Source organism: Pseudomonas sp. (genome assembly GCF_030698175.1).
In the GTDB taxonomy this organism is placed as follows: Bacteria; Pseudomonadota; Gammaproteobacteria; order Pseudomonadales; family Pseudomonadaceae; genus Aquipseudomonas.
The window spans coordinates 113,194-169,711 of the sequence record NZ_JAUYNT010000025.1 but is presented as its reverse complement, the minus strand read 5'-3'; the positions used below and the strand labels follow the sequence as shown (position 1 = coordinate 169,711).

At 61.6% G+C, this 56,518-nt stretch carries 48 protein-coding genes and 2 pseudogenes (1 of these 50 cut by a window edge); 22 read left to right on the top strand and 28 right to left on the bottom strand.

What is annotated here, in order from left to right; translation table 11 throughout:
* Positions 1-373 precede the first annotated feature (373 nt).
* The 3 genes from Q8R10_RS13610 to Q8R10_RS13600 are packed head-to-tail and all read left to right on the top strand — an operon-like array spanning position 374 to position 7,630.
* Complete coding sequence (locus Q8R10_RS13610; protein WP_305654371.1) at positions 374-4,192, top strand: response regulator; 3,819 nt, start codon at positions 374-376, stop codon at positions 4,190-4,192.
* A complete protein-coding gene (locus Q8R10_RS13605) occupies positions 4,189-5,904 on the top strand; it encodes a chemotaxis protein CheB (protein WP_305654370.1) in 1,716 nt (571 codons plus the stop codon). Before Q8R10_RS13610 ends, Q8R10_RS13605 begins: the two co-directional genes overlap by 4 nt.
* Positions 5,897-7,630, top strand: coding sequence for a response regulator (locus tag Q8R10_RS13600; RefSeq protein ID WP_305654369.1), 1,734 nt, complete (start codon positions 5,897-5,899; stop codon positions 7,628-7,630). The genes Q8R10_RS13605 and Q8R10_RS13600 overlap by 8 nt, the downstream gene beginning before the upstream one ends.
* A 16-nt stretch (positions 7,631-7,646) precedes the next feature.
* Here the strand turns inward: Q8R10_RS13600 and Q8R10_RS13595 are convergent, their stop codons facing one another.
* Together Q8R10_RS13595 and metE are read right to left on the bottom strand one after the other, a co-directional pair.
* Positions 7,647-8,672 carry an alpha/beta fold hydrolase gene (locus tag Q8R10_RS13595; RefSeq protein ID WP_305654368.1) on the bottom strand — a complete coding sequence of 342 codons (1,026 nt, stop codon included), beginning with the start codon at positions 8,670-8,672 and terminating at the stop codon, positions 7,647-7,649.
* A gap of 180 nt (positions 8,673-8,852) precedes the next feature.
* Positions 8,853-11,153 carry a 5-methyltetrahydropteroyltriglutamate--homocysteine S-methyltransferase gene (metE, locus tag Q8R10_RS13590; RefSeq protein ID WP_305654367.1) on the bottom strand — a complete coding sequence of 767 codons (2,301 nt, stop codon included), beginning with the start codon at positions 11,151-11,153 and terminating at the stop codon, positions 8,853-8,855.
* Positions 11,154-11,268: 115 nt separating this feature from the next.
* Here metE and Q8R10_RS13585 point away from each other — a divergent pair, with 115 nt between their 5' ends.
* Entirely contained in the window at positions 11,269-11,877 is a 609-nt protein-coding gene (locus tag Q8R10_RS13585; protein ID WP_305654366.1) for a hypothetical protein, read from the top strand.
* A gap of 13 nt (positions 11,878-11,890) precedes the next feature.
* Positions 11,891-12,811, top strand: coding sequence for a transcriptional regulator MetR (metR, locus tag Q8R10_RS13580; protein WP_305654365.1), 921 nt, complete (start codon positions 11,891-11,893; stop codon positions 12,809-12,811).
* Positions 12,812-13,126: 315 nt separating this feature from the next.
* Here the strand turns inward: metR and Q8R10_RS20880 are convergent.
* The 3 genes and pseudogenes from Q8R10_RS20880 to Q8R10_RS13570 form a co-directional block, all read right to left on the bottom strand.
* Positions 13,127-13,720: pseudogene (locus Q8R10_RS20880) on the bottom strand (methyl-accepting chemotaxis protein); the annotation flags it as partial.
* 267 nt (positions 13,721-13,987) lie between these two features.
* A pseudogene (locus Q8R10_RS20875) lies at positions 13,988-15,058 on the bottom strand (HAMP domain-containing protein); the annotation flags it as partial.
* A 232-nt stretch (positions 15,059-15,290) separates the two neighbouring features.
* A complete protein-coding gene (locus tag Q8R10_RS13570) occupies positions 15,291-16,163 on the bottom strand; it encodes a hypothetical protein (protein ID WP_305654363.1) in 873 nt (290 codons plus the stop codon).
* A gap of 214 nt (positions 16,164-16,377) precedes the next feature.
* On the opposite strand from Q8R10_RS13570, the gene Q8R10_RS13565 reads away from it, so the two are divergent.
* On the top strand, positions 16,378-16,674 hold the full coding sequence (locus tag Q8R10_RS13565) for a DUF2845 domain-containing protein (RefSeq protein ID WP_305654362.1): 297 nt from the start codon (positions 16,378-16,380) through the stop codon (positions 16,672-16,674).
* 33 nt (positions 16,675-16,707) lie between these two features.
* Here the strand turns inward: Q8R10_RS13565 and Q8R10_RS13560 are convergent, their stop codons facing one another.
* The 5 genes from Q8R10_RS13560 to Q8R10_RS13540 all read right to left on the bottom strand — a co-directional run bounded on the left by Q8R10_RS13560 (position 16,708) and on the right by Q8R10_RS13540 (position 21,301).
* Positions 16,708-18,060, bottom strand: a complete 1,353-nt coding sequence (locus tag Q8R10_RS13560; RefSeq protein ID WP_305654361.1) for a sensor histidine kinase — start codon at positions 18,058-18,060, stop codon at positions 16,708-16,710.
* Complete coding sequence (locus Q8R10_RS13555; RefSeq protein WP_305654360.1) at positions 18,057-18,725, bottom strand: response regulator transcription factor; 669 nt, start codon at positions 18,723-18,725, stop codon at positions 18,057-18,059. Before Q8R10_RS13555 ends, Q8R10_RS13560 begins: the two co-directional genes overlap by 4 nt.
* Positions 18,725-19,060, bottom strand: coding sequence for a PepSY domain-containing protein (locus tag Q8R10_RS13550; protein ID WP_305654359.1), 336 nt, complete (start codon positions 19,058-19,060; stop codon positions 18,725-18,727). Before Q8R10_RS13550 ends, Q8R10_RS13555 begins: the two co-directional genes overlap by 1 nt.
* A 269-nt stretch (positions 19,061-19,329) precedes the next feature.
* Positions 19,330-19,638, bottom strand: a complete 309-nt coding sequence (locus Q8R10_RS13545; protein ID WP_305654358.1) for a PepSY domain-containing protein — start codon at positions 19,636-19,638, stop codon at positions 19,330-19,332.
* 97 nt (positions 19,639-19,735) lie between these two features.
* Positions 19,736-21,301 (bottom strand): sigma-54-dependent transcriptional regulator, encoded by a 1,566-nt coding sequence (locus Q8R10_RS13540; RefSeq protein WP_305654357.1) that lies wholly within the window; start codon positions 21,299-21,301, stop codon positions 19,736-19,738.
* 470 nt (positions 21,302-21,771) lie between these two features.
* On the opposite strand from Q8R10_RS13540, the gene phhA reads away from it, so the two are divergent.
* Both phhA and Q8R10_RS13530 read left to right on the top strand, forming a co-directional pair.
* The gene (gene phhA / locus Q8R10_RS13535) at positions 21,772-22,554 is read left to right on the top strand and encodes a phenylalanine 4-monooxygenase (RefSeq protein WP_305654356.1); all 783 of its coding nucleotides are present in this window, start codon (positions 21,772-21,774) and stop codon (positions 22,552-22,554) included.
* Positions 22,555-22,576: 22 nt separating this feature from the next.
* Complete coding sequence (locus tag Q8R10_RS13530; protein WP_305654355.1) at positions 22,577-22,936, top strand: 4a-hydroxytetrahydrobiopterin dehydratase; 360 nt, start codon at positions 22,577-22,579, stop codon at positions 22,934-22,936.
* A gap of 168 nt (positions 22,937-23,104) precedes the next feature.
* Here Q8R10_RS13530 and maiA read toward each other — a convergent pair whose 3' ends face one another.
* The 6 genes from maiA to Q8R10_RS13500 all read right to left on the bottom strand — a co-directional run bounded on the left by maiA (position 23,105) and on the right by Q8R10_RS13500 (position 28,645).
* Complete coding sequence (gene maiA, locus Q8R10_RS13525; protein ID WP_305654354.1) at positions 23,105-23,755, bottom strand: maleylacetoacetate isomerase; 651 nt, start codon at positions 23,753-23,755, stop codon at positions 23,105-23,107.
* Between the two features lie 115 nt (positions 23,756-23,870).
* On the bottom strand, positions 23,871-24,854 hold the full coding sequence (locus tag Q8R10_RS13520) for a fumarylacetoacetate hydrolase family protein (RefSeq protein WP_305654353.1): 984 nt from the start codon (positions 24,852-24,854) through the stop codon (positions 23,871-23,873).
* Positions 24,851-25,993: a homogentisate 1,2-dioxygenase gene (locus Q8R10_RS13515; protein ID WP_305654352.1), complete on the bottom strand. Its 1,143-nt coding sequence runs from the start codon at positions 25,991-25,993 to the stop codon at positions 24,851-24,853. Before Q8R10_RS13515 ends, Q8R10_RS13520 begins: the two co-directional genes overlap by 4 nt.
* A 224-nt stretch (positions 25,994-26,217) precedes the next feature.
* Positions 26,218-27,312 (bottom strand): 4-hydroxyphenylpyruvate dioxygenase, encoded by a 1,095-nt coding sequence (hppD, locus tag Q8R10_RS13510; RefSeq protein WP_305654351.1) that lies wholly within the window; start codon positions 27,310-27,312, stop codon positions 26,218-26,220.
* Between the two features lie 279 nt (positions 27,313-27,591).
* A complete protein-coding gene (locus Q8R10_RS13505; RefSeq protein ID WP_305654350.1) occupies positions 27,592-28,170 on the bottom strand; it encodes an NAD(P)H-dependent oxidoreductase in 579 nt (192 codons plus the stop codon).
* Positions 28,171-28,225: 55 nt separating this feature from the next.
* Positions 28,226-28,645: a MerR family transcriptional regulator gene (locus Q8R10_RS13500; RefSeq protein ID WP_305654349.1), complete on the bottom strand. Its 420-nt coding sequence runs from the start codon at positions 28,643-28,645 to the stop codon at positions 28,226-28,228.
* 195 nt (positions 28,646-28,840) lie between these two features.
* On the opposite strand from Q8R10_RS13500, the gene Q8R10_RS13495 reads away from it, so the two are divergent.
* The 5 genes from Q8R10_RS13495 to Q8R10_RS13475 are packed head-to-tail and all read left to right on the top strand — an operon-like array spanning position 28,841 to position 31,258.
* The gene (locus Q8R10_RS13495; RefSeq protein ID WP_305654348.1) at positions 28,841-29,167 is read left to right on the top strand and encodes an isochorismate lyase; all 327 of its coding nucleotides are present in this window, start codon (positions 28,841-28,843) and stop codon (positions 29,165-29,167) included.
* A 40-nt stretch (positions 29,168-29,207) separates the two neighbouring features.
* Positions 29,208-29,654: a protein tyrosine phosphatase family protein gene (locus tag Q8R10_RS13490; protein ID WP_305654347.1), complete on the top strand. Its 447-nt coding sequence runs from the start codon at positions 29,208-29,210 to the stop codon at positions 29,652-29,654.
* An 11-nt stretch (positions 29,655-29,665) separates the two neighbouring features.
* Complete coding sequence (locus Q8R10_RS13485; protein WP_305654346.1) at positions 29,666-30,244, top strand: metal-dependent hydrolase; 579 nt, start codon at positions 29,666-29,668, stop codon at positions 30,242-30,244.
* Complete coding sequence (locus tag Q8R10_RS13480) at positions 30,222-30,923, top strand: hypothetical protein (protein ID WP_305654345.1); 702 nt, start codon at positions 30,222-30,224, stop codon at positions 30,921-30,923. Before Q8R10_RS13485 ends, Q8R10_RS13480 begins: the two co-directional genes overlap by 23 nt.
* Before the next feature lie 29 nt (positions 30,924-30,952).
* The gene (locus Q8R10_RS13475; protein WP_305654344.1) at positions 30,953-31,258 is read left to right on the top strand and encodes a DUF1272 domain-containing protein; all 306 of its coding nucleotides are present in this window, start codon (positions 30,953-30,955) and stop codon (positions 31,256-31,258) included.
* Positions 31,259-31,404: 146 nt separating this feature from the next.
* Here the strand turns inward: Q8R10_RS13475 and Q8R10_RS13470 are convergent, their stop codons facing one another.
* Positions 31,405-31,812: a GNAT family N-acetyltransferase gene (locus Q8R10_RS13470; protein ID WP_305654343.1), complete on the bottom strand. Its 408-nt coding sequence runs from the start codon at positions 31,810-31,812 to the stop codon at positions 31,405-31,407.
* Between the two features lie 47 nt (positions 31,813-31,859).
* Positions 31,860-32,090 carry a VF530 family protein gene (locus Q8R10_RS13465; protein WP_305654342.1) on the bottom strand — a complete coding sequence of 77 codons (231 nt, stop codon included), beginning with the start codon at positions 32,088-32,090 and terminating at the stop codon, positions 31,860-31,862.
* 189 nt (positions 32,091-32,279) lie between these two features.
* Between Q8R10_RS13465 and nadE the strand changes: the two genes are divergently transcribed.
* A complete protein-coding gene (gene nadE, locus Q8R10_RS13460) occupies positions 32,280-33,107 on the top strand; it encodes an ammonia-dependent NAD(+) synthetase (RefSeq protein ID WP_305654341.1) in 828 nt (275 codons plus the stop codon).
* Positions 33,108-33,125: 18 nt separating this feature from the next.
* Here nadE and Q8R10_RS13455 read toward each other — a convergent pair whose 3' ends face one another.
* On the bottom strand, positions 33,126-34,145 hold the full coding sequence (locus Q8R10_RS13455; RefSeq protein ID WP_305654340.1) for a zinc-dependent alcohol dehydrogenase family protein: 1,020 nt from the start codon (positions 34,143-34,145) through the stop codon (positions 33,126-33,128).
* 180 nt (positions 34,146-34,325) lie between these two features.
* Between Q8R10_RS13455 and Q8R10_RS13450 the strand changes: the two genes are divergently transcribed.
* The 4 genes from Q8R10_RS13450 (at position 34,326) to Q8R10_RS13435 (ending at position 41,278) form a co-directional block, all read left to right on the top strand.
* Positions 34,326-35,243: a LysR substrate-binding domain-containing protein gene (locus Q8R10_RS13450; RefSeq protein WP_305654339.1), complete on the top strand. Its 918-nt coding sequence runs from the start codon at positions 34,326-34,328 to the stop codon at positions 35,241-35,243.
* 140 nt (positions 35,244-35,383) lie between these two features.
* Positions 35,384-36,619: an efflux RND transporter periplasmic adaptor subunit gene (locus tag Q8R10_RS13445; protein ID WP_305654338.1), complete on the top strand. Its 1,236-nt coding sequence runs from the start codon at positions 35,384-35,386 to the stop codon at positions 36,617-36,619.
* A 97-nt stretch (positions 36,620-36,716) separates the two neighbouring features.
* A complete protein-coding gene (locus tag Q8R10_RS13440; protein ID WP_305654337.1) occupies positions 36,717-39,893 on the top strand; it encodes an efflux RND transporter permease subunit in 3,177 nt (1,058 codons plus the stop codon).
* Positions 39,890-41,278, top strand: coding sequence for an efflux transporter outer membrane subunit (locus tag Q8R10_RS13435; RefSeq protein ID WP_305654336.1), 1,389 nt, complete (start codon positions 39,890-39,892; stop codon positions 41,276-41,278). The genes Q8R10_RS13440 and Q8R10_RS13435 overlap by 4 nt, the downstream gene beginning before the upstream one ends.
* Positions 41,279-42,173: 895 nt before the next feature.
* On the opposite strand, the gene Q8R10_RS13430 is transcribed toward Q8R10_RS13435, so the two are convergent.
* The 9 genes from Q8R10_RS13430 to Q8R10_RS13390 form a co-directional block, all read right to left on the bottom strand.
* Positions 42,174-42,590, bottom strand: a complete 417-nt coding sequence (locus tag Q8R10_RS13430) for a group 1 truncated hemoglobin (RefSeq protein WP_305654335.1) — start codon at positions 42,588-42,590, stop codon at positions 42,174-42,176.
* Between the two features lie 2 nt (positions 42,591-42,592).
* Positions 42,593-43,435 (bottom strand): DUF3034 family protein, encoded by an 843-nt coding sequence (locus Q8R10_RS13425; RefSeq protein WP_305654334.1) that lies wholly within the window; start codon positions 43,433-43,435, stop codon positions 42,593-42,595.
* Positions 43,436-43,439: 4 nt separating this feature from the next.
* Positions 43,440-45,785, bottom strand: coding sequence for a bifunctional diguanylate cyclase/phosphodiesterase (locus tag Q8R10_RS13420; protein WP_305654333.1), 2,346 nt, complete (start codon positions 45,783-45,785; stop codon positions 43,440-43,442).
* Entirely contained in the window at positions 45,769-46,461 is a 693-nt protein-coding gene (locus Q8R10_RS13415) for a methylamine utilization protein (protein WP_371133335.1), read from the bottom strand. The genes Q8R10_RS13420 and Q8R10_RS13415 overlap by 17 nt, the downstream gene beginning before the upstream one ends.
* A gap of 231 nt (positions 46,462-46,692) precedes the next feature.
* Positions 46,693-48,186, bottom strand: coding sequence for a sodium/proline symporter PutP (putP, locus tag Q8R10_RS13410; protein ID WP_305654332.1), 1,494 nt, complete (start codon positions 48,184-48,186; stop codon positions 46,693-46,695).
* 301 nt (positions 48,187-48,487) lie between these two features.
* Entirely contained in the window at positions 48,488-51,664 is a 3,177-nt protein-coding gene (putA, locus tag Q8R10_RS13405) for a bifunctional proline dehydrogenase/L-glutamate gamma-semialdehyde dehydrogenase PutA (protein WP_305654331.1), read from the bottom strand.
* 387 nt (positions 51,665-52,051) lie between these two features.
* A complete protein-coding gene (locus tag Q8R10_RS13400) occupies positions 52,052-52,804 on the bottom strand; it encodes an AraC family transcriptional regulator (protein ID WP_305654330.1) in 753 nt (250 codons plus the stop codon).
* A 234-nt stretch (positions 52,805-53,038) separates the two neighbouring features.
* A complete protein-coding gene (locus Q8R10_RS13395) occupies positions 53,039-53,713 on the bottom strand; it encodes a DUF3313 domain-containing protein (RefSeq protein ID WP_305654329.1) in 675 nt (224 codons plus the stop codon).
* A 59-nt stretch (positions 53,714-53,772) separates the two neighbouring features.
* Positions 53,773-54,180, bottom strand: a complete 408-nt coding sequence (locus Q8R10_RS13390) for a hypothetical protein (RefSeq protein ID WP_305654328.1) — start codon at positions 54,178-54,180, stop codon at positions 53,773-53,775.
* Here Q8R10_RS13390 and Q8R10_RS13385 point away from each other — a divergent pair.
* The 4 genes from Q8R10_RS13385 to cmoA form a co-directional block, all read left to right on the top strand.
* On the top strand, positions 54,179-54,583 hold the full coding sequence (locus Q8R10_RS13385; RefSeq protein WP_305654327.1) for a protease inhibitor I42 family protein: 405 nt from the start codon (positions 54,179-54,181) through the stop codon (positions 54,581-54,583). The two genes, Q8R10_RS13390 and Q8R10_RS13385, sit on opposite strands and share 2 nt — an antisense overlap.
* 5 nt (positions 54,584-54,588) lie before the next feature.
* Positions 54,589-55,119, top strand: a complete 531-nt coding sequence (locus Q8R10_RS13380) for a hypothetical protein (RefSeq protein ID WP_305654326.1) — start codon at positions 54,589-54,591, stop codon at positions 55,117-55,119.
* Between the two features lie 129 nt (positions 55,120-55,248).
* A complete protein-coding gene (locus tag Q8R10_RS13375; protein WP_305654325.1) occupies positions 55,249-55,818 on the top strand; it encodes a hypothetical protein in 570 nt (189 codons plus the stop codon).
* Between the two features lie 156 nt (positions 55,819-55,974).
* Positions 55,975-56,518, top strand: the 5' portion of a protein-coding gene (gene cmoA / locus Q8R10_RS13370) for a carboxy-S-adenosyl-L-methionine synthase CmoA (protein WP_305654324.1). Its footprint extends 200 nt past the window's final position; 544 of the gene's 744 nt are visible here — the first part of the coding sequence; the start codon lies at positions 55,975-55,977; the stop codon falls past the right edge of the window.

Genomic DNA, 56,518 nt, shown 5'->3' with positions numbered 1-56,518 from the left:
AACGATGGATTTCTGTTTGATCGTGAGCAGATCAAGCCGAACCAGCAGGTGTTGAAAGGATTGGGCATCCATAACGGTACTCCTTGATGAGCACGCGTCTTGAGTTTAGACCTTGCAACAGTTAACGGGTACAGAGCCTTTTTAAACACACCTTGAACATGCTGCGCCAATCGCATCAGCAGCCGTACCGGCGGGTCAGCGCGACCAGTGCGATCAGTCGCCACCAAGCACAGTTTGGAGCGGCTGCTAAACTGGATTGCACCTAGGCTACTGAGCCTAAGGCGAACGCACCCAGGGTGCGGGTGGCGTTCAACGGCATTGCAGTGACTCCACTGGACTAGGCGAGATTGTCGATCAACAGGGGCGGCAAGCCATGACTAAGCACTTCAGCGTTAAGCAATTGTTTTTGCTGTTGGGGGCCGTGATCACCCTGCTGATGACCTTGATCATCGCCGCCACCCTGTCCCTGACCTCATCCTACGGCGAACTAAGCGGGGCCTTACAGGCGCGCTATCAGTCCTACCTGCTGGCCGACGAGCTGCGCCAGAGTTCGGACGACCTGACCCGGCTGGCCCGAACCTATGTAGTCACCGGCGACCCTCGCTTCAAACAGCAATACTTTGCGATTCTGGCTATTCGCGACGGCAAAAAACCGCGACCGCAAGCGCCCGAACGCATCTATTGGGATTACCTGGCCGCCAGTGATACGCCGCCGCGCCCCAATGGCGAGGCGGCAGCCTTGACCGGACTGATGAAGCAGGCGGGCTTCTCGGCGGCGGAAATGGCCAAGCTGGAAGAGGCCAAGGCTAACTCGGACGGCTTGGTGCATACCGAAACCGTGGCCATGGACGCGGTTCTCGCAACCCAAGAGGGCAAGCGGCGGGCCGATCAACCGACGGTCGCCGAAGCTATTGCGATGATGCACGACCGCGCCTACCACGACTATAAAGTGCGAATCATGACGCCGGTGGATGACTTCTTCGGCCTGCTCAACCAGCGCACCCTCGACGCCACCCATAGCGCAGCGCAGCAGGCCAATAGTCGCGAATACATAATCTACAGCCTGCTGGCCGTGTCTATTCTGGTGCTGATCATCACCCTATGGGTCGCTTACCGTTTGATTTTGCGCCGGCTTGGGGCTGAACCGGCCATGGCCGAAGAACTGGTGAAACAAATTGCCAGTGGCAACCTCGACACCCAGATCGAGCTTCAGCCTTGGGACCAAGGCAGTCTGCTGGCTAACATCAAGCTGCTGATGGAAAACATGGAGCGCTTGGCGACGCAAGCCGACGCCATCGGTCGCGGCGATTTTTCCCAGGAAATTTCGCTGTTATCCCAGCACGACAGACTCGGTCACGCGATCCGCACCATGAATACTCTGCTGCGCACGGCCAAAACCGACGACGAACGGCGCAATTGGCTCAAAGACGGCAATAGCCGGCTGTCTACCGCCCTGACCGGCGACTTCTCCCTGCAACAGCTGGCCAATACGGCTATCGGCGTTCTCGGCCGCCATCTCGGCGCGGGGCGCGGGGTGCTCTACCTGTTTCATGCGGCCGAAGCGAGCCTGGATCTGCTGGGCAGTTACATGTACACCGAGCGGGCCAATCTGGGCAGTCGTTTCCAGCTCGGCCAGGGGGCTGTAGGCCAGGTGGCGCTGGAGAAAAAACCGATCATCTTGACCACCATCGCCGCCGACGCCGCGCCCATAGTCACCGGCACCAGCAGCGCCCTGCCGCTCTACACCTATACCTACCCACTGCTGCGCGAAGACTGCTTGCTGGGGGTGGTGGAACTCGCCAGCTTCGAGCGCTTCGACGAACTCAAGCAGGAGTTTCTCAGCGGCGAGACCGAGGTGATCGCCTCTTTTCTCTACGTGGCGCAACAGCGGGAAAATATCCGTGAGCTGCTGACCATTGCGGAAACCGCAGAAAAAGAAGCGCGCTTGCACAGCGAGCACCTGCAGCAAGTCAACCTGCACATGGAGGAGCAACAACAGCAGTTACAGCAACAAAGCGAAGAACTGCAGCAGACCAATGCGCAGATGGAGGAACAGCAGCAGCAGTTGCAGCAACAAAGCGAAGAGCTGCAGCAGACCAATGCACAGATGGAGGAGCAACAACAACAACTGCAACAGCAAAACCAGGATTTGCGCGAATCCCGTCATCTGATGGACGCCAAAGCGCGACAGCTGGAGCAGGCGAGCCAGTATAAGTCGGAGTTTTTGGCCAACATGTCGCACGAACTGCGTACCCCGCTGAACTCCATCATTCTGCTGTCAAAAATGATGACCAGCAATGAACGGGGCGCGAGCGAGGACGAGACGGTCAAATGGGCCGAGATCATTCACCGCTCGGGCGAAGATCTGCTGCGCCTGATCAATGACGTGCTGGACCTGTCAAAAGTAGAAGCCGGTCGCATGGACCTGGAGCGGGTGAAGGTCTCCAGCGAATCCTTGCGCGCCGAATTTCAAGAAGTATTCGAGCACCTAGCGCGCGACAAGGGGCTGACCCTGGTGGTTGAGGACAGATTGCAGGGCGAATTCATCTCCGACCGCGGAAAACTGTCGCAGATTCTTCGCAACTTACTGTCCAACGCCTTCAAATTTACCAAGCAGGGGGGGGTTACCTTCACCCTCAGTCGCCGTGCGAACAGCCCTCTACCGATCTGTCTCAGCGTGCGCGATACCGGCATCGGTATTGCGCAAGAACAAAAGGCCCTGATTTTCGAAGCATTCCAGCAGGCCGATGGTTCAACCTCACGGGAATATGGCGGCACTGGTTTGGGGCTTACCATCAGTCTGCGTTTTGCCGAACTGCTGGGGGGCACCATTGAGCTGCAGAGCGTGCCGGGCCAGGGTAGCGAGTTCTCCCTGCTGCTGCCCGATACCGCACCCGCAACCAGAACCGCCCAGATACCCCAGCTGCCGCCGGCGGCCACCCGGCTAGCCCCCGCCCTTGGTAGCGTGCCAGTCCCGGCAGAAGCCACGGACGATGATCGCAACAATCTGGCGGCCAACGATCAGATTATTTTAATGATCGATGATGACCCGGTGCTGGGCCAAACCCTGATGCTGATTAACCGCCGCCTGGGTTACAAGACCTTGCTCGCACGCACCGGTTTCGAGGGTTTGGCCTTGGCACACAGTCATCGCCCGCAGGGTATTTTGCTCGACCTCGGCCTGCCCGACATGGATGGTGCCGACGTACTGCACGAGCTCAAGAGCAACCGCGAATTAGCGGCCACCCCCGTCTATATAGTCTCGGCGCGTGATCGTGATGAAGCCTTTATGCGCCAAGGCGCCAGCGGTTTCCTGCAAAAACCGGTCGACGAGAAGCGCCTCGCCGATGTCGAGGTCGCCCTGCTCGGCGCGGTCGTACAGGCCAGCGGCAGCCCTATTCTGGTGGTCGAGAATGGCAACATCAGCGCCGCTGACGTGGCCCGCATCGTCGGCCCAGCGAGTGACTCAGTGGTCGGCGTGGCGCCCAATGCCGTGTGGGTTGAGGTGCTACAGCAATACGGCTGCCGCTTGGCAATCATCGACTTGGGCGCGGCCGCAGTGCAACAAGGTCTGGACATTGCTGCGGCGCTCAGGGCCGGCAACCCAGAAATAGCCTTGGTGTTTTATGGCAGCACGGCCCTCAGTGATGAGGACAACGCCAGCTTGCACCGCTATTCGGACAGCATGATCATCAAGACCCCGCAGGCCGAGCAGCGCCTGCTGGAGAATGTCGAACGTTTTCTGCATGAAGTACCGCGCGAGCGCGCGGCTGCGCAGCTGCCGCTTAGCCCCGCAAGCCACAGCAAGCAGCTGGCCGGCAAACACATCCTGGTGACCGACGACGACCCGCGCAATCTGTTTGTCATGTCGGCGGCGCTCGAACGACACGGGGCAAAAACCAGCAATGCCATCAACGGTCGGCGGGCCCTGGAGTTTCTCGAACAGCAGCGCGTTGACCTGGTGATCATGGACATCATGATGCCGCAGATGGACGGTTACCAGACGATCACGGCGATCCGCCAGAATCCGGCTTTGGCGGCTATTCCGGTCTTGGCCATCACCGCCAAGGCTTTGCCCGGTGATCGCGACAAGGTGCTGGCCGCCGGTGCCGACGATTACCTGTCCAAACCGGTGGACTACGCCGAGCTGCTCGCCAAAGCGGTCAAATGGTCTGCGGGCAGGCACCTATGAGCATTACTTTTCAGCCCATGGGTAACCTGTGCCGGGCAGTTATTCTCGGTCATCTGGACACGACTGAGGAGCGCGAAACGCTCAAGTCCGCACTGCAAGAACAGCTCCCGACTGCCAGCGCTGGCAGCGCCCTTGAGCTGACCTTCTACGACGCCGATACCCTGCCGGCAGAAATCATCGAAACTATAGCGCAGCGACTGGACCGCGCGGGCGGCCTAAAAATCGTGGCCTACCACGCCCTACTCGCCCACAGCTTGATGCGTCTTGACCTGCCGGTGCGGCAGGTATCGAACCAGGTTAAGCGCTCCCCGCGGGGGCGCTGCCGCGCCTTGGCACTGGCCGGTTCAGCGCAAAGCCTGGACAAAATACTGCACATTGTCGCGCAACTGCCGCTGTCTGAGATGGCCATCTTTGTCGCCCAGCACGTTCAGGAGGACCAACCCAATCTGCTCGACCAATTGCTCAAGACCCGCACTGAATATGCCGTAGTGATGCCGCAGCATTTAATCCCAGTGCAGCCCGGCACCCTTTATGTCGCACCGCCGGGCTATCACATGAAGGTGGCGCACGGCCTGGTCTATCTAACGGCCGACCGCAAAATCCAGTTCGCCCGACCCTCTATTGATGCGCTGTTCGAGTCGCTGGCCAGCGAGTATGGCGATGCGGTGCTGGCGGTGCTGCTGTGCGGCTATGGCCAAGATGGCGTTGCCGGTTGCGGCGCACTGCGGGCCGTGGGTTCCAGCGTGATTGTTGAAGATGGCGATGAGTGCGAACCAGCACGGGTCATGCCGGACGCGGCGCGGGAGGCCGGCTTCTACGATTACGTGCTGCGTTCTGCCGCCATTACCAGCGTCGCGGCGGCCACCGTTGCCGGCGCGACCGCCAGCCCGAGCGGGACGCTGCTGGAGTTATTCCTGGAGGCCTTGCTCAAGCAGTATGGCTACGATTTTCGCGGCTACCAACGTGACAGCCTGGAGCGGCGCATCAGGAACCTGATGGTGCATTTCGATCTGGGCAGCTTTCCCGAGTTCCAGAGTGCCGTGCTCTCGGATGCGGCCCTGTTTGAGCGCCTTTGCGCCGAACTGTCGGTCGGGGTTACCAGTTTTTTCCGCCACCCCGAGCAGTTTCGCGAGATCCGCGAAAAAATCCTGCCCTATCTGGCCAGTTTTCCCATCGTCAAGCTGTGGTCCGCCGGTTGCTCGACGGGCGAGGAAGCCTATTCGCTGGCGGTGCTATTGGACGAGCTGGGCCTGCTGGAGCGCAGCCACCTGTTTGCCACCGATATCAATCATTACCTGCTGGAGCTGGCCAAGAGCGGGCTATTCCCGGCCGGGCCGCTGGCCAGCAATCGCAGCAACTACCTCGCCAGTGGCGGTTCCCGAGGCTTCGATAGCCATGTGGCCTCGACCGGGCGCTTTCTCAAGGTCGAAGAGCGCTTGCACCAGCGCGTTATGTTTCATCGCCACTCGCTCGCCGAGGAGGGCATCTTCAACGAGTTTCAGCTGATTATTTGCCGCAACGTAATGATCTATTTCAATATCGAGTTGCAACGGCAGGTGCTGCAACGTTTTCTACGCTCCCTGCATGCGGACGGATTTCTGGTGCTCGGGCCGCAAGACGGGTTGAACCTGGTCGCCGAGGAACAGGGCTTTGTGCCCTACCAACCCGGCAGTTTTATTTATCGGCGCCCGGGGAAGCGAAGTCATGACTGAAAAATTCAGCGTCTTGATTGTCGACGACATCGCCAACAACCGCTTTACCTTGCGCGCCTTACTGTCGCGACTGCCCGACTGCGAGATAGTGGAAGCTGATTCCGGTGAGGCGACGTTGCGCTGTACGGTGGAGCGGGATATCCATCTAATTCTCCTCGACGTGCAAATGCCCGGCATGGATGGCTTCGAAACGGCCGAACATCTGCAGATGACCGCGCGCACTCGGCATATTCCGATTATTTTTGTCACCGCCGTATTCAAGGCCAGCGAGTTTATTGCCCATGGCTTTGAGATTGGTGCCGTCGATTATCTGGCCAAACCGATTGACGACAACCTGATGCTCAGCCGGGTCCGCCTTTACCAACACTTGCATGAGCGCAACCGGGAGCTGGAGTTCGAGCGCCATTCATTGGAGGTCAAAGTCCGCGAACGTACAGCTCATTTGCAAGCGCTGTTTGACGCCGCGGTGGAAGTGGCGATTATCTCGATGGATCCGCAGGGGCGCATTACCCTGTTCAACCATGGTGCCGAGCTGATGCTTGGTTACACTGAAAACGAGGTGTGCGGCCAGCTACCGCTGATATTCCATCGTGACGCCGAAGTTCGCCTGCATGCCCGGCTCCTGACGGAGTTGTGGAAGCGGCCGATAAGCGCTTTTGAGACCTTCGCGGTACAGGCCCGCAATGGCTTATGCGGCCCGCACAATTGGGTCTATGTGCGTAAGGATGGCGGCACTCTGCACGTGTCGCTGGCCATCAGTGCGGTGCACGACGAGGATGGCCGCGTCAGCGGTTTTCTCGGCATCGCCCGCAATATCAGCGCGCAGCTGGAAGCGGAAAACAAGCTGATCAATCTCAACCTGCAACTTGAACAGCGGGTGCAGGAACGTACCCAGGCGCTGCAGGCATCGACTGCCCAGCTACAGGAGGCAATCCGCACACTAAGCCGGACCCAGGACCACCTGGTGCAGTCGGAAACGCTCGCAGCGTTAGGCTCGGTGGTTGCCGGGGTGGCCCACGAGCTCAATACCCCGCTCGGCAATTGCCTGATGGTCGCCAGCACCATGCGCGACAAAACGGTCGAGTTCGAACGCTTAATCGCGGCGCAGCAACTGCGTCGCTCGGAGCTCGACAGCTATTTGCAGGTCACCAACGACGCGTTGGAACTGTTGCTCCGCGGCTTGCAACGCGCGGCGGAGTTTGTGCTGACATTCAAGCAGCTGGCGGTTGATCAAACCAGCTCAGCACGGCGTTCGTTCTACCTCAATGAGGTTATCCGCGGTGTGGCGGCGCTGCTCAACAGCAGTTTACGCAGAACTCCCTACCGCCTTGAACTCGAAATCCCGGATGGACTGAACATGGACAGCTATCCCGGACCGATCGAGCAAGTCGTTTCCAATCTGGTCAACAACTCGGTGTTACACGGCTTCGCCGGACGCGATCACGGCCTCATGCGACTGACGGCAAACGTCGAGGGTGACAGCATTCGCATGATCTACAGCGACGATGGCTGCGGTATGTCCAACGAAGTGCAACGGCAAATTTTCGCCCCTTTTTTTACCACCCGCATGGGCACCGGCGGCAGTGGACTGGGAATGCATATCAGCTACAACCTGGTGACTGGCCCGCTCGGCGGCAGTATTGAAGTTGCCAGCGTGCCTGGCCAGGGCTGCACCTTTACCCTAGTGCTACCCCGTGTGGCTCCGAATGTCGTGGCCAACGGTTGATTGAGCGGCCGTTTTATTAGCGCAGGTACTCTGCCGTTTTTACCGGCACCAGCGCCAACTGTGGTCCCTCCGGGGCTAGCTGATGGGCCGCCAGATGCGGCAGCACCGCCGCCAGCAACGGCGCCTTGAAGCGCTCTTGAAAACGATGGGCCAGCCCGCGCACCAGCACCAGTTGGCTGCCATGGATTTGCGCGGCCAGGTGCACGCCGTGCATCACTGGCAGCAGCGGGTCGGCGGTGCCGTGGATCACCAGGGTCGGCACCTGCAGACGTTTGAGCAGATCAACCCGACTCGGCTCGGCCAGAATAGCCAGCAACTGACGTTCAACCCCCGGCGGATTGAACGCCCGGTCGTAACTGCGCGCCGCCGACTGCAGCAATTGGCCGCGATCATCCGCTACCTGTGGGCTGCCTAAGGCGGCGAGCAAATCCGCTTGTTGCTCCAACGCCACCGCCCGATTGGGCGCCTCACGGCGCGCCAGCAACTCCAGCACCGCCTGGCGCGGCGCCGGCAAGCCGAGGGAGCCAGAACTGCTCATCAACAGGGTCAGGCTTTGGATGCGCTGTGGCGCCAAGTCCGCCATATGCTGGGCGATCATGCCGCCCATGCTGGCGCCCAACAGGTGAAAACGCTCAATCTGCAAGGCATCCATCAACTGCAAAGCATCCACCGCCATGTCGCGCAAATGGTAGGGCGCGCTCACTGGCAAGCCGAGCCTGTAGCGCAACGCGCCGAGGGTCAGGTTGCTGCTCGGCACCGGCCCGATCCAGGCCGACAGCCCCACATCGCGGTTATCGAAACGTATCACCCGCAAACCCTGTTGGCAGAGACTGGTCAGCACCGAATTGGGCCAGTCGATTAACTGCCCGCCCACTCCCATCACCAGCAGCACCGCCGGGTCCGTGCTGCGACCAATGCTTTGGTAAGCCAGGCGTACAGTGCCCAACTCGACGATTTCGGTCGGCGCCCGCACATCGCAATGAGTCGCCGCCAAGCACGGCAGGCCGGCACCCAGAACCAGCAACAATAACCAAATACGCATCCTGCACACCTACACACCACGACTCATCAAGCGCGCAGTTTGCGGATGTTTTTCCGTGCTAGCTGCCACAGTTCGGTGACAATTTGATGAACCCCGCCGAACGGTAGTGACTCGCCGCCGGCTGCTCTATATCAGGCCTGCCAGGCGAGACGAAAACGTTCCCGCCACCCTGCCAAGCCCTTAAGCCAACTCAGCGCGCAATTGCTTGGCCGCCGCGACCATATTCAACAACGCCGCCTCGGTTTCCGGCCAGCCACGGGTTTTCAGGCCGCAGTCCGGGTTGACCCACAAACGCTCGGCCGGAATCAGCTGCACGGCTTTACGCAGCAGTTTGAGCATCTCGGCGCTGTCCGGCACCCGTGGCGAGTGGATGTCATAGACTCCAGGGCCGATATCGTTGGGGTAGTCAAAGGCCTCAAAAGCCTTGAGCAATTGCATGTCCGAGCGCGAGGTTTCGATGGTGATCACGTCGGCATCCATGGCCGCGATCGAGTCGAGCACCGCGTTGAATTCGCTGTAGCACATATGGGTATGGATCTGCGTGGCATCGCCCACGCCACTGGCACACAGGCGGAACGCCGCACTGGCCCAGGCCAGATAGGCCGACTGCTGGGCGTGGCGCAACGGCATGCCTTCGCGAAACGCCGCCTCGTCGATCTGGATGATTTTGATCCCGGCAGCCTCCAGCTCCAGCACCTCGTCGCGGATTGCCAGCGCCAACTGCTGCGCCTGTTGTTCGCGGGAAATATCGTCGCGGGCAAAGGACCACATCAGCATGGTCACCGGGCCGGTGAGCATGCCCTTGATGATTTTGTCGGTGCAACTCTGGGCGAACGTAATCCACTCCAGCGTCATGGCCTTGGGCCGGCTGATGTCGCCATAGATGATCGCCGGTTTGACGCAGCGCGAGCCGTAGCTCTGCACCCAGCCAAAGCGGGTGAAGGCATAGCCATCCAGTTGCTCGGCAAAGTATTCGACCATGTCATTGCGCTCGGCCTCGCCGTGCACCAACACGTCCAGACCGAGGCGCTCCTGCACCTGTACGGCATGGCGGATTTGCCCCTGCATCGCCTCGGCATACTCCGCGGCGGATAATTTGCCCTGCTTAAAAGCCTGGCGTGCCTGGCGAATGGCGGCGGTCTGCGGGAAGGAGCCGATGCTGGTGGTCGGCAACGGCGGCAACTGGAGCAGCGCCCGTTGCTGGACGATGCGCTGCGCGAACGGCGACTGGCGCTGTGTGTCCCGGGCGCTGATGGCGGCCAAACGTGCCTGCACCTGGGGTTTATGGATACGCGGCGAAAGCCTGCGACTGAGCCGTGCGGCCCGGCTGGCGGCCAATGCGGTCTGCACATCGGCATCCTGCGGCTGCTTCAGCGCCGTCGCCAGCAACGCCACCTCGGCGCATTTTTGCACGGCAAAGGCCAGCCAACTGCGCAGCTCGGTGTCCAGTTGCGGCTCGCGGGCCAAATCCACCGGGCAATGCAGCAGCGAGCAGGAAGGCGCCAGCCAGAGTCGCTCACCGAGCCGCTGCTGGGCATCTTGCAGCAGCGGCAACAGCTGATCGAGATCGCTGCGCCAAATGTTGCGCCCGTCCACCACGCCGAGCGACAGCACCTTATAGGCCGGCAGGCGGTCGAGTATTTGCGGGTACTGCTCGGGCGCGCGCACCAGGTCGATATGCAGGCCGTCCACCGGCAAGCCGGCCGCCAGCCCGAGGTTGTCTTCCAGGCCGGCAAAGTAGGTGGTCAGCAGCTTCTTCAGCGGCGACCACTGCAACAGGTTGTAGGCCCGTTCGAAGGCGCTTTTCCAGGCTTGCGGCAGATCCAGGGCGAGAATCGGCTCGTCAATTTGCAGCCATTGCACGCCTTGCTCGGCCAGGCGCTGGAGGATTTCGCCATACACCGGCAGCAGCCGCTCCAGCAGCTCCAGCTTGTCGAACGCCTCGGCGCCGGCGCCCTTGACCTTGCCCAGCCACAGGTAAGTCAGCGGACCGATGATCACCGGCTTGATCTGGTGACCGAGGGCCAACGCCTCATCGACCTCCTCAAACAACTGCGGCCAGCTCAGCTGGAACTGCTGATCGACGCTGAACTCCGGCACCAGGTAGTGGTAGTTGCTATCGAACCACTTGGTCATCTCTTGGGCATGGGCGCCGCCACAGCAGCGGTCCGCAGCCGTGCCGCGGGCCATGCTGAACAGGGTGTCCAGGCTCGGCGCGCCATGCTGGGGGCGAAAACGCTGGGGAATCACCCCAAACATCAGCGAGTGAGTCAGCACCTGGTCATACCAGGCGAAGTCGCCGACCGGCAGCAACTCGATGCCGGCCTCTTGTTGCAGTTGCCAATGGGTGGCGCGCAGCTCACGGCCAACGGCGCGCAGGCCGGCCTCGTCCAACTCGCCGTGCCAATGGGCCTCGAGGGCTTTTTTCAGTTCGCGGTCGGCGCCGATGCGCGGGAAACCCAGATTGTGTGCCAATGCCATTTGCCCATCTCCTTAACTGTGGATGGCGAGCATTGTCGACAGCGGCAGCACCATGAGGCAAACTCAACCTATTCTTGATAAGCACAAGTTTAATTCATACAGAGGTCGCACTGGAATGTTCGCTAATCACCCACTGTCCATGGCCGCCGCGCTGCTCGGATTGCTCTGGTTGCCGCTGGCAGGCTTTGCCGAGGTGCCGGTCGCCTCAAGCCAAAACCCGCTGTGGCTGGTCGAGCAACCCTATCCGAGCAACCCATTGCTGACCGCCCGCTTGGCTGGCAGCGCCCAGGTGGCGGCCTTTCGCAGTAACGCCACCTTGATGCTCAGCTGCCACCCGAACTACCCCGGCATCAGCCTGGGCTTGCAGATTTCCGCCGAGAAACTGGGTTTTGCCGTCGATCCTTTCGAGGGCCCGGATGCCACCGCCAACGGCCCTTTGCGTCTGAGTAGCGGCAGCCGGCCGAGTCAGCCATACCTGGTGAGCGGCGCTTATCGGGATGCTGGCAGCTTTCAAGTGGGCACTATTTTTGAGTTTCTGCTGACACCCGAGCCGCAGGAAATGGCCTATTGGGCCTCCGACGCCGGCCGCGGCCAACTCATTAAACTGAGCCTGGAGACCCCGCAAGCCGGGCTGCCAGGGCTCAGCGCCGAGTTTCAACTGCCGCAGGATACGGCTGGCATTCGCCAGGTGCTTGGCCCCTGCCTGACCCCCAAACAGCCCTGAACCCGAGGTTTGTATGCTGGAAATTCGCCACCTGAAAACCCTCCACGCCCTGCGCGAAGCCGACAGTCTGGTGGACGCCGCCGAGCGCCTGCACCTGACTCAATCGGCCCTGTCGCACCAGTTCAAAGAGCTGGAGGAGCGCCTCGGCTTGTCGCTGTTTATGCGCAAAACCAAGCCGGTGCGCTTCACCAGCGCCGGCCTGCGCTTGTTGCAACTGGCCGACGCGGTGTTGCCGCAACTGCGCGGCGCCGCCCGCGATCTGGCGCGCCTGGCCGGTGGCACCGCCGGCCGGCTGCACATGGCGATCGAATGCCACAGTTGCTTTCAGTGGCTGATGCCGACCATCGACCAGTTCCGCGATGCCTGGCCGGAGGTGGAGCTGGACCTGGCTTCGGGGTTTTCCTTCGCGCCGCTGCCGGCCCTGGCTCGCGGCGACCTGGACCTGGTGGTGACCTCTGACCCGCTCGAAATGGCCGGCATCACCTATGTGCCGCTGTTCACCTACGAGGCGTTGCTGGCGGTGGCCAACCAGCATCCGCTGGCCAGCAAGGCCTTTATCCACGCCGAAGACCTGGCCAGCGAAACCCTGATCACCTACCCGGTGGAGCGCGATCGACTGGATATCTTCACCCGTTTCCTGGAGCCCGCCGATGTGGAGCCGGCCCAGGTGCGCACCTCCGAGCTGACGGTGATGATGATGCAGTTGGTGGCCAGCGGCCGTGGCGTCTGCGGCCTGCCCAACTGGGCGCTGCACGAATACAGCTCACGGGGTTATGTGACGGCCAAACGGCTGGGCGACAAGGGGCTATTCGCCACCCTGTTCGCCGGCGTGCGCACCGATATGTTGGATGCGCCTTTTATGCGCGATTTTTTGCTCACCGCCAAAGACACTTCATTTGCCAACCTCGAAGGCGTCAGCGTGGCGCGCAACTGAGGGCGATGTCCCGTTAGCTGTTGCAAAGCGCAGGTCCCGTAGCATCTGGTTTGTGACCCAGATGAGTATGGGGAAAGGAACGGTTGCGGCCCTGCAGGATTGCAGGTGCCGCGCTTGCTTCGCGGATAAATCCGCTCCTACACAAGCCCGGCACCTGCAACAATTACATTGGCTGGCCACCCCTGTAGGAGCGGATTTATCCGCGATTGGCCGGTGCAAACAATACAAGTATCAGGCTAATTCCCTCTTACGAAAGGTTACGACCCTTGCAACACTTAACGGGTACATAGCCTAACTAAAGCCCGCAGCGACGCACTACAACTTGAAGTGGCCGACCATCGCTTGCAACTGCTGGCCCAGGGTCGCCAACTCAACGCTGTTGGCGGCGCTGCCGGTCATCGCCAGGGAGGACTGATCGGCGCTGTTGCGGATGGTGCTGACGCTGCGATTAATCTCCTCGGCCACCGATGTTTGCTGCTCGGCGGCCGCGGCGATTTGTTGGTTCATCTGCTGGATCACCGACACCGCGGCGGCGATGCTGCCCAGCGCGCTCTCGGTTTGCAGGGCATCGCTGACGGTCTGTTGCACCAACTCGCCGCTGCTGTGAATCTGCGCCACCGAACTCTGGGCGCCCTGCTGCAGGGCAACCACCAGGCGTTCAATTTCTGCGGTGGCCTGCTGGGTGCGCTTGGCCAAGGCCCGCACCTCATCGGCCACCACGGCAAACCCGCGGCCCTGTTCACCGGCCCGCGCCGCCTCGATGGCGGCGTTCAGCGCCAACAAGTTGGTTTGCTCGGCGACACTTTTGATCACCCCGAGCACGCTGCCGATGTTCTGGATTTCCAGGCTCAAGCTCTGAATACTGGCGCTAGCCGAACCGGAGGACAGCGCCAACTGCTCGATCCGCGTCAGGGTCTGGCGCACCACCGCCTGGCCATTGGCAACCTTGCCATCGGCGGTTTGCGCCGCCAGCGCGGCCTCTTCGGCGTTACGCGCGACATCATGCACGGTGGCGGTCATCTGGTTCATCGCGGTGGCCACCTGCTCGGTTTCCTCCTTCTGTTTACTGACCTCGGCGCTGGTCTGCTCGGTGACGGTCGACAAGCTGCGCGCCGAGCCAGCCAGCTGATCGATGCCGACCTGCAAGCCGCTGACGATGTGGCTCAGGCCGCCGGACATCTGCTGCATGGCGCTCATCAGCTGGCCAATTTCATCACTGCCACGCACCTGTACCTGGGCGCTCAAATCGCCCTCGGCAATCCGCTGGGCGACGCGGATCACCGCCTGCAACGGCGCCACTATCAGCCGGGTAATCAGTAACGCAGCGGCCAGGCCGGCCAGCAGCGCCAACACCGAGGCGCCAAGAATCAACGCCGAATTGGCCTTGAGTTCGGCCTGCATGGCGCCGTCCTGTTCGGCATAGGCCTGGTCGACCCGCAGCACCACTTGCTCAGCCTGCTCGCGCATCTGCCCGTGGATCTGCTGCTCACGCTTGAGCAGCTGCAGATACTCGGCCAGCTTGCTGTTGAAGTTACTGATATGGATGCCCACCTCGCCGAGCACGGTGCGATAGCCGGCGTCGCTGACCTCGGTCTTGAGCTGCTCGGCCAGTTGCAAGGCCTCGTCGGCCTGGGCAATTTTGCTGCTTGCCGCAGCATCAGCAGTGACGCCCTTGCGGCTGTTGTTGAGGCGCACATGGGCCTCATTCAGCGCTTGTAGCATCAGCCGCGAAACCTGGCTGACCTGCGCCGCCTGGCGCACAAATTCGGCGCCGCGCAGGCCTTGGGACTCCTTCAGCTCATAGGTGCCGTCGTCAGCCAAACCGTCCTGCAACAGGTTGAGGTTATTAGCAGCGCTGGCCACCGACCAACTGGCCTGCTCCAGCGCTAAATCCTTGGACTGCGCCAGCGTCACAAACTGGCTAAAAGCGCTCTGATAGGCAGCCAACGACTGCGTCACCGACGCCAGCGCCGCTTGACTGGCAGGCGCTTGGTTTTGCAGCGCCGCGACCAGCACGCCAAGCGCCTCGGCCTCCTGTTGCCACTGCTGCGCCGCCTGCGGATCGCTGCTCAGGGCAAAGGTCTGTTCCTGCATGCGCAAGCGCAACACCGCAGTATTGATCGCCGACATCTGCTTGAGGCCATCGAAGCGCTGGCTGATGGCCTGCAACGCCATCAACCCGGTCGCCGCCACCACGCAGGTGAGCAGCAACACCAGGCCAAAACCCAGGCCCAGTTTCTTCGCCATGCCGATATTGGCTAAACCACGCTGCCAGGCCGCAATCATTCCGTTCCATCCGCCGACTGAATCAACAAGGCTGCAGAGTTGCCGGCCGCCACCCCCGACACAAGCCCGGCGGGCCGCAGTGGTGGCCATGGCTATACCGAGGTCGTTTTCAGAACGTTTGCCGCCAACTGCGCCAACAAAATGAGCACCCCAGCCAAAGCGGTGCAACACCAAGGCGCGAGCCACAGGTCATTTAGGGCGCAGGAAAGCTCAGCGATTGTTGCGCACGCTGGCGTAAAAATTCCTGTATTTCAGGCTGATAGGTTTGATAGCTCTCGACTGGCAACCAGCGTTGATACAACGCCTGTACCTGCTGCGGATCGGCCAACAAAGCGCGGACCGCGTTATCGATGCGTGCCGCCATCTCCCGTCCCCAGGCGTTACGTGTGCAGTAGCTGCCGAATACCGGCATTTGCTCCAAGTCCGCCAGCGGCACCGTGCGTAACGGGGCAGCTTGTGGATTAGCGCGGGCAAAACCGACCACCGAAATCGGAAATTCGAAGGTGTAATCGAAACGACTGTGCCCGAGCATCAGTAACAGCCGATCACTATTGGTCGCCTCATTGACCCCAATCAACTGTTTCTGCTGCAGCCCCTCACTTAAGCGCGCCTGCAGTTTGGGCGGATAAACCCGCTGCATAAAAAAACCACCGCGCAGATCCGAGGCCAACAATTCATCCAGCCACAACTGCCCATTAATCAGCGGCAGGCGCTGCGCATCGGTGGCGCGCACTACTACCTGTATGGGCTGGCTAAGCAACAAGGGCACAAAATAGCCAATCTGGTCGCGCTCAGGGCTACGCTGGTAAGGCGCACTGCACAGATTACGGCCACGGGCCATATAGTGCAGGATGCGCGGCGCATTGATTATTTGATACTGCACTGCAACATCGCTCAACTGCGCATCCAGCTGCTGCAAAAGCTCGAAAATAATGCCGTCTTGCGGTTGATCGTCGCGCACATTTATCGCGCCCGGAATGGGCATCAGCGCCCACGTCAAAGACTCAACCGCCAGCGCCCGCAGCGACAGCAGCAATAACAGCGCCAGCAAACCGACTCGCCACATAACGCCGGGCCCTCAAACACTGCTTTAACCCTAGCAGTCTGCCGGCATAACAGCGCGCAGTCAGCCGCTAAAACAACATGAGAATTAAGCATTCCAGAGTGGCAAACAGAGTTAATTCGCGGCGCTATTTATTGCCACGCCAAAGGTCTAGAGTGCCGGCGTCAGAGCCCGCAAATGCGGCTCGGCAATCCCCCTGAAATTTGAAAGGACTCCCATGAAAACCATCGTTGTAAGCCTCGCCCTGCCCCTGTTAATGCTGGCGGCTGATGCCTCGGCGGCGACCTACCGATGCGGCACCAAGCTGGCCAGTAGCGGCGACCGCACCATTGAGGTGGCCAACAAATGCGGCCAGCCCAACAGCAGTAATTTTGTCGGCTACACCCAAGTCATCAACGGCATTGGCGGCGTGCAAATTGAAGAGTGGGTCTACGGCCCGGCCAATGGCGCGCTGTATTTTCTGCGTTTCGAAGGCGGTCGTTTGAGCTCGGTGGAAAGCAAGCGTCAGCAGTAGTTTCAACCCAGGCAGAGAGCCGTGGGTTTAACCCTAGGGCGCTGGCGCCGGCGCTAACCCTGCGGGCACACCCACCGCGCGGCTCAGTTCGATACTGACGCGCAAGCCCCCCAGCGGGCTGTCCAGCAATTGCAGGCGCCCGTCCCAGGCTTGGACTATATCGCGCACCACCCCCAGCCCCAGGCCATGGCCGGCAACCTGCTCGTCGAGCCGGGTGCCGCGTTCCAGCACCGCCGCGCGGCTGGCCAGGGCAATCCCTGGGCCGTCGTCATCAACCATCAGCACAAAGCCTGCGGCTTGCCTGGCTATAGTCAGCCGCACCTGGCTTTGCGCCCATTTGCAGGCGTTATCTAGCAGATTGCCGAGCAGTTCCAGCAGATCATCACGCTCCCAGGGCAGGCGCAAATCCGTCGGCGCTTGCCAGCTCAGCTGCAATCCGCGCGGATGGATCATCTCCAGGGTGGCGCACAGCCCCGGCAGCTCCTCGGCGCAGACAAACTGCGCACCGGGCAAAGCCTCGCCGGCCAAGCGCGCCCGCGCCAATTCGCGGCTGAGGCGTTGTTCAATCTGCGCCAGTTGTTCGCGCAGGGTGGCCTGCAACTCCGGGTGGGCATTCAGTTCGGCACGGGCCGCCAAACTAAGCAGCACCGCCAGCGGGGTTTTCAGCGCATGGCCAAGATTACCCAGGGCATGCCGCGAGCGCGTCAGGCTCTCGGCGGTATGGGCCAGCAGGTGATTGATTTGTCCCACCAGCGGCTCCAGCTCCTGGGGCACCTGGGTATCGAGCTGACCGCGCTGGCCTTGTTGCAACTGCAGCAATTGCTGGCGGGCCTGCTCCAACGGGCGCAGCGCGCGGCGGATGGTCAGGCGTTGCAGCAGAAAAATCAGCAGCAGTGCGCCCAACCCCAGCGCCAACCCCAAGTACTGCAGGCGCCTAAAGCTTGCCAGCACAGGGCTGTAATCCTTCGCCACGGTGATCGACAAGGGCTGGCCAAAACGCTGGTAATCGGCGCGGTAGACCAGCAATAGCTGGCCCTGGGGGCCATCGCCCAGCTCCGCCTGCAAGCCCGGCGCCGCGCCCCCCGGCAGTTCGCGATCCCACAAGGAGCGAGAACGCCACAGCTGAGTGCTCGCCTCGATGCGAAAATAACTGCCGGAAAGCGGCCGCTGATAACTCGGCGCCAAGCGTTGCTGATCCAGTTGTACGCCCTCTGGGCCACGCACCAAGGAGCTGAGCAAGGTCTCGGCCTGATTGCGCAAACCGGCTTCCAGGTAACTGCGCAGGCCCAGATCAAACAACCACAGGCTGCTTTGCGCCAATAGCAGGCCCACCACCAGCAGCACCGCCAGCAAGCCCAGGCTCAAACGCCGCTGGATCGACCTCAAGTGAGCGCGCCGGTAAAGCGGTAGCCCTGACCGCGACGGGTTTCGATCACCTCACGCCCGAGCTTGCCGCGCAGGCGGTTGACGTGCACCTCCAGCACATTGGAATCGCGCTCGGTCTCGCCGTCATAGAGGTGTTCGGCCAGCTGGCTTTTCGACAGCAATTGCTGCGGGTGCAGCATGAAATAACGCAGCAGCGCGAACTCGGCGGCGGTCAGCTCCACCTCGACGCCGTTGCGGCTGACACACTGGCGGCGTTCGTCCAGCTGCCAACCGGCAACCTGCAAGTGCGGCTGATTGGCCAGGCCATGGGCGCGGCGTAGCAGCGCTTGAATGCGCAGTTGCAACTCTTCGGGGTGAAAGGGTTTGGCCAGATAATCATCGGCGCCGGTTTTCAGCCCCTCGATCCGCTCCGCCCAAGAACTGCGCGCGGTGAGCACCAAGACCGGCGTGACCAGCCCGCCGGCGCGCCATTCGCGCAGCACCTCCAGACCCGATTTACCGGGCAGGCCAAGGTCCAGAATGATCAGGTCATAGGGCTCGCTGGCGCCCTGCTGAAGCGCATCGCGGCCATCGGCCAACCAGTCCACGGCATAGCCCTGACGCGTGAGGCCAACCAGTAACTCGTCGGCCAGGGGCACATGGTCTTCCACCAGCAGCAGGCGCATCAGTCGTCTTCCTCATCCTGCAAAATCCGCCCATCGCGGGCATCCAACTCCAGCTCGCGGACCACGCCAGCGGCGGTCAGCAACTCAATCTCATAGATATAGCGGCCCGCCAGTTCAGCCGACGGGTTCTCCTCCAGCTCCGCCTCCAGCAAGGTTGCCCCAGGGTAACGCTCCAGGGCCGGCTGCATGATTTGCTCAAGCGCCAAAATAACCCCGGCCTGGCGCAAGCGCAGGGCCTCATCCTGATCCAGGTCGCGGGCCTGCGCCCCGACGCTAAGCGCCAGGACAGCCAAGACCAGAATGAGCATGGCGCTGTAGCGGGCGAACCATTTCATTAGGCGATGTCCTAGTTACATGTTGCACACAGCTTTTTTTGTGGGTTAGGCGCGAACCATGGATTGCCAACAACGCAAAACCCGACCGCGCCGTAACCCACCATGGCGTTCGACCGGCAAACCGCATGGTGGGTTACGCGGCGCTTGGCTTACGCAGTGATGCGAACAACCACCGCCCGCGCCGCTAACCCACCCTACGAATTACCGCGCACCAGGCGTCGCCTAACCGACCCGCACGCTTCAACACGTAACGGCTACAGAGCCACTCATTAGGTGTCTTGATGATCTTTAAGCACTTTGCCATTAGTGGCGTCCAACTCCAGGTCCCACTGCAGGCCTTGGGCGTCGTGCAGGTCGACTTCATAGATGTACTGGCCGTTTTCCTGCTCCAGGTCAGTCTCTTCAATGGTCGCGCCAGGGTGCTTGAAAATCGCCGCCGCATTGAGTTTTTCCACCGATTGAATAGTACCGGCAGCGATCAGCTTCTGCGTCTCGTCGGCGCCTAAATCGCGGGCTTGGGCCAGGGCGGCAACGGCGCTGAGGGCGGCAACGGTAAACAGTTTGCTAAATGCGTTCATGGTGTATCTCCTGGGGTGATTGGCTTTCAACGAGGACCAAGGTAATCCACCCGGCTTAACTGAAACTGAATTAGCAGGCCCCGCGCCCGAGAAGCTGCTACTCAATGACCGCCTCTTTGCCCAGGCCATACTGGCGCAGTTTATTGGCGATGGTGGTGTGCGATACGCCAAGCCGCTTGGCCAGTTGCCGACTGCTCGGGTGCTGGCCGTAGAGGCGCTCCAGCACGGCTTTTTCGAAGCGCGCCAGAATCGCCTCCAACCCACCCTCCAGGGAGAAATCCCCCAGGGGCTGCGGCGCGCCATAGTCCGGCAGGCGAATATGTCCGGCCTTGATGGTGCCCGCCTCACAGAGCGACACCGCCTGAAACAACACGTTTTCCAGCTGCCGCACATTGCCCGGCCAATGGTAGTGCTGCAGCCGCTCGAAAGCCTGCGCGGATAACGTCGGCAACGGACAGCCGATCTGCCGGCTGGCCTGATCAAGAAAGTGCGCCGCCAGCGGTGCCAGCCCATCCAGGCATTCGCGCAGCGGCGGGATATGCAGGCTGAGCACATTCAAGCGGTGATAGAGATCCTGGCGGAACTCGCCCCTGGCGCACAGCGCCGAGAGATCCACCTGGGTGGCGCAGATCACCCGCACATCCAGGTACACCTCCTCGTCGCTGCCGACCCGGCGAAAGCCGCCATCCTGCAAGAAGCGCAGCAGCTTGGCCTGCATCCGCGGGCTCATCTCGCCGACCCCGTCGAGAAACAGCACGCCACCGGCGGTCAATTCCAGCAGGCCAAGTTTGCCCTCCGGCCGCGCGCCAGCGAAGGCGCCGGGACCGTAGCCGAACAGCTCGGTCTCGGCCATCGACTCCGGCATCCCGGCGCAATTCAGCGCCATAAACGGTGCCTGGCCGCGCGGACTGGCCAGATGGCAGGCGCGCGCCAGCAACTCCTTGCCGGTACCGGTTTCGCCCTCGATCAGTAAGGGCGCATCCAGCGGCGCCATCCGTCGAGCCTCACGGACCACCGCAGCCATGATTTTTGAGCTTTGAAAGATGCTGTCGAAGCCGCGCAACTCCTGCTTGCGCACCTGATAAATCCGCTCGCCGACGCGGTCGGCGCGGTGTAGGGTCAAGACCGCGCCGGCCAGGGCTTCACTGTCATCGTGGGCGGTTTGCAGCGGAGCGATATCAGCCAGAAACACATCGCCCTTGACCTTGACCCGCAGGCCATTGATCCGCGACGGGTTGGCGCGCACCAGTGTCGGCAAATCAAAGTCTTCGACGTAGTGTGCCAACGCCAGCCCCGGCACCTCGTCCACCCGCACGCCCAACAACTGCGCCGCCGCACGGTTGGCCGCGACTATCGCGCCGCCCATGTCGATCGACAACACCGGAAACTCCAGCGCGCCGAGCAAGGCATTCAACTCCAGGTGGCGGCGCTCGCTGGGCATCAGGCCGACCCGCTTGACCCCGAACACCCCAGGCAACGCCTCGAACTGGGCGCGCAACGACTGGAACTGCAGATTGATCAGGTTCGGGCAATGCAGATAGATGGCATTACCCTGCTCGCCCCCCACCTCGCCACGAGCCACATTGACGCCGTACTCCACCAACAGATTGAGGATGTCGCGCAGGATGCCGACGCGGTTCTGGCAGTGAACTTTGATTCTCATCGCAAAGGCCCTGGGGGTGTTGGTGGCGAGTTAAGGGGAATATTTTCTAAACCACGGACAAATTATCGTCAAGAAAACCTTCCAGACAACCACTGCAGCATGGAGCAATTCTGCCGACTGACAATAAGCGTAACTATATCGTTACAAAATACTAGCCTTGAGCTGCCGACGCACCCCCGCCAGAGGGCTGCGTCGGGCAACGCACTGCGCTATTGCTAGGGCACCGAGATCGTAGGATGGGTTGAGCGCAGCGATACCCATCACTGCCAGGGCTAAACGCTGAAAAGCACCGGCCTGGCCAGTGTGTATGACTGGATTGATCGCTGCGTGATGGTTGATGGGTATCGCCAAGCTCAACCCATCCTACAAAAGGCTGCGACCGACTCAAGCAATGTCGTAGGCATAGCCAGTGCCGCAGGCATAGCCAATGATGCAGTCATAGCCGAACAAAAGAGCCAACAGGAGTCGCCATGAGCACCCAATACGTGGCCCGCCAGCCCGACGCGCAAGGTTTTATCGACTACCCGGACAGCGAGCATCAGGTCTGGCACCAGCTGATCAGCCGCCAGCTGCAGCTGATCGAGGGCCGCGCCTGTCAGGAGTATCTGGACGGTATCGAGCAGCTCGGCCTGCCCCATGAGCGCATTCCGCAACTGGCCGAGATCAACCGGGTGCTGGGCGCCACCACCGGCTGGCAAGTGGCGCGAGTGCCGGCGCTGATTCCGTTTCAGACATTTTTCGAGCTACTGGCCAGCAAGCGCTTCCCGGTGGCGACTTTTATCCGCACGCCCGAGGAACTCGATTACCTGCAAGAGCCGGACATTTTCCACGAGATTTTCGGCCACTGCCCGCTGCTGACCAACCCCTGGTTCGCCGAGTTCACCCAGGCCTATGGCAAGCTCGGCCTGCAGGCCAGCAAAGAGCAGCGCGTCTACCTCGCCCGCCTGTACTGGATGACCATCGAGTTCGGCCTGGTCGACACACCCCAGGGGCGCAGAATCTATGGCGGCGGCATCCTCTCCTCGCAAAAGGAAAGCCTCTACTGTTTATCGGCGCTGCCTGAACATCTGCCCTTCGACCCCATTGAGGCGATGCGCACGCCCTATCGCATCGACATACTGCAGCCCTTGTACTTCGTCCTGCCGGATCTTAAGCGACTGTTCGAGCTGGCCCATGAAGACCTGATGGCGCTGATTCCCATGGCCATGCAACTGGGGCTGCACCCAGCCAAATTTCCGCCGAAAGCGGCCTAAGCCCATCACTCTGGAGAACCCCATGACCTTACCCCTGAGCCAAGCCCACTGCGAAGCCTGTCAAGCCGGCGCGCCACAGGTCAGCGAGGGCGAATTGCCCGAGCTGATGGGGCAAATTGCCGACTGGAATATCGAAACCCGTGCGAGCGTGATGCAGCTGGAGCGACTCTTCCAATTCAAGAACTTCAAACAGGCGCTGGCCTTTACCAACAGCGTGGGCGCGCTCGCCGAGGCCGAGGGCCATCACCCGGCCCTGCTGACCGAATGGGGCAAAGTCACAGTGACCTGGTGGAGCCACTCGATCCAGGGCCTGCACCGCAACGACTTCATCATGGCGGCGCGCACCGACCAGCTGGCGGCCAGCGCCGAGGGGCGTAAATAAACGCCATGTAGCCGTAGGATGGGTTGAGCGCAGCGATACCCATCGCTACCAAGGTCACTGCAAGGTGCGCATTGGCGGCGCCGGTTTTGGCGAGCGGAGATAGGTGAACTGAGCGTCTCTGAATGATTGATGGGTATCGCCAAGCTCAACCCATCCTACAAAAAGCGGCTACTGCGCATCCGGCTGCTGCTCGGGCGCGGCCTGCTTGAAGGCGGCCAACGCTTCACAGCGGGCGCAGAGGTCGAGAATGCGCGGGTAGGCCTGCAGCTCACAGTTAAACCGTCGGGCGTTGTAGACCTGCGGGATCAGGCAGGCCTCCAGATAACCCGGCCGCTCGCCCAGCGACAATCGCCCGCCAAACGCCGCCAGCCCCTGCTCCACCGCCGCCAAACCAAGCGCCAACCAATGCCGGAGCCAGGCATCTTTCGCCTCATCGCTCACCCCCAGTTCGACCGACAAATACTGCAGCACCCGCAAGTTGTTCAGCGGGTGAATATCACAAGCGATATGCAGTGCCAGCGCCCGCACCTGGGCACGTTGAGCCGGCTCGCTCGGCAACAGGGCCGGCAGCGGGAATACCTCGTCCAGGTACTCAAGAATCGCCAAGGACTGGGCAATCGTCGTCGACCCATCCACCAACAACGGCAGCAAGCCCTGGGGATTGAGCGCCAGGTAGTCCGGTGAATGCTGCTGACCACCGTCTTTAAGCAAGTGCACCGGCACCTGCCGATAACTCAGGCCCTTGAGATTCAGCGCGATGCGCACCCGATAGGCGGCGCTGGAGCGCCAGTAGGAATAGAGCACCAATTCAGTATCCATAAGGCTTCACCCTGTAGGAGCCAGCCGCAAGCAGCTCAGCCCTCATAACGCTCCACCACCTGATCGCGATGATTCCCGAAGACGCTCTGCCGCGTTGGAGCGCGAATAGAGCACCTCAAGGCTCATAGCGTTCCACCCGCTGATCAATGGCGCCGAAAATGCTTTGCCCCTCGGCGTCGAACATCTCGATGCGCACCCGATCACCGAATTTGAGGAACGGCGTGGTCGCCTTGCCGTGCTCGATAGTTTCCAGCATGCGCGTCTCGGCCAGGCAGCTGGAGCCGGCGCTGCGGTCGTAGTTCGACACGGTGCCCGAGCCGATGATGCTGCCGGCGCCCAACACCCGGGTCTTGGCAGCGTGAGCCAGCAGGGTCGGGAAATTGAAGGTCATGTCGACCCCGGCATTCGGCTGGCCAAACAGCCGGCCATTGATCTGCGACACCAGTGGCAGCTGCACTTTGCCGTCCGCCCAGCTGGCGCCCAGCTCGTCCGGCGTGACCGCTACAGGGGAGAAACTCGACGAAGGTTTGCTCTGGTAAAAGCCAAAGCCCTTGGCCAGTTCAGCGGGAATCAAATTACGCAACGACACGTCATTGACCAGCAGCAGCAGCTGGATATGGGCGGCGGCGTCGCTCGGCGAAACGCCCATGGGCACGTCGTCGGTGATCACCGCCACTTCCGCTTCCAGGTCGATGCCCCAGGCCTCATCGGCCGCCAAAATCGGCCCGTGCGGTGGGCTAAAACTGTCGGAACCACCCTGGTAGATTAGCGGCTCAGTCCAAAACGATTCCGGCATCTCGGCGCCACGGGCCTTGCGCACCAGTTCGATGTGATTGACGTAGGCACTGCCATCGGCCCAGTGGTAGGCGCGCGGCAACGGGCTGGCGCAGGCGCTCTGTTCGAAGGCAAACGCCTCGGCCACAAGGCCCGCATTTAGCCGCTGATAGACGGCCTGCAACGGCGCCTGCAGATCGGCCCAGTCATCCAGGGCGGCCTGCAAGGTAGCGGCGATGCCGGGCACCGCCACGGCGTGGCGCAGGTCGCGCGACACCACCAGCAGCACGCCGTCACGGCCTTGATTTAAGGAGGCGAGTTTCATCCGAGTTCCTTGCCTGGGGCTTTCCAGGAGTTGACGTATTCGGGTACATCCACCAACGCGGCGGCCGCACCGATTTCCAGGGCGCGGCGGCTGTCGATCATCAGCGCCACCTCATCGACGAAGCTGGCCGGATCGTCCTGGCTCTTCGCCAACGCTTTGGGGTGCGGGCCGTGGGGGAAGCCGCTGGGATGCAACGTAACCATCCCGGCCTCGATATTGTCGCGGCTGAAGAAATTGCCGCTGTGGTAGAAAATCGCTTCGTCGTACTCCTCGTTGCTGTGGAAGAACGGCACCTTCAACGCCCCCGGATCGCTTTCCACCGGGCGCGGGCAAAAGGTGCTGATGACGAAATTCTTCGCCATAAAGGTGCTGTGAGCCGAGGGCGGCAAATGGTAGCGATGGCTCATCAGCGGGCGAATATCGCGCCAATTCAGGCGCACCACCGTGTTGTCACCATGCCAGCCGACCGCGTCCAGCGGGTTAAACGGATAGGTGACGGTACTGAGCTGGTTATGCCGCTTGATCCGGATCTGCCAGGTGTTCTCGTCCTGCTGAGCCTTGAACGCCTCGTTCAGATGCGGGTGCTCAAGCACCGCCGGATCGAACAGTGCATGGGGGCCTACCAGGCCTCTGTCCGGCAGTTGGTAAGCGCCATCGGTGCTTTCGATCAGCAAGATAAAGCAGGGTTCTGCGGTCTCGATACGCCAGGCGGTGCCGCGCGGCACCAGCAGGTAATCGCCATCGCGAAACGGCAGATGACCGAAGTCGCAATACAAATCCCCGGCCCCCTCATGCACGAACAACAGGTCGTCGCCGTCGCTGTTGCGCACCAGGTGGCGCATTGCGCCGTGGGTCTTCCACACCCGCAGTTGCAGGTCGCTGTTATGCAACGTGACGGGGGCCAGCAGCGGACAATCGCGCTCACTGGCAATCGTATTGAAGTTGAAGGCATGCGGACGCAGCGGCCCTTCCCAGTCGATCCAGGCGGTCGGTGGATGCTTGTGGTGCAGATGAGTGACCGGGCCAAAAAAGCCCTCACGGCCCATCTCCCGCTCATAGGTGCCGGCGGGAAAATCGCAATGGGCTTGGCGCGAACAATCGCCTTCACGCAGGGGAAAATTGATCCATTTACTGCTCATAACACCTCCTCGATGTAACGCCTTGCTTTGTCTTTGCGTAGGGTGGGTTAGGCGCACAACAGGGTGGCCCAGACACCGCCGAACCCGGTTGCGCCGTAACCCACCATGGTGCTCTACCGTTGTAGCGCGTGGTGGGTTACGCGGCGCCCATGCATTGCAGTGTTCGAACCTGCGGGGTTATGCGCCGCTAACCCACCCTACGGTTTTGGATGCGCCCCACCCGATCACTCCGCTTTGAGCGTGCCGCGCTGGATCTGATCCTCCTCGATCGACTCGAACAAGGCCTTGAAGTTACCCTCGCCAAAGCCCTGATTGCCTTTGCGCTGGATGATCTCGAAGAAAATCGGGCCGATCACCGTCTTGGTGAAAATCTGCAGCAAGATACCGTCATCGGCCGGCGCACCGTCGAGCAAAATCCCCAGCTCGCGCAACGCTTCGGTGGGCTCGCCATGGCCGGCGACGCGTTGGTCGAGCTTGGCGTAATAGCTGTCCGGGGTACTCAGAAAATCCACGCCGTTGGCGCGCAACTGGCGCACGCTGGCGTAGATATCGTCGCTACTGAGGGCGATATGCTGGATTCCTTCGCCGTGGTACTCGCGGATAAATTCTTCGATCTGCGACTTATCGTCCGCTGACTCATTGATCGGGATACGGATCTTGCCGCAGGGCGCGGTCATGGCCCGTGACAGCAGGCCGCTGAGTTTGCCCTCGATGTCGAAATAGCGAATCTCGCGAAAGTTGGCGATGCGCGCATAAAAACCCGACCAGACATCCATCTGCCCACGTTTGACGTTGTGGGTCAGGTGATCCATCTCCAACAGGCCCACTGCATGATCCTGCGGCGTGCGACCGGGAATGTAGTCAAAGTCCACGTCGTAGATGCTGTTGTCGCAGCCGTCGTGGGGGTAACGGTCGACCAGATACAGCAAGGAGCCGCCGATACCCTCGACGCAGGGGATATTCAACTCGCCAAAGTTGGCGTGGCTGCCGACCAGATTGCCGCCGTGGGCCGCCACATAGGCCGCAGCCTTGGCTGCATTGGCAACCCGAAACGCCATGGCGCAGGCACTCGGCCCGTGCTGCTCGGCAAACTCGCGCACATGCCCGGTGGGGCTGCCATTCAGGACGAAATTGATGTCGTTTTGCTGGAATAAAAACACTTCCTTGGAGCGGTGTTTGGCGGTTTCGGTAAAGCCCATGGCCCGGAACAACTGGCGCAACTGTTCAATGCCGGCCGGGGTTGGCGCGGTGTATTCGACGAACTCGAAGCCGTCGGTACCGATGGGATTGTGTGTGTCGATTGCCGTCATATTGTTCATCCTGCCCCCTGATGTTGAGCCCAAGTCCGGCCGCCTGCAGATGCCAGGTGCCAAGTCACTATCGCTCCATCACAGCCGAGCAGCGGTCGCGCAACAAGGGCCGAGACCGCCAAGGCCGGCGATGGCAATCCCAAGCAGTGGCAGCTTTAGCTTACAAGCCAAAGCCGACGGCCCGACGGCACCGCGACAGGCATTGGCTGCGTAACGATTTATTGCCACGACGGTGCGACAAACTGCCGCTTAACCGTTCAGCAGCCAAGGGCCAACTCGCGATTTGGTTTAGACCCGCGCCGCCAGGGCGCCGGCCTTGCTCAACCAGGCCTGGCGTTGCGCCAGGCTGGAGCTGATCAGCGGGCCAAACATTAGCGTCTTTAGCGGTTTGATGCCGCAAAAGGCCAGGGTAGTTTTTTCCAGCTGATGGATCGCTGGCATGCGGTAGACCCATTTGAAATACCAAGGCGGGGTGTCCATCGGCACCAACAGATGGGCGGTGCGCCCACTTAGCAGTTGGTCCGGGAAGGCCGCACCGGCGCGGTACTTAAAGGCAAAGCCGGGCAAAAACAGCCGATCGAGAAAGCCTTTTAAGAGTGCCGGCACCCCGCCCCACCAAATCGGGAACACCAAGCACAGATGCTCGGCCCAACTGATTGCCGCCTGCGCCGCCAGCAAGTCCGGTTCCAGGGCCTGAATGCGCTGATAACCCGCGTGCAAAACCGGGTCGAATGCCAGCTCGCCTAAACGCAGCAAGCGCACCTCATGGCCGGCCGCGCTGGCGGCTGCGACATAGGCCGCGCTGAGCGCACCGCAATAACTGGCGCTCGCCGGATGCGCCAAAATCACCAAAATTCGCTTAGCCATGTTGCCCACTCCAGAACCGAAGTGCGCAGCTTAAGGTCTGCCCTTAGTGGCAGAGTCAAGCAAGCCTTGCTAGTCGATTGTCAGGCGCCAGCTCGCAGGGCACAAAGTCTGTTGCCGGCAGCTCGGCGCCGGCTAAACAACTGCGAATTTCAACCTCGACCTGGCCCAGACGCAGGTCCAATGCTTGCAGTCGGGCTATCTCGGCCCGGACGCTGAGGCGCTTGTCGGCAATCGCTGCGGCCAGCGCCAGCCAGTCCGGTTCAGCGCCGCGCCCGGCCAATACCGCGCAAAGCTCCGCCAGGCGAAATCCCAAGCCTTGCGCCTGCTTGATCAGCTGAATCAACAACAGTTCATCCGCCCCATAGACCCGATACGCCCCCGCCCGCTGCACCTGTCCGAGCAACCCCAGCGCCTCATAATGACGAATCGCCTTGACCGATGCGCCTGCCAGCTTGGCCACTTCACCGATATACATACACACGCCTATACATAGTCACTCCTGATCAGCACGCCGGATGCGTCATCTACACAGCCTAACCATTGCCAGCGCACAGGCCTAGGCCGACGGCTGGACAGGCTAAACGCAACTGCGTAGTTTCGCCGGACTTGCTGCGTCGCCGCCTGAGCCATCGCCAGCAAGGCTTTACCCCTGGAGCTAAAGGAACTGCAAATGGACATTGAACAGCACAAAAAACCCGGCGACTGCAGCGACATGAGCGAGATTCGCGCCGAAATCGACCGTCTCGATCGCGCTGTGATTGCCTTGCTCGGACAACGCTTTAAATACGTGCAAGCCGCCGCAAAATTTAAGACCTCGGCAACCGCCGTGCGCGCCCCCGAGCGTTTTACCGCCATGCTGCAACAACGCCGCGAATGGGCCGCCGAGGAACAATTAAATCCCGATGTTATTGAAAAACTTTACAGCGACTTGGTGAAGCACTTTATTGCCGAAGAGCTGCATCAGTGGCAGCAAGAACACATGATCACCCAGGAATAAAAATCACCTCGTTTATCCTCAACTTATTGGCAGAGAGAATATGGACGCGGAAAACACCCATCAAGTATTCGAATGGCTCTGGTCGTCAGGGCAACTGTCGCCGGCCGACATCCAGCAACTGCCGGCGCTGGGGATTAGCGCGGTGATCAATCTGGCGCCACCGAACTCCTCCAATGCCTTGCCCGGCGAGGCGGAATTGGTCGCCGCCCAGGGCCTGGCTTATGTGCAAATCCCGGTGGACTGGTTGCAGCCCGACCCCGCGCAATTTATGCAGTTTGTCGGCGTGCTGCAGGCCTTCGCCGGGCGCAAGCTGTGGCTGCATTGCGCGAAAAATATGCGCGCCTCGGCGTTTGTTTACCTCTATCGCAAGCTGATCTTGAGCGAGACCGAGGACGCTGCCAGCCTGCCGATGCGCGAGGTGTGGAGCCCCAATCCGGTGTGGCAAAACTTTATCAATCAAGTAACCACCGGCCACGCCCAACCTTAGAGCTAATCCCAATGCCCACCATACTCACTCACGCCGCCGTTCCGCTGGCCCTAGGCCTTGGCTTGGGCAGCCGTCTGCTGCCGCCGCGCTTGCTGTTAGCCGGGGTGCTGGCGGCGATGCTGCCGGATCTGGACGTTATCGCCTTTTTGCTGCACATCCCCTATGCGGATGATTTTGGTCATCGCGGCATCAGCCACTCGCTGTTGTTTGCCCTGGCAGTAGGCTTGTTGGCGCTGCTCGCGGCGCCGCAGTTGCGCAGTTCGCGCTGGCTAGCGTTGGCCTTTATCAGCCTGGCCGGCGCCTCCCATGGTTTGCTCGATATGTTCACCAACGGTGGCTTGGGTGTAGCGCTGTGGTGGCCCTGGTCGGGCGAGCGATTGTTTATGCCCTGGCAGGTGATTGAGGTATCGCCCCTGACCTTGCAACGGCTGCTTAGCCCACGGGGCGTGGCGGTGCTGCAGTCGGAATTATTCTGGGTCTGGCAGCCGGCTCTGGCGCTGACTTGCGCCTTGCTGATGCTGCGCAAAATCGGCAGCATGGGCCATCAATCCACAGGGACGAGCGGCAATGGATATCACCCAGATCGTTAATGACGCCACTGAAACCCAGGTAAAAACCGTCCTGGCGCAACTGCTCAGCCAGTACCTGAACCCGGCTTTCGGCGCGCTGCCGAAAACCGAGGTGGAGCTGATGATGCTCAATGCCCTCGGCCAACTGGGTGCCATCAACGCCGAACCTCAGGTCTATGAGCTGGTCTCCAAGCTGCGCGTGAGCCGCGCCAAGGCCCGTGGCCTGATCTACAACCGTGAGCTGCGCCAGTCGTCCAGCGCCGATCTCGACCTCAAGGTGAAGACCCTGCTCAAGCGCCCGTTGCTACAGAAAGACGGCGAACTGTTTGTGCTGGAGGTGGATAACCCGCTGGTGGCCGAACACCTGCGCGCCAAGGTGCAACAACTTGGTTACGTCTCCGACGGCTCGTTTTCACCGAGTTTGATCAAGCTCGGGCTCGAGGCCATTTGCGCGCTGATCGAGGCGCTGCTTAGCGCCGATGAGATCCGCCAGGTCAAGGCCGCGCTGATCGCCGCCGGCGCGCCCGACACCTCCTTCAACGGCGTGCTGAAAGCCACCCTGAAAAAGCTCGCCCACAAGCTGGCGGCCGACAGTGGCGAGGCATTGATGAGCAAAGCCGCCGAGCTGATGGGGCCGCTTATCGATGCCGGCGTTGCCGTGCTGACCAGCAAAGCCCGCGAGCTATTCAGCCCTGAATAGTTATTGAACACTTAACTAGGAGAGTCGCCATGCTGGAACTTCGCCCCTCATGCGAGCACTGCAACACCGCCCTGCCCGCCCAGTCGCTGGAGGCGCGCATCTGCTCCTTCGAATGCACCTTTTGCGCGACCTGCGTTGAGCTACTGAGCAATGTTTGCCCCAACTGTGGCGGCGGCTTTGCCCCACGACCGATCCGCCCGGCGCACAACCACAGGGGCGACAATTACCTCGGCCAGTATCCTGCCAGTAGCCAGGTCAAATATCGGCCGGTGGATCTGACCGCTCATGCCTTGTTTGCCGCTGCGCTGCAACAGCTACCAGCCGAGCAACGCTGAGGCGCAGCACGGTAATTCGTAGGGTGGGTTAGCGGCGCGGACGGTGGTTGTTTGCATCACCGCGCAAGCCGGGCGCAGCGTAACCCACCATGCAAAAGCTGTGTGCAACACGTAACTGGTACATAGCCTAAATAAATGCTGCTGGATCAATGCTCGGTGCCGGCGTAGATCCACATCGGCGCCGTTTGCCCCGCGCGCACAAAGCCCAGCGCCTGATAAAACTCAATGGCCTGACCATCGGCAGTCAGCATTTGCTGATGAAACCCTGCATAACGCTGCAGCAGCGCGGCCATCATCTGCCGGCCGATGCCTTGGCCTTGCGCGCTCGGGTGCACCAGCATATGCGGGAAATAGACCACCAGATGGCCATCCGAAATAGCGTTGCCCAAACCGACCAGTTTGCCGTCCATACGCGCGGTCACCAGGCTGTGCGAGTTACGCAAAGCCGCCAGTAGCTCATTCGGCTTCTCGGCTGACGACCAAGCGTTGGCCTGATAAAGCGCCAGCACTTCTGCCGTGTCGAGCTGGTCCTGCATGGATATTGCGACCTGCATGCTACCTCCTTGCTGTTACTGCAACGCCCTTGCTGCGCCGGGCTGGTCTATTGCGACTTGTTGGCCTGAGCTTTACGCATCTGCACAAACAACGCCTCGACACGATCCCGGGCCCACGGGGTTTTGCGCAAGAAGATCAGGCTCGATTTGATATTGGGGTCGTGATTGAAGCAGCGGATATCGATGCGCTGGCCCAAGTCTTCCCAACCGTAATGCGCCACCAATTCTTTCAGCAGCCCTTCGAGGGTGACCCCATGCAGTGGATTTTTTGCGTTCACAGGCCAACCTTGTCGATAAATAAACAGATCAAACGGCCCGCCAGCTTAGAGCAGTGGCCAACGGCGGAAAAGGCCCGGCGCAGTTCTAGCAGTTATGCGGCAGTTCAACGTAAGCTTTAGCGCCTACCACCGGCAATTATCCACCGCCCGTCCTATTTCTCGACCACGCCGCCAACTGAGGACTCCGCCATGACCAATCGCCAAGCCGAAATCGCCGCTGCCCTGAGCGTAGTGCCGCCCTTCGCCGACGAGGCCGCCGTACTGGCAGAAATCCAGCGCCGCAAAAGCTTTATCAAAAACTGCCTGCGTAATGCCGGGCTGAAAGTGCTGGTGCTGGGCATCAGCGGCGGGGTCGACTCGCTGACTGCCGGACGCCTGGCGCAACTGAGCGTCGAAGAGTTACGCGCCGAGACCGGCGATGCGGACTACCGCTTTATCGCCGTGCGCCTGCCCCATAACACTCAGCACGACGAGGACGACGCCCAGGCCTCCCTGCAGTTCATCCACGCCGATCTTGAAGACACGGTGAATATCGCCGCCAGCGTGCTCGGCATGACCAGCGCCGTCAGCGACCTAGAGTCGTTGAGCGCCGCACGCCGCGATTTTGTGGTGGGTAATATCAAGGCGCGGATTCGCATGGTGGCGCAGTTCACCATCGCCAACGCCAACAATGGCCTGGTGATCGGCACCGACCACGCCGCCGAGGCGGTGATGGGCTTCTTTACCAAGTTCGGTGACGGCGCCTGCGACCTGGCGCCGCTGAGCGGTTTGGTCAAAGGCCAAGTGCGGGCCATAGCCCAGCAGCTAGGCGCGCCCGAGACTCTGGTGTTCAAGGTACCGACGGCGGACCTGGAAGAGCTGCGCCCCGGCAAGCCCGACGAAGAATCCCACGGAGTCAGCTACGCGCAGATCGACGCCTTCTTGCATGGCCAGGATGTCGGCGCAGAGGCCTACGCCATCATCGTGCGCACCTACGACAACAGCCAACACAAGCGCGAATTGCCGCTGGTGCCTTAAACCCGCGGTTCGCCGTGCTTAATCCGCCACCCGCAACACCACCCGCCCGCGCGCCGGGCAGGTTTCCATGTACTGGTGCGCCGCCACCACCTGGTCGAACTCAAACACCCGGTCAATCGGCGGCTTCAGCAGCCCCTCGCGGGTCAGCCGATTGATTTCCTGCAAGGCTTGTTGCACCGCTTGCGGGTCGGCCTCGATGCCCATTTCCGGGTGACCGGTAAAGTCCAACAGACAATGGCGATAGAACTGCAGGTGTTTCTTGAACGCGGCACAGGCCGGGAAGGCCGTCTCGTTGCCGCCATTCAGGCCGTACAGAATCAGCTTGCCGCGGGTTGCCGCCAGATCGCCCAGCAGGCTCATCTGCTGGCCGCCACAGGCATCCAGAACAATCTCGGCGCCTTTACCTTGCGTGTACTTTTCAATTGCCAGCACCAGGTCTTGCTCTTCGGTGACCACCACCTGATCGGCGCCCAGGCTGCGCAAAAACTCCCGGTGTTCAGCCGAACTGGTCGAGACAATCACGTGCGCGCCCAGGGCCTTGGCCAGCTGGACGATTTGCGGCGCAAAGCAGTGGCTGGCCTCGGTGATCAGCACATGCTGGCCAGGCTTTAAACGGCCCAAACTGACCAGCGCGAAGTAGGCGATCAGCAGCGGCGTGTAATGCACGCTGGCTTCGATGGCACTGAGGTTATCCGGGTACAGGGTCAAGGCCGCACGCGGCATCAGCACTAAATCGCCATAGGTCGGATACCTATTGGGGGTGTGTGCCGGGAAGCTGGCGACCTTGCTGCCGATGGCAAACTCGGCCATATCGGCGCCGGCGGCGAGCACTTCGCCGGCCAGTTCCCAGCCGATACCGGCCGGTAACTGCGCCTGTTCGGGCGCCAGGTTTTGCCGCCAGAGCACGTCTTTCCAACTGACCCCGACCGCTTGCACGCGCACCAGCACTTCACCGGGCCCAGGTTCTGGGGTCGGCACTTGTTCGCAGCACAGCACCTCGGCGGCGCCAAATTGGTGAAAGCGAATCACACGGGACATCACCAGCCTCACTCGGTTGATTGCGTATGGTTGGGACTTTATCGAGGCTTGCCCGGCAACACCACCCGCGCGCATCGATAGTCCGTATAAATCACAATGATACGTCGACTTGGATAAGCCTGGCTTGACGCGCGCCTTGGCGGTCGGCAGCCTAGCAAGCTGTCTCGCAGAAGGATCTCCATGAACCGCAACGATTTGCGCCGGGTCGATCTGAATTTACTGATCGTCTTCGAAACCCTGATCCATGAACGCAGCGTCACCCGCGCGGCCGAGAAACTGTTTCTCGGCCAGCCGGCGATCAGCGCCGCCTTGGCCCGTTTGCGCGCGTTATTTGATGATCCACTGTTCGTGCGTACCGGGCGCAGCATGGAGCCGACCCCAAGGGCGCTGGAAATCTTCGCCCTGCTAACCCCGGCGCTGGACTCGATCTCCACCGCCATCAGCCGCGCCGCCGAGTTCAATCCGGCCACCAGCACCACGGTGTTTCGCATCGGTTTGTCCGATGACGTCGAGTTCGCCCTGCTGCCGCATTTACTGCGCCGCTTGCGCGCCGAGGCGCCGCACGTGGTGCTGGTGGTGCGCCGCGCCAACTACCTGTTGATTCCCAGCTTGCTGGCCTCCGGGGAAATCTCGGTCGGCGTCTGTTACACCGAAGAGCTGCCCGCCAATGCCAAGCGCAAGACCCTGCGGCGCAGCCAGGCCAAGCTGCTGCGCGCCGACACAGTGCCCGGTCGCCTGAGCCTGGATGACTTTTGCGCCAGGCCCCATGCCCTGGTGTCGTTCGCCGGCGACCTGAATGGTTTTATCGATGACGAACTGGCCAAAATCAGCCGCACCCGCAAAGTGGTGCTGGCCGTGCCGCAGTTCAATGGCCTGGGCACCCTGCTGGCCGGCACCGATCTGCTGGCCATAGTGCCGGACTACACCGCCGCCGCCCTGACCGCCGCCGGAGGTTTACGCGCCGAAGACGTACCCATATCAAGCCACACCTATGAACTGTCGATGGCCTGGCGCGGCGCCCAAGACAACGACCCCGCCGAACGCTGGCTACGGGCGCGCATCCAGATGTTTGTCGGCGACCCAGACAGCCTGACCTAGAGCGGCCACAGCCAGTATCAAGGAAACTCGGCTGCCCATCATTTTCACTGATAGTGACCTTTACGGCGTTCGATTCGCCCCCCGCCTGGGCCAGCAGCAGACTGCGCAGCATCAGAAACTGCCAACTGCTGGAGCGCACCATGCACGGATTATCCAACCCACAGTCAGCCGACTATCGCTACGCCCTGACCTTCGCCGCCTTGCTGCTGCTCAGCGCCTGCGGCAAAAGCGCTCCCGCCGCCGCGCCTCCCGCGCCAAAAGTCAGTGTCGCCCAGGTGCTGCAGCAACCGGTGAACGAGTGGGACGAGCTGACCGGCCGCCTCGAAGCGCCGGAATCGGTGCAGATCCGGCCACGGGTCTCGGGCTATATCGACCAGGTGGCCTTCCACGAAGGGGCGCTGGTTAAAAAAGGCGATTTGTTATTCCAGATCGACCCGCGCCCCTTCGAGGCCGAGGTCAATCACCTCGAAGCCTTAGTGGCGCAAACCCGTGCCAGCCTGCAGCGCAGCAATAATGAGGCGCGCCGTGGCGAACGGCTGCGGGCCAGCAATGCGATCTCGGCGGAGCTGGCCGATGCCCGCAGCAGCGCCGAACTGGAAGCCAAAGCCATGCTCGCTGCCGCCCAGGCGCAGCTGCAAGCGGCGCGGCTGAACCTGAGCTTCACCCAGGTGCGCGCGCCCATCGATGGCCGCGTCAGCCGTGCGCTGATTACCGCCGGCAACCTGGTGAATGCCGGCGACAGCCTGCTGACCACTCTGGTGTCCACCGAGCAGCTGTATGCCTACTTCGATGCCGATGAGCGGGTGTTCCTCAAATACACCGAGTTGGCCCGCCAGGGTGCACGGGGCGACAGCAGCCCGGTGTACCTCGGCCTGGCCGACGAAGAGGGTTACCCGCATCGGGGTCGGATGGACTTTGTCGACAATCAGCTGGACCCGAAAACCGGCACCATCCGCGCCCGGGCCGTCTTCGCCAACCAGGACGGGCGCTTCACGCCGGGCCTCTATGCGCGGCTGAAACTGGTCGGCAGCGGCACCTACGATGCGGTGCTGATCAAGGACCTGGCGGTCGGCACCGACCTGGGCAAGAAGTTCGTGCTGGTACTGGATGGCGACGCCAAGGTCAGTTACCGCGCGGTGGAGCTGGGGCCGAAACTGGCTGGGCTGCGCATCGTGCGCAGCGGCCTCAAGGCTGGCGAGCAGATCGTCGTCAATGGCCTGCAACATGCCCGCCCCGGTATGCCGGTAGAACCCCAGGCGGTCGAGATGGCCGATGCCAGCACCCTGACTGCCCTGGCCCGCGAACGCGACGAACTGGCCGCCAACAACGCCCCGCGCCTGGCCCTGCAAAACCCGCCCGGCAAGCCGCGCAGCTAACTCAGCCAGCTAACTTAACAACAATCTCTGCAATCAGCCCCCACGCCGCATCACCGCGCCGTGGCGGCTGCCCCGCTTTCCAGCCAGGAATGCCTTGATGAACTTCTCGCAATTTTTTATCCAGCGGCCGATTTTCGCCGCCGTGTTGTCGCTGATCATCTTGATCGCCGGCGGCATCTCGCTGTTTCAACTGCCGATCAGTGAATACCCGGAAGTGGTGCCACCGACCGTGGTGGTGCATGCGGCCTTCCCCGGCGCCAACCCCAAGGTCATCGGTGAAACCGTCGCCGCGCCTTTGGAGCAGGCGATCACCGGCGTCGAGCAGATGCTCTATATGTCGTCGCAATCCACCGCCGACGGCAAGCTCAGCCTGACCGTTACCTTCGCCCTGGGCACCAACCTCGACACCGCTCAGGTGCAGGTGCAGAACCGCGTGACCCGCACCATGCCGACCCTGCCGATTGAGGTGCAGCGTCTTGGGGTGACCGTCGACAAAGCCTCCCCCGACCTGACCATGGTGGTGCACCTGACCTCGCCGGATAACCGTTACGACATGCTCTATCTGTCCAACTACGCCAGCCTGAGTATCAAGGACGAACTGGCCAAGTTAAATGGCGTTGGCGATGTCGGGCTGTTCGGCCTGGGCAACTATTCGCTGCGGGTCTGGCTCGACCCCAACAAGGTGGCTTCGCGCGGCCTCACCGCCTCAGATGTGGTCAGCGCCATTCGCGAGCAAAACCGCCAGGTCGCGGCCGGTTCGCTGGGCGCGCCACCGGCGGCGGCCGACAACAGTTTTCAGTTGTCGATCAACACCCAGGGCCGTTTGGTGACTGAGGAGGAGTTTGCCAACATCATCGTCCGCGCTGGCAGTGACGGGCAGATCACCCGCTTAAAAGACATCGCCCGCATCGAGTTGGGCTCCAGCCAATACGCCCTGCGCTCGCTGCTCAACGGCCAGCCGGCGGTGGCCATGCCGGTGTTCCAACGCCCAGGTTCCAACGCCATCGAGATTTCCGATGCGGTACGGGCACGGATGGCCGAACTCAAGCAGAGCTTCCCCGAAGGCGTCGACTATTCCATCGTTTACGACCCGACCATTTTCGTTCGCGGCTCCATCGAGGCGGTAGTCCACACATTGCTGGAAGCCCTGGTGCTGGTGGTGCTGGTGGTGATTTTGTTCTTGCAGACCTGGCGCGCCTCGATCATTCCGCTGGTGGCGGTGCCGGTGTCCTTGATCGGCACCTTCGCGGTCATGCACCTGCTGGGCTTCTCGCTGAATGCCCTGTCGTTATTCGGCCTGGTGCTGGCCATCGGCATTGTGGTGGACGACGCCATAGTCGTGGTGGAGAACGTCGAGCGTAATATCGGCCTGGGCCTGAGCCCGGTGCAAGCCACCCAGAAGGCCATGCGCGAGGTCACCGGGCCGATTGTCGCCACCGCCCTGGTGCTCTGCGCGGTGTTCGTGCCGACCGCCTTTATCTCCGGCCTCAGCGGCCAGTTTTATCAGCAGTTCGCGCTGACCATCGCCATCTCCACGGTGATCTCGGCCTTCAACTCCCTGACCCTGTCGCCGGCCTTGGCCGCGGTGCTGCTGAAAAGCCACGACGCGCCCAAGGATGGTTTTTCCAAACTGCTCGACCGCTTGTTCGGTGGTTGGTTGTTCCGCCCGTTCAACCGCTTCTTCGAGCGCGCCAGCTCAGGCTATGTGCGCAGCGTCAAACGTGTGTTGCGCGGCAGCGCCGTGGCGCTGCTGGTGTATGCCGGCCTGCTCGGCCTGACCGTGCTGGGCTTTAGCACCACGCCAACCGGCTTTGTGCCACCGCAGGACAAGCAGTATCTGGTCGCCTTCGCCCAACTGCCCGACGCCGCCAGCCTGGACCGCACCGAGGCGGTGATTCAACGCATGTCGGCCATCGCCGGCCAGCATCCGGGGGTGGAAAACACCGTGGCCTTCCCGGGCCTGTCGATCAATGGCTTCACCAACAGCCCCAACAGCGGCATCGTCTTCACCCCGCTGAAACCCTTCGATCAGCGCAGCGATCCGTCCATGAGCGCCAGCGCCATTGCCGCCGATTTGAATGCACAGTTCGCCGAAATCCAAGACGCCTATATCGCCATCTTCCCGCCACCGCCGGTGCAAGGCCTGGGCACCATCGGCGGCTTTCGCGTGCAAGTCGAAGACCGTGGCGGCCTGGGTTATGAGGAGCTGTATCAACAGGTGCAGAACGTGATCGCCAAGAGCCGCAACGTGCCGGAACTGGCCGGGCTGTTCAGCAGCTATCAGGTCAACGTGCCGCAAGTGGATGCCGACATCGACCGCGACAAAGCCAAGAGCCACGGCGTGGCCATCGACGAGATCTTCAACACCCTGCAGGTGTACCTCGGCTCGCTGTATGCCAACGACTTCAACCGCTTCGGCCGCACCTATCAGGTCAACGTCCAGGCCGATCAGCAGTTCCGCCTGGAGCCCGAGCAAATCGGCCAACTCAAGGTGCGCAACAACAGTGGCGAAATGGTGCCCTTGTCGACTTTCGTCAAGGTCTCTGACAGTGCCGGCCCGGATCGGGTGATGCATTACAACGGCTTTATTACCGCCGAAATCAACGGTGCGGCGGCTCCCGGTTACAGCTCCGGGCAAGCCGAGGCGGCGATGGAGAAACTGCTCAAAGACGAGCTGCCCAACGGCATGAGTTACGAGTGGACCGAGCTGACCTACCAGAAGATTTTGTCCGGCAACAGCGCCATGCTGGTGTTCCCGCTCTGCGTGCTGCTGGCCTTTTTGGTGCTGGCCGCTCAGTACGAAAGCTGGAGCCTGCCGCTGGCGGTGATTCTGATTGTGCCCATGACGCTGCTGTCGGCGATTACCGGGGTGATTCTGTCCGGGGGCGACAACAACATCTTCACCCAGATCGGCCTGATCGTGCTGGTGGGCCTGGCCTGCAAAAACGCCATCCTGATAGTCGAATTTGCCAAGGAGCAACAGGAGCAAGGCCAGGACCGCTTCGCCGCTGTGCTGCAGGCTTGCCGCCTGCGTCTGCGGCCGATTCTGATGACCAGTTTCGCCTTTATCATGGGCGTGGTGCCCTTGGTGCTGTCCAGCGGCGCCGGCGCGGAAATGCGCCATGCCATGGGCGTGGCGGTGTTCAGCGGGATGCTCGGGGTGACCTTCTTCGGCCTGCTGCTGACGCCGGTGTTCTACGTGCTGATTCGCGGTTTTGTCGAGGCTCGGCAAGCCAAACAGCAAGCCCAGGCTGAAGCTGAGGTGCAGCCATGAAGCACTTTAGTCCGGCTCTATTGGCCTTGGCGCTGAGCGCTTGCAGCGTCGGCCCAAACTATCAAAGCCCGGTCACGGCGCCTGCGACGGTCGCCAGCGCCACGGTCGCTGCCTATGACCGCAGCCACTTCGAATCGCTCTGGTGGCAGCAGTTCGACGACCCGACCCTTAACCAGCTGGTCGTTAAAGCCCTGGCGGAAAACCGCGACCTGCGCGTCGCTTATGCACGGGTGCGGGCGGCCCGCGCCCTGCGTGATGAGGTGGCCTTCAAACAGCTGCCGACTATCACCAGCCGCGCCAGCGCCGAGGGTGGTAAAGGCCAGTTGCCCGGCCAGACCGAGCAGCGCACCAGCACCGAACGCTATGACCTGGGCCTGGACATGCTCTGGGAGCTGGATTTGTTCGGCCGCATTCAGCATCAGCTGGACGCCAGCGACGCCGAGGCCGAGGTGCTGGAAGCCGAGCTGAACCAGCTGCAAGTCAGCCTGCTGGCCGAACTGGTCGATGCCTACGGTAACTTGCGCGGCGCCCAACTGCGCGAGCAGATCGCCCGCAGCAACCTGCACAACCAACAGCAGTCCCGCGACCTGACCGTACAGCTGCGGGATGCAGGAGTCGGCAGTCAGCTCGACGTGTTGCGCGCCGATGCCCGCCTGGCCGCCACCGACGCGACCCTGCCGCAACTGCAAGCCGAGGCGGCCCGTGCCCGAACCCGCATCGCCACCCTGCTCGGCCAGCGGCCTGAGCAGTTGACGGTGGATCTGTCGCCCCGGCCGCTGCCAGTGATTGCCAAGGCCTTGCCGATTGGCGAGCCGAGCGAGTTGCTGCGTCGCCGCCCGGATATTCAGGCGGCGGAACGTCAGCTGGCCGCCGCCACCGCCAATGTTGGGGTGGCCACCGCCGACCTGTTCCCACGGGTGAGCTTGAGCGGCTTTCTCGGCTTCACCGCCGGCCGTGGTTCGCAGCTCGGTTCCTCCGCCGCGCGGGCCTGGGCGGTAGCGCCGAGCATCAGTTGGCCGGCGCTGGACTTGGGCAGCGTGCGAGCCCGCCTGCGAGCCGCCGATGCCAACGCCGATGGCGCCCTGGCCAGTTACGAGCAGCAAGTGCTGCTGGCGCTGGAAGAAGCCGAGAACGCCTTCAACGATTACGCCAAACGCCAGCAACGCTTGTTGGCCCTGGTGCGCCAGTCCGACGCCAGCCGCGCGGCAGCCGAACAAGCCGCAGTGCGCTATCGCGAAGGCACGGTGGATTTCCTGGTGCTGCTGGACGCCGAACGTGAGCGCCTGGCCGCCGAAGACGCCCAAGCCCAGGCCGAAGTCGAGCTGTACCGCGGCATAGTCGCCATCTACAAAGCCCTCGGCGGTGGCTGGCAACTGCAGAGTTAAAGCAACTCCTACTGGGTCGAATTCTTGCGACCACTATCGCCCCACGGCTCTTGCTCCTTGCCGTGGGGCTTTTTTTTGGCTATGTACCAGTTACGTGTTGCACGCAGCTTTTTTTGTGGGCTTTAGCCCACCAAGGCTCTTACCCGGCGCTGGTGGACTAAAGCCCACCACAAAATCGACCTACAGGTTCAGCGCAAAAAAAAGGCTCTGTACCAGTTACCTGTTGGATGCCACACACTTCGTAGGAGGGGCTTTAGCCGCGACCAACGCACAGCCATCGCGGCTAAAGTCCCTCCTACAAAAGCTGTAGCCTGCGCAAGTCTCGTAGTCTCTGGTTTGTGACCCAGATGAAGGTGGGACAAAGAGCGGTTGTGGCCCTGCAGGATTGCCAGTGTGCTCGCGCTCGCTTCGCGGATGAATCCGCTCCTACACAAGCTCGGCACCCACAACAATTTCATCGGCCGGCTAACCCCGTAGGAGCGGATTTATCCGCGATTGGCCGGTGCAGGCAGCACAAGTATCAAGGCTAACCCCTCGAAAGGTCAGACCCTTTGCAGCAGGTAACTAGTGCCGCGCCAAAAAAAGGCTATGTACCAGTTGTGTGTTGAAGCGTGCGGGGCGGTTAGGCGATGCCTGGTACGCGGTAATTCGTAGGGTGGGTTAGCGGCGCGGACGGTGGTTGTTTGCATCACCGCGCAAGCCGGGCGCCGCGTAACCCACCATGCGGTTTGCCGGTCGAGCGCCATGGTGGGTTACGGCGCGGTCGGGTTTTGCGTTGTTGGCAGGCCATGGTTCGCGCAATCCCCATGGATGGGGTGAATGCCGCAAGCCCGCCGGGAGCGGGCGTGGCCTAACCCAGCCGATTGAACTCCACTCAGGGAATGTCACTGCACCCTCAACGCTCGATAATCTGCCCACGCATCGGCGCCAGGCGCGCCAGCAGGCGGTTCTGGGTCGGCACCGGCACGCCCTGGGCCTCCATGGCGGCAATCAGGTCTTCCAGCAGGGCATTGAAGTCGCTGCGGGTCAGGTGCAGGCCCTTGTGCACCTCCTCCATGCTGTCGCCACTGGGCTGGCAGGGGCCGCCGGTTTCGACGCAGAACTGCTGCACCAGCTTGTCACGCAACAGGGTGATATCGACGTTGGCAAAATGACCGACGATGCGCGGGTCCTTGGCGATATTCAGCAACATGCCTTCGACAATCCGCGTCAGCCCGGCCTGCTCGCCCAAGGCTTGATAGAGGCTGTCCGGGCGCTGCGGCGTTTGCGCGCAGGCGCTGAGCAACAGGCCGATCAACAGCCAGACACGCATGCTTAAAAACTCCCCTGTACGGATAAATACGGGCCATTCTGGTTGCTCTGTCCGGCGATATCGCCCAGCTGCGTCCAAGCCAGCACCAGCGCCAGATGCTTGCTGGGGAAGTAGCCGACAAACAGGTCGGACCAGTCATTCTCCTTGGCAAACGACAGGTTGTCCGGTTTCTGCCGGTACTCCACGCCCAGCATCCAGCGCGGGTTGAACAGCACCGCCAACGAGCCTTCCGCCAGCACTTCACGCCGATCGTTGGCATCGCCACCAAAGCCTAGCAAGCCCAGCTGATTGGCCCGGCTGTAACGCAGCCCGCCATTGACCATCAGGTTGTAGCCAAAGGCGCCGCCAAGCAACAATCGACTGGCTTGCACATAGCCCTCGGTGTCTGCGTCGCGGCGGGCGCCGACCAGTTCGAGGATCAGAAAGTTCTGTTGCTGCTTATGCTGCACACCGAGGGAAACCTGCGGCAGCTGGTCATACAACAGGTCGCCGAACAGCCGCAGCTTGAGCCCGAAAATATCCTGATTGAGGCTGCTATCAGGCAGGTTCAAGCTGCTGATATCCAGGCGCTGCCGGGCGAAAGACAGCTCCACACGATTGTCCCAGGCCAGCGCGGCGCCGCTTACATCCAGGTGATAATCCTGGCTGTTGACCCGAGTGGCAAAAGCTGTGGCGCCCCACTCTCCGGCTTCGCCATAACCGGCCAGCACTGCCCAGGGGGTAATCCCGCCACCGGCGGCACCTTCCAGGCTGCTGGCACCGCCGGTGGCCAGTAAGCGGCCGTTATCGGCCAGCGTCAGGGCCGGCAGGCCACAGAGTAAAATAGCCAGCAGTGCAGCTCGCATCGGCTTATGCCTCGCGCAACAACATCGGCTTGAGCGGTTGCTCCAGCCAGGCCGCAAAGGCTTGCGCCGGCAGTGGCCGGCTGATCAGATAACCTTGCGCGGTATCACAGCCCCAGCGCTCCAGCAGGCGCAGGCTGCGCTCGTATTCGACGCCCTCGGCCACCACCTTGAGGCCCAGGCTGTGGCTCATCTGAATGGTGGAGCGAACGATCACCGCGTCTTCGCTGGTTTCATCCAGATCGCGGATAAATGACTGATCGATCTTCAGCTCCTGCACCGGCATGCGCTTGAGCTGCGACAAGGACGAATAACCGGTGCCAAAATCATCCACCGACAGGCTGATGCCCAGAGCCCGCAGTTGCTGCAAGATCAGCAGCGCCTGCTCTGGGTTTTGCATCACCGCACTTTCGGTGATTTCAAAAATCAGTTGAGTGGCCGGTACCTGATACTGCGCCAGCAGGCGGCTGACTTTATCGGCCAGCTGCTGGTCATGCAGGTCATCCGCCGAGACATTCACCGACAGCTGCAGATAGAGGCCCGCAGTGGCCCACTCCCGCAGCTGGCGTAACGCCTCGCCCATCACCCAGGCCGTGAGCAGCTGGATACTGCCGGTACGCTCGGCCAAGGGAATGAACTCAGCCGGCGAGACCGTGCCGTAGGTGGGATGCTGCCAACGCAACAAGGCCTCGGCCTGCTCCACCCGGCCGCTGGTCAGGCTCAACTTGGGTTGGTAATGCAGTTGCAGCTCGGCATTCGCCGGCGCGCGGCGCAGGTCGCGAATCAGGTTGATCTGCCGCTGATGAGCATCATCGCGGCCCTGCTGATAGACCTGCAAATGCCCCGGCTGCTGGGCGGCATCGTGCATGGCAATGCCGGCGCGACGGACCAGCTCTTCGGCGGTTTCGGCGTCCAGCGGATAGGCGGCAATACCGATTCGGCAGTCCAGCTGCATCTCGACATTGACGATCCGCAGCGGTTGTACCAGCAGTTGCTGCAAGCGGTCGGCAATGGCTACCGCGCTGTCGCTGTCGGCCTGCTCCAGCAACAACAAAAACTCGTCAGCCAGCAGTCGCGCCAGGCTATCACCGGGGCGCAAACTGGCCTGCAGACGCTGGCTAAGTTGCTGCAATACCTGGTCACCGGTAGCCGAACCGTAGTTCTCGTTAACGCTGCGAAAATTGCCAATGCCCAGATACAGCAACGCCACCGGCCGGCCGGCGGCGATGGCGCTGCCGAGGCGCTCCAGCAACAGGGTGCGATTGGGCAACCCGGTGAGGCCGTCATGCAGGGCGTTGTGTGCCAGCTGGCGCTCGCGCTCGGCGATCCCGGCCTGCATCAGGGTGATCGCCTGGGCCAACACCCCCAGTTCATCGCGGCGCTGTAAGGCCGGTGGCGTCAGGTAATCACCACGGCCGACCCGTTCGGCCACCCGCGCCAGCTCACGCACCGGCTGCGACACGCTGCGCGCCAGCAGCAAGGCGCCGACCAAAGAGGCAAATAGGGCCGCGAGGGCGATCAGAAAAATGTTTCGGTCTAGGCTCGCAAAGGCGCCCATCGCCCGGTCCAGCGAACTGTGCAAAAACGCCTGTACTTGATAGTCCGCGGCCTGTGCCAAGGACAACTGCTCGGTCAGGTAATGCTGGCCGGCAAAATCCAGATCGCTCAGGTGCGCCGGCGTGGGCGAAGGGTTCAGCGCCAACATGTCGGCGCCCTGCTCGGCGTTCAGGGTGCTGACCAACGGCCCCTGGCGGCCCTGATCGAAGGCGACAAAGGACACCTCCAGATTGGTCAGTTCACGCAGCTCACGGGCGAATGCCTGATCCATGCGAAAACCCATCACCACCCGGGCAATCGGCAACGGCGCCAGCACGGGAGCCTCCACCAACAGATGAGCCTCACCGTTCAGGGCCACAATCAGCTTCGACTGCCCCAACTGCCGCGCCTGCAGCAACTGCTGGCTGTAACGGAACGGACTGCCGGCGGCGAAGCTGTCGACACTGGAAGCCAGCACCTGACCATCCAGGCCCAACAACAGCACTTCGCTGGCACTGATGCGCGCGCCATGGTTGGCCAGCACCGAGCGAATAGTGGCGGCGTCATTACTGGCCACCGCATCCTTGAAACCAAAATCCGCCGACAACACCTGCAAGGCATCGCGCAGCTGCCGCCCACGGTTATCCAGCAGCCGCTCAAAGACCCGCACACCCACCCCTAACTGGGCCACGGCCTGCTGTTTGACCGCCGCCGCGGTGGCCACCTGCACGGCAAAGTACAGCGCCCCGACCACCACCAACAGCAGCAGGATCAGCACCGTGGCAATGCGGGTTTGAAAGCTATGGCTGATCTTCATTGGCGGCCTTTTTGAACGCTTCAGAAAAGCCCGTCGGGGCGGCCGGTGTCACGCTGGCGGGGCCGGACGCGGCAGTCACGGCCAGCGGCAACTTGAGTTGCAGCCCAGCAGCTGGCACCTCGATATCGGCACTGCTTTGCGCCAATCCATCGGCCAGCTGCGGGTGCCACACCGTCACGCGGTAATGACCGGGCGGCAACTGCTTGAAGTCGAGCTGACCGGTGGCATCACTGACCGCAAACCAGGGGTCGTCTGTGACGTAGATATAACCGAGCATCCAGTCGTGGATATTGCAGCCGAGCACCACCAGCCCCGGCTTGTCGAACAGCACCGGCTCGGACGGCGTGCCCTTGTACAGGCGCAGTTCAAAACGCTTGGCCGGCGAGAAGGAATACACCTGATGACGAATGTCGTCGCGGTTCGGAAAACTCACCCGGGTGCCGCTGCGCACCGCCAGGACTCTGGGCAGAAATTGTTTCTGCACCTGATCCATCACCGCCGGCGCCGGGCTTATGGCCACCCCCAACGGCCCCTGCAAAGTAACCACCGCATCGGCCAGCGGCTGCCCCTGCAGGTCCTGCATCTGGATCTGTACCTCGACCGCCCAGGCCCCACGGCTGCACAGCAGCCCACAGACCAAAGCGATATTGCGCAGCAGCAACCAGCGTTCAGACATAGCAATTACCTGGCGGATGAAAATGACCGACGGTGGATGTGTGGCAAAGAGTCCCCACAGGCAGGTTAGTCGCCCCAGACCATAAGTTCACGCACGAAGCCAGCTCACCATAAGATCTTTTAGCCTGAGCCATGGCTGCTTCAGCGCAATATAAGGTCTTATTGCACGACACAAACAAAACGGGGCCGCCTTGCTTATAGCAAGACGACCCCGTGGTCAGCGGCCTAAGTTTTAGCTTTGCGCTTGCTGATATTCCAACTCAGCTTCGGCATAGCGCTTATGCATGGCGGCGGATGGGCCGGCGCCGATGCGGCTGAAGATCAGGATGCCGAGGCTAGCGAGAATAAAGCCCGGAATGATTTCGTACAGGCCGGTCCAGGCGAAGAAGTTCTTCCACAGAATCACCGTCAGCGCGCCGAGCAACATGCCGGCCAGGGCGCCGTTGCGGGTCATGTTCTTCCACAGCAGGGAGAAGATCACCACCGGACCGAAGGCCGCGCCGAAACCGGCCCAGGCGTAGGACACCAGACCGAGCACGCGGTTTTCCGGGTCGGACGCCAGCCAGATGGCGACCAAGGCCACCAACAACACCATGCCACGGCCGACCCAGACCAGTTCGAGCTGGCTGGCGTTCTTGCGCAGGAAGGACTTGTAGAAGTCTTCGGTCAGGGCGCTGGAGCAGACCAGCAACTGACAGCTCAGGGTGCTCATCACCGCCGCCAAAATGGCCGACAACAACACACCGGCGACCCAAGGGTTGAACAGGATCTTGGCCAGTTCGATAAACACCCGCTCCGGGTTTTCTGCCACGGCGCCACCGACTTCCGGGTGCGCGGCAAAGTAGGCGATGCCGAAGAAACCCGCCGCCACCGCGCCACCCAGACAAAGGATCATCCAGGTCATACCGATGCGCCGGGCTTTGGGGATCGACTTCACCGAGTCCACGGCCATAAAACGCGCCAGGATATGCGGCTGACCGAAGTAGCCCAGGCCCCAGGCCATCAGCGAGATTACCCCAACGAAGCTGGCGCCCTTGAGCATGTCGAAGTTGCTGGCATCCGCCGTCTCGATTGCCAGGAAGCTGGCATCCACGCCGCCGGTGGCCAGCATTACCACGATTGGTGTGAGGATCAGCGCGAAGATCATCAGGCTGGCCTGCACGGTGTCAGTCCAGCTGACGGCCAGAAAACCACCGACAAAGGTGTAGGCGATGGTTGCCGCCGCACCGGCCCACAAGGCGGTGCTGTAGGACAGGCCGAAGGTGCTTTCAAACAGCCGCGCACCCGCCACTACACCAGAGGCACAGTAGATGGTGAAGAACACTAAAATCACCAAGGCCGAGAAGATTCGCAGCACTTTGCTGTTGTCCTCAAAGCGGTTGGTGAAGTAGTCCGGCAAGGTCAGGGCATTGCCGTTGTGCTCGGTCTGCACCCGCAGGCGACCGGCGACAAACAGCCAGTTGAGGTAGGCGCCGACAATCAGGCCGATGGCGATCCAGCTTTCCGACAGGCCGGACAGGTACACCGCGCCCGGCAAGCCCATCAGCAGCCAGCCGCTCATGTCCGAGGCGCCAGCCGACAGCGCGGTGACGAAGCTGCCGAGACTGCGGCCGCCGAGAATGTAGTCAGACAGGTTTTTGGTGCGCATATAGGCAAACAAGCCAATCAGCACCATGGCTGAGATGTACACCACAAAGGTGATCAGCATGGGAGTACTAGCGGTCATCGGGCGATACCCTCTCGATTGTTTTTATGGTGCCGCAGCGGGTTACCCGCGGCATTTAATGCACCCGCTTGTCAGACTGTGTGAAAACTACTGCGCTCGGTTATGCGGTGTTAAAAACAGGCTCGGACTGCTCATTTACAACTCGTAAACTCCGCGTCCTCGCCTGTTTTTGCCTTGCCTAACCTTCGCTCGTTACGTTTTCACACAGCCTGTTATGACGGGCGTTTAGTCAAACGGTGCAGCTTTTTACCGGTATTACACATCTCGTAGGGTGGGCTTTAGCCCACCCTACGCGTCTCAATCAAGCATCGCCCAACGACAGCAGCGAGGCGTTGCCGCCCACCGCCGTGGTGTTGACCGAGGTGGTGCGTTCGTTAGCAAAGCGCAGCAGGTAGCTCGGGCCACCGGCTTTCGGGCCGGTGCCGGACAGGCCACAACCGCCGAAGGGTTGCACGCCGACCACCGCGCCGATCTGGTTACGGTTGATGTACAGGTTGCCGACCCGCGCCAGTTGCTCGATGCGCTGGGCGGTTTGCTCGTTGCGGCTGTGTACGCCCAAGGTCAGGCCATAGCCGGTGCCATTGATGGCGCCGACTACGGCATCCAGCTCGCTGGCGGCAAAGCGCACCAGGTGCAGGATCGGCCCGAAGTGCTCCTTCTCCAGCTCGCCGATGGCGCCGATCTCAAAGGCCACCGGGGCGACGAAGTAACCGTCCAGCCCGATCGGCAACTGGGTTTCGGCAATCAGCTTGCCGGCGCCCTTGAGCGTGGCGATATGCGCCTGCAGACCAGCCTTGGCCTCGGCGTCGATCACCGGACCTATGTCGTTTTCACGCAGGTTGGGCGGGCCGACTTTCAGCTCGGCCATGGCGCCCTTGAGCAGCTCGATGACTCGCTCGGCGATGTCGCTCTGCACATAGAGCACGCGCAGGGCCGAGCAACGCTGGCCGGCGCTGGTGAAGGCCGATTGCACGGCGTCCTTGACCACTTGTTCGGGCAGCGCGGTGGAGTCGACGATCATGGCGTTCTGGCCGCCGGTTTCGGCGATCAGCACGGCAATCGGGCCGGGCTTGTCGGCCAGCTGGCGATTGATGATCCGCGCGGTGTCGGTCGAACCGGTGAAGCACACCCCGGCCAGCCGGGCATCGCGGCAGAACACGCCACCCAGGGTGGCGCCGTCGCCGGGCAAAAAGGCGATCACCTCGGTCGGCAAACCGGCTTCGAACATCAGCTCCAGGGTGCGGGCGGCGATCAGGCTGGTTTGCTCGGCCGGTTTGGCCAACACGCAGTTACCGGCCAACAGCGCGGCGCTGATCTGCCCCAGATAAATCGCCAGCGGGAAGTTCCACGGGCTGACGCAGGCAAAGATCCCCCGGCCTTCATGGAACAACTCGTTGCGCTCGCCGGTCGGGCCTTGCAGCTCTTCACGGCCCAGACGCAAACGCGCCTGCTGGGCGTAGTAGCGGCAAAAATCCACCGCTTCGCGCACCTCATCGATACCGTCTTGCAGGGTCTTGCCGGCTTCCAGGGTGCAGAGCGCCATCAGCTCGGCTCGGTTGGTTTCGAGCAAGGCCGCCAGGCGTTCGAAGATCGCCGCACGCGCCTCCACCGGCGTGGCATTCCAACGCGGCCAAGCTGCCGCTAGGGCATCCAGGGCTTGGCTGGCATGGGCGGCGCTGGCAAATTGAGCGGTGCCGAGCACCTTGTCCAGCTGATACGGGCAGCGCACTTCCTGGTTGTAGCCACTGAGTTTCTGGCCGTTGATGACCGGCGCGGCATGCCACTGACGATTGAGGTGCGGCTGATAGGCGAGTTCGAGTGCCTGCCAGGCATTGGCAATATTCATGTTCAGACCTTGGGAGTTTTGCCGAGCCGGGCCAAACAGCGCCGGCGGCAGGGGGATTTTGTCATTGGCGAGGCTGGCGAACTTGCGCAGTTGCGTCACTGGGTGATCAATCAGGGACTCAACCGCGATGCTTGGGTCGACCAATTGATGCACGAAGGAGGAGTTGGCGCCGTTTTCCAGCAAGCGTCGCACCAGGTACGGCAGCAAATCCTTGTGGGCGCCGACCGGGGCATAGATGCGCACATTCTTGCCGTGTCGCTCCAGCACTGTGTCGTAGAGCGCATCGCCCATGCCGTGCAGGCGCTGGAACTCGAACTCGCGCGCCTCGCCCGACTCGGCCTTGGCCGCCTCGGCCAGCGCCAGAATGCAGCTGACGGTGTGGGCGTTGTGGCTGGCGAACTGCGGGTAAATCACCCCACGGCAGTGCTCACTCAACAGGTAACGGGCGCAGGCCAGGTACGAGGTGTCGGTGCCTTCCTTGCGAGTAAATACCGGGTAGCTGTCCAGCCCTTGCTGCTGCGAATACTTGATCTCGCTGTCCCAGTAGGCGCCCTTGACCAGGCGCAGCGGCATCTTGGCGCCGAGTTCCTTGCCCAGCAACGTCAGCCACACCAGCACCGGCAGGCAGCGCTTGGAATAGGCCTGCACCACCAGGCCGATCTCGCCCCAGCCGGCAATCGCCGGGTCGCGCAGCAGCTTCTCGTACAGCTCCAGCGACAGTTCGAGGCGGTCGGCCTCTTCGGCGTCCATGGCGATGCCAACGTTCAGGGCGCGGGCGCGGATGGCCAGCTCACGCACGTTGGCAAACAGCTCGGTGAGCACCCGCTCGCGCTGCGCCACTTCATAGCGTGGGTGCAGGGCCGAGAGCTTGATCGAAATCGACGGCTTCGGGCCTGGACCGACCTGTGGCTCGGCGCCGACGGTGTCGATGGCCTTGCGGTAATCGGCCATGTACTTCTCGGCGTCAGCGGCAGTTAAGGCCGCCTCACCGAGCATATCGAAGGAATAGCTGTAGCCCTGTTCGCGGCACGGCCGGCCGTTCTTCAGCGCCTCGGCGATATTGCGACCGAGCACGAACTGCTTGCCCATCAGCTTCATCGCCTGGTTCATCGCGGCGCGAATCACCGGCTCGCCGGAGCGTTTGATCAGTTTGCCGAGTACGTTCTTCGGCCGGCCATCGGCGGTTTGCGGGTCGACCACCTTGCCGGTCAGCACCAGGCCCCAGGCGGCGAAATTCACCAGCACGCTGTCGCTCTGGCCCAGGTGACGCTCCCACTCGGCGGCGCTGAGCTTGTCGCGAATCAGCGCATCGGCGGTGGCGGCGTCCGGCACCCGCAGCAAAGCCTCGGCCAGGCACATGAGCATCAGCCCTTCCTGGGTGTCGAGGCTGTACTGACGTAAGAGTGCGTCGAGGGTATCGACGGCATTGTCCCGGCTGCGCACATCTTCAATCAGCGTGCGGGCACTGCTGCGGATAGCGGCAATACCGGTGTCACCGGGGTCGGCGAGCTGTAACAGCTCGGTTAGATAAGCTGCCTCGTCGACGCTGTAATTAGCGCTGATGACGGGGAAGAACTCGGCGGCAGTCTTTGTGAGAACGTCGCCCTGCAAGACGTGGCTGGCTATAAACATCACGCCTTTCCTCTTATGGAGTCATTGTTGTTGGTCTAGCCCATGGCCACGACAACGCAAGAACTCTTGGTTCTATGCACGCGGCGTAGCGGGATGACGGACTTTAGTGACAGAGCCATGACCGCTTCTTGCGCAAAACTCTGGAGTTTTTGCCAAAAACTCTGATAGCGGGAACTTTCGCTAAACGCTTGTTTGAGGGCTGCCGTTGGCGCGCTGTAGGGTGGGTTAGGTGCGAACCAGGGTCACACCAACACCACCAAGCCCGACCGCGCCGTAACCCACCATGCGGTCTATCGGCAAACAGCAATGGTGGGTTACGCGGCGCTCGACTGGCGCGGCGCTGCAAACAATCACTGCCCGCGCCGCTAACCCACCCTACGATGCTGCCTACGAATGATTACGCAGCCGCTTGGGGGTTAGCCCCAGATAACGACGCAGCGCCGTGGTCAGGGCGCTCTGGCTGGAGAAGCCGCACTCTTCGGCGATGCGCACCAGTGGCAACGGGCTGTTTTGCAGCAGGCGGCTGGCGCGGTCGAGGCGGGCTTTGAGCAGGTATTGATGGGGGGTTAAGCCAACGCTGTCTTTGAACTGGGCGTGGAAGTGACTGGGGCTCAGGCAGGCGACATTGGCCAGTTCGGCCACGCTGATACGCCGCGCCAGGTGCTGGAGGATGTAAGCATCCAGTCGTTCAATATCCACAGCGCCGGTCAGGCTTCGGCTCTGCACGCCGAACAGGCGCAGGTGCAGGGCGCGCAGCAACACGCCACCGAGGGCGCGGGACAAATGCGGGTCACTGCCAAAGCGCGCCAGTTCGGCGCCGGCGTAACTCAGCAGGTGTTGAAAATCGGCGTCCAGCGCCGGATAGCGCGGGGTTTCGAACAGCTCGGCAAGCAGCGCCAGATCCGCCTCGGGCGTGTCTTGCTCGTTGAGGTCGAGGATCAGCATGCGATTGTCGCCGACCCCGGCGAACTGATGCTCAGCGTCCCCTGGCACCAAACAGGCGCGCATCCGGCAGACCTCGCCACCGCGACCGTTAACCTCAAACTCGGCCCGCCCGGCCAGCGACAGAATCAACTGGTGATAGTCGTGGGCGTGTTCATGGGCCTGATCGTCCAGACGCAGCAAGCGGGCATTGAGCATGACAAAGCAGCCAGGTGGGAAAGCGCAAAGCTTACGCCTGCGGCCGGCCAACCGGCAAAACCAGCGACCGATGGATGCCGCGCCGATCAATGACATTCAGTAGGTGCTCAACAGCCAAAGGCTCTGGCGACCTCGAATGGTATTGCGAATGGAGCTCGCCGCATCGTGCTGGTCTATTGCGGCAGACATTAAGACTGTCGCCAGCCGGCTGGCTGGCTGGCGACAGCTGCCGGCTTATTTAAGCAGCACGTTCATGTCGTCGGTAACCCCCTTGAGGGCCACTTTAAAGTCATTAACGGTAATCACCTGGCTGGCGTTTTTAAGCACTCCGCCGAACACCTTACGCACCACTTTCACCACCGGCTGGCCTGAACTGGCGTCAATAACGTCGGCCTCCAGATACAGCTCGGTATTTTGGTCACGCTGGCCCGTGGCGGCAGAAACGCCACCAATAACGGCGGCCACCGGCACTACCTCATACCACTTCATGCCCTCGTTCGAGGCGCTGACGCCGGTGATCGCCACACGCATGATCAAGCTGCGTGAACCGGCCGGAGCGGCTTTGAGATCCGGCACCACGAGGAATTTTTGCGCGAGAACATTTCTAGCGCCGAGGCTGGTGTAGCTCTGTAGCTCTTGCAGGGTTTTCAGGTCGACCCTATCGCTCGGCGCGGGCGCCGGGTACAGCTCCAGCTGCTTGAATACCACGGTGTTATACGCCCCCGGAGTAAAGCTCGGCGCCATCCAACGCAACACTTTCGCGCCGCTCGGCGTGGTGACTTCCTGCAAGCCGGCGTAGCTGGGCAAAAAGCCGGAATACTGGCTTTGCTCAGTCACCTTCGACACACAACCAGCCAATAACAGGCTGCTGAAAACCACACCAGCAAATACGTTACGAGTCATGTTCATCTACGTGTTACTCCATGGTGGAAAGATGCTGCTTGTTAAACAGTTTTAGCAAGGCCACGTCAGGTTGCCGGTAACGGTGTGAAGCCAGGCATTGCCGTACTGGCCGGAAAGACCGCGCCGGACACGGATTTACGTTGTTCGACCGGCAGGTCGCCCATCCACACCAAGTCCCAGCTTAGATTGAGGTCGGCACTTTGCTCCAGTGCATAGGTGACGCCAGTGCCGAGGCGCCAGGCCCCCCGCCTAGCGGTCGTAGGCACGCCAATGCTAGCAGCGACAAAGCCGGTAACGGCAACAGCGAAAACTTCAGTGACATAAATGCCTCTGTTTGTATAAACACCACCGCAATTAACCGGCCGTGCGCCGTCGAATGCCGGGCCTGAATTTATCAACGCGGTGTGACGGTAGGCTGACGCCCAGCTTGTCGTTATGCTGGCAACCTGTATTTGCCCAGGATGTTTGACCATGCACTCAGCCCCGTTCGTTCGCTGGCTTTTGCCCGCCAGCCTAAGCCTGCTTGCCGCCTGCACGCAGACGCCCAGCAGCGTTAGCCTCGACGAAGATGCGCAAAGCCATTGCCCGCTGACCATCTATCGCGGCCAAGAGCTAATGCTGAGCCTGCGCAGCAATCCCAGCACCGGCTTTCGCTGGGAAGTTAAAGATGCCGCCAGTGGTGTGCTTAAAAGCCTCGGCCCGGAGGTGTACAGCAACCCCGAAGACCTCGATTTGGTGGGTAGCGCCGGTCAGTCCACCTGGCGTTACAAAGCCGACAAGCCCGGCAACGGCCATCTGTTGATGGTCTACCGCAGGCCCTGGGAAGCGGACGTGGCGCCAGCACAAAACTTTGTTTGCCCGATTACAGTGGAGTAACCCAGATGCAAGACCTACTGGTTGAATTAGTCGGCAAAATCAGTTCCGGCGGCTTGCCCGAAGACGAGATTTTGCGCATTGCCAACGAGGCCGCTGCGGCCTACGAAGACCCAGAGGCCTTTCTGGCAGCCAACCCCGACGTCAATTACGACGACACTTATCCAATCCCGCTGGGGGAATGGGTGGTGGTCGGTAATCTGCCGGACAACGTGCTGTTTCAGGCCGACAGCTATGCCGATTTGCTGGCACAGATCATCGCTTCATTCAGCAGCGATGTGCCGTTCAATATCAAACCCAAGCAATTGCTCAAGGCCAAACCGCTGGCGGCGCTCAATAGCATTCAGGTGCAATTGAGCAGCATGAACAAGGAAATGGGCGGCTATGTGCTGCTCAATTTCAGCGAGCCGCTGGATGACGAATTACAAGCGGTGCTGATCTACGGCTGCGACCTGCCACGGGTGATGGAGCTCTGCGTGGCAGTCGGCATTCCCGCCGCACCGGCCTATGAATCGTTGCGCCAAGCCGCGCAACTTTAGGACTAAATACCCCCCACAGCGCCGCCGCCAACCAGTCGTCTGAAGCCCCTGCCACCGGTCTGATTCCTGAGGCGGAGCGCCCCTAATGCGCCGTCATATAGAGAGGCAGTACTGAGACAGGAGAAGACCATGGGCCGTAAATGTTGTACTGGTCTTTTATGCCTGTTGTTCTTGCTCGCCGGCTGCAGCAGCCTGCTACCCAGTGAACGGGCGGAGCTGCTTTCGCCCTTCGGCGACTACCTCGATGCCGAGGCTCGTTATGCTCAGGCAACGCCTGGCAAAACCCGCCGGGCGCAGCTGTTTTCCTTGGGTTTCGACCCACTGATCGAAGGCAACGGGCGGATGTTGTCGTTCCTCGATGTACGCCTGTTATTCGTCCAGCCCAACATCCCCATCGACTACCTGCCCGCCGGTCTGGTGCAGTGCCTGGAGGCCAAGGAGCGTTGCACCGGCTACGCCTTCGACTTCAACAAAACCGATACCCAGCGGGTCGGCAGCTTCTGGGCCGACGCCTTCAACTTTCGCAAGCACCGTGAGGTGCATGGCTGGGCCTTCCGCGCCGTGTTCGTGCTGGTCGATGATCTGCTGGTGCACAAGGTCAGCAGCGGCGAGCCGAACATCCGCCGCTACGAGGTCAAGCGCAACCCACTGGGGCCGCTACAGGGCGCCGGTGAGTTTTTTTCCGATCAGTTGAAGTGATGTGATCGTGAAGTGACGTGATCGGTCATCGGGAGCTGGAATGCTCAGTGCATCCAGTGCCAGCCAATTCTTTTCCGACCAGTTGAAATAATGGCGGTTGGGCTGCGGCCGTTAGTTGGCTAAAATGCCGGCCTTTCGCCCGCCCGGAACTGCCCCGTGAACCACACACCCGACCGCATCTTCGCCACGCCGCACGCGCAAGTCGCCGACTTCGCCTTTAACGAGGACGTGGTGCGGGTGTTCCCGGACATGATCAAACGCTCGGTGCCGGGCTACCCGACCATAGTCGAAAACCTCGGCGTGCTGGCGGCGCAGTTCGCCCAGCCGCACAGCGTACTCTACGACCTGGGCAGCTCCCTGGGCGCCGTGACCCAGGCGTTGCGCCGGCATGTGCAGATTGCCGACTGCCGGGTGATTGCCGTGGACAACTCGGCAGCCATGGTCGAGCGCTGCCGCGAATACCTGCACGCCCAGGACTCGATGTTTCAGGAGTTACTGCCGGTGGAGGTGCGCGAGGCGGATATTCTCAGCCTGGCGTTTGAGCCGGCATCCCTGGTGGCACTGAACTTCACCCTGCAATTTATTCAGCCCGAGCAACGCCTCGGTTTGCTGCAACGCATCCATCAGGCGCTGCTGCCGGGTGGCGCGCTGATTCTCTCGGAGAAGCTGCGCTTCAATGATCCGGCCGAACACGCGCTGC

Excerpts from the sequence above, each read along its gene's own strand:
- Q8R10_RS13480 (WP_305654345.1), top strand. The coding sequence starts at position 30,222 with ATGGATATCACCCAGATCGTTAATGACGCCACTGAAACCCAGGTAAAA.
- Q8R10_RS13600 (WP_305654369.1), top strand. The coding sequence starts at position 5,897 with ATGACTGAAAAATTCAGCGTCTTGATTGTCGACGACATCGCCAACAAC.
- Q8R10_RS13570 (WP_305654363.1), bottom strand. The coding sequence starts at position 16,163 with ATGTGGCGAGTCGGTTTGCTGGCGCTGTTATTGCTGCTGTCGCTGCGG.
- maiA (WP_305654354.1), bottom strand. The coding sequence starts at position 23,755 with ATGGATACTGAATTGGTGCTCTATTCCTACTGGCGCTCCAGCGCCGCC.
- Q8R10_RS13485 (WP_305654346.1), top strand. The coding sequence starts at position 29,666 with ATGCCCACCATACTCACTCACGCCGCCGTTCCGCTGGCCCTAGGCCTT.
- Q8R10_RS13515 (WP_305654352.1), bottom strand. The coding sequence starts at position 25,993 with ATGAGCAGTAAATGGATCAATTTTCCCCTGCGTGAAGGCGATTGTTCG.
- Q8R10_RS13595 (WP_305654368.1), bottom strand. The coding sequence starts at position 8,672 with ATGCGTATTTGGTTATTGTTGCTGGTTCTGGGTGCCGGCCTGCCGTGC.
- Q8R10_RS13530 (WP_305654355.1), top strand. The coding sequence starts at position 22,577 with ATGACCTTACCCCTGAGCCAAGCCCACTGCGAAGCCTGTCAAGCCGGC.
- Q8R10_RS13435 (WP_305654336.1), top strand. The coding sequence starts at position 39,890 with ATGAAGCACTTTAGTCCGGCTCTATTGGCCTTGGCGCTGAGCGCTTGC.
- Q8R10_RS13430 (WP_305654335.1), bottom strand. The coding sequence starts at position 42,590 with ATGCGTGTCTGGCTGTTGATCGGCCTGTTGCTCAGCGCCTGCGCGCAA.
- Q8R10_RS13490 (WP_305654347.1), top strand. The coding sequence starts at position 29,208 with ATGGACGCGGAAAACACCCATCAAGTATTCGAATGGCTCTGGTCGTCA.
- Q8R10_RS13555 (WP_305654360.1), bottom strand. The coding sequence starts at position 18,725 with ATGCGCCTGCTGCTGGTGGAAGACCATGTGCCCCTGGCCGACGAGTTA.
- Q8R10_RS13455 (WP_305654340.1), bottom strand. The coding sequence starts at position 34,145 with ATGTCCCGTGTGATTCGCTTTCACCAATTTGGCGCCGCCGAGGTGCTG.
- Q8R10_RS13445 (WP_305654338.1), top strand. The coding sequence starts at position 35,384 with ATGCACGGATTATCCAACCCACAGTCAGCCGACTATCGCTACGCCCTG.
- putA (WP_305654331.1), bottom strand. The coding sequence starts at position 51,664 with ATGTTTATAGCCAGCCACGTCTTGCAGGGCGACGTTCTCACAAAGACT.
- phhA (WP_305654356.1), top strand. The coding sequence starts at position 21,772 with ATGAGCACCCAATACGTGGCCCGCCAGCCCGACGCGCAAGGTTTTATC.
- Q8R10_RS13450 (WP_305654339.1), top strand. The coding sequence starts at position 34,326 with ATGAACCGCAACGATTTGCGCCGGGTCGATCTGAATTTACTGATCGTC.
- Q8R10_RS13585 (WP_305654366.1), top strand. The coding sequence starts at position 11,269 with ATGTTCGCTAATCACCCACTGTCCATGGCCGCCGCGCTGCTCGGATTG.
- Q8R10_RS13500 (WP_305654349.1), bottom strand. The coding sequence starts at position 28,645 with ATGTATATCGGTGAAGTGGCCAAGCTGGCAGGCGCATCGGTCAAGGCG.
- Q8R10_RS13520 (WP_305654353.1), bottom strand. The coding sequence starts at position 24,854 with ATGAAACTCGCCTCCTTAAATCAAGGCCGTGACGGCGTGCTGCTGGTG.
- Q8R10_RS13425 (WP_305654334.1), bottom strand. The coding sequence starts at position 43,435 with ATGCGAGCTGCACTGCTGGCTATTTTACTCTGTGGCCTGCCGGCCCTG.
- Q8R10_RS13395 (WP_305654329.1), bottom strand. The coding sequence starts at position 53,713 with ATGAACATGACTCGTAACGTATTTGCTGGTGTGGTTTTCAGCAGCCTG.
- Q8R10_RS13420 (WP_305654333.1), bottom strand. The coding sequence starts at position 45,785 with ATGAAGATCAGCCATAGCTTTCAAACCCGCATTGCCACGGTGCTGATC.
- Q8R10_RS13610 (WP_305654371.1), top strand. The coding sequence starts at position 374 with ATGACTAAGCACTTCAGCGTTAAGCAATTGTTTTTGCTGTTGGGGGCC.
- Q8R10_RS13605 (WP_305654370.1), top strand. The coding sequence starts at position 4,189 with ATGAGCATTACTTTTCAGCCCATGGGTAACCTGTGCCGGGCAGTTATT.
- Q8R10_RS13540 (WP_305654357.1), bottom strand. The coding sequence starts at position 21,301 with ATGAGAATCAAAGTTCACTGCCAGAACCGCGTCGGCATCCTGCGCGAC.
- Q8R10_RS13380 (WP_305654326.1), top strand. The coding sequence starts at position 54,589 with ATGCAAGACCTACTGGTTGAATTAGTCGGCAAAATCAGTTCCGGCGGC.
- Q8R10_RS13400 (WP_305654330.1), bottom strand. The coding sequence starts at position 52,804 with ATGCTCAATGCCCGCTTGCTGCGTCTGGACGATCAGGCCCATGAACAC.
- Q8R10_RS13440 (WP_305654337.1), top strand. The coding sequence starts at position 36,717 with ATGAACTTCTCGCAATTTTTTATCCAGCGGCCGATTTTCGCCGCCGTG.
- Q8R10_RS13415 (WP_371133335.1), bottom strand. The coding sequence starts at position 46,461 with ATGTCTGAACGCTGGTTGCTGCTGCGCAATATCGCTTTGGTCTGTGGG.
- Q8R10_RS13375 (WP_305654325.1), top strand. The coding sequence starts at position 55,249 with ATGGGCCGTAAATGTTGTACTGGTCTTTTATGCCTGTTGTTCTTGCTC.
- Q8R10_RS13565 (WP_305654362.1), top strand. The coding sequence starts at position 16,378 with ATGAAAACCATCGTTGTAAGCCTCGCCCTGCCCCTGTTAATGCTGGCG.
- nadE (WP_305654341.1), top strand. The coding sequence starts at position 32,280 with ATGACCAATCGCCAAGCCGAAATCGCCGCTGCCCTGAGCGTAGTGCCG.
- metR (WP_305654365.1), top strand. The coding sequence starts at position 11,891 with ATGCTGGAAATTCGCCACCTGAAAACCCTCCACGCCCTGCGCGAAGCC.
- Q8R10_RS13475 (WP_305654344.1), top strand. The coding sequence starts at position 30,953 with ATGCTGGAACTTCGCCCCTCATGCGAGCACTGCAACACCGCCCTGCCC.
- hppD (WP_305654351.1), bottom strand. The coding sequence starts at position 27,312 with ATGAACAATATGACGGCAATCGACACACACAATCCCATCGGTACCGAC.
- Q8R10_RS13385 (WP_305654327.1), top strand. The coding sequence starts at position 54,179 with ATGCACTCAGCCCCGTTCGTTCGCTGGCTTTTGCCCGCCAGCCTAAGC.
- Q8R10_RS13390 (WP_305654328.1), bottom strand. The coding sequence starts at position 54,180 with ATGGTCAAACATCCTGGGCAAATACAGGTTGCCAGCATAACGACAAGC.
- Q8R10_RS13470 (WP_305654343.1), bottom strand. The coding sequence starts at position 31,812 with ATGCAGGTCGCAATATCCATGCAGGACCAGCTCGACACGGCAGAAGTG.
- Q8R10_RS13505 (WP_305654350.1), bottom strand. The coding sequence starts at position 28,170 with ATGGCTAAGCGAATTTTGGTGATTTTGGCGCATCCGGCGAGCGCCAGT.
- Q8R10_RS13550 (WP_305654359.1), bottom strand. The coding sequence starts at position 19,060 with ATGAAATGGTTCGCCCGCTACAGCGCCATGCTCATTCTGGTCTTGGCT.
- metE (WP_305654367.1), bottom strand. The coding sequence starts at position 11,153 with ATGGCATTGGCACACAATCTGGGTTTCCCGCGCATCGGCGCCGACCGC.
- putP (WP_305654332.1), bottom strand. The coding sequence starts at position 48,186 with ATGACCGCTAGTACTCCCATGCTGATCACCTTTGTGGTGTACATCTCA.
- Q8R10_RS13545 (WP_305654358.1), bottom strand. The coding sequence starts at position 19,638 with ATGAACGCATTTAGCAAACTGTTTACCGTTGCCGCCCTCAGCGCCGTT.
- Q8R10_RS13495 (WP_305654348.1), top strand. The coding sequence starts at position 28,841 with ATGGACATTGAACAGCACAAAAAACCCGGCGACTGCAGCGACATGAGC.